The 55830-nt window shown below is 61.7% G+C and carries 59 protein-coding genes and 1 pseudogene (1 of these 60 only partly in view); 44 read left to right on the top strand and 16 right to left on the bottom strand.

Translation table 11 applies throughout. The features are described 5' to 3' along the window. The 4 genes from I6E39_RS05705 to I6E39_RS05690 all read left to right on the top strand — a co-directional run. Window positions 1–332 carry the end of an L-threonylcarbamoyladenylate synthase gene (locus tag I6E39_RS05705; protein ID WP_235380651.1) on the top strand. It extends 694 nt beyond the left edge of the window, so the window shows 332 of its 1026 coding nt (coding positions 695–1026); its start codon lies off the left edge, out of view; it ends in the stop codon at window positions 330–332. Window positions 333–399: 67 nt separating this feature from the next. Then, complete coding sequence (locus I6E39_RS05700; RefSeq protein ID WP_235380650.1) at window positions 400–876, top strand: hypothetical protein; 477 nt, start codon at window positions 400–402, stop codon at window positions 874–876. After that, window positions 873–1478 carry a dephospho-CoA kinase gene (coaE, locus tag I6E39_RS05695; RefSeq protein ID WP_235380649.1) on the top strand — a complete coding sequence of 202 codons (606 nt, stop codon included), beginning with the start codon at window positions 873–875 and terminating at the stop codon, window positions 1476–1478. The genes I6E39_RS05700 and coaE overlap by 4 nt, the downstream gene beginning before the upstream one ends. A 23-nt stretch (window positions 1479–1501) precedes the next feature. Beyond that, window positions 1502–2911: an aminopeptidase gene (locus tag I6E39_RS05690; protein ID WP_235380648.1), complete on the top strand. Its 1410-nt coding sequence runs from the start codon at window positions 1502–1504 to the stop codon at window positions 2909–2911. 64 nt (window positions 2912–2975) lie between these two features. Here the strand turns inward: I6E39_RS05690 and I6E39_RS05685 are convergent, their stop codons facing one another. From I6E39_RS05685 to I6E39_RS05670, 4 genes are read right to left on the bottom strand one after another with little or no spacing between them, the layout of a single operon-like run. Next, on the bottom strand, window positions 2976–3710 hold the full coding sequence (locus I6E39_RS05685; protein WP_235380647.1) for a hypothetical protein: 735 nt from the start codon (window positions 3708–3710) through the stop codon (window positions 2976–2978). A gap of 5 nt (window positions 3711–3715) precedes the next feature. After that, window positions 3716–4381 carry a hypothetical protein gene (locus tag I6E39_RS05680; protein ID WP_235380646.1) on the bottom strand — a complete coding sequence of 222 codons (666 nt, stop codon included), beginning with the start codon at window positions 4379–4381 and terminating at the stop codon, window positions 3716–3718. A 12-nt stretch (window positions 4382–4393) separates the two neighbouring features. Continuing rightward, complete coding sequence (locus I6E39_RS05675; RefSeq protein ID WP_235380645.1) at window positions 4394–5281, bottom strand: ABC transporter ATP-binding protein; 888 nt, start codon at window positions 5279–5281, stop codon at window positions 4394–4396. Next, window positions 5278–5658, bottom strand: coding sequence for a GntR family transcriptional regulator (locus I6E39_RS05670; RefSeq protein WP_235380644.1), 381 nt, complete (start codon window positions 5656–5658; stop codon window positions 5278–5280). Before I6E39_RS05670 ends, I6E39_RS05675 begins: the two co-directional genes overlap by 4 nt. Before the next feature lie 482 nt (window positions 5659–6140). Between I6E39_RS05670 and I6E39_RS05665 the strand changes: the two genes are divergently transcribed. The 7 genes from I6E39_RS05665 (at window position 6141) to I6E39_RS05635 (ending at window position 13914) form a co-directional block, all read left to right on the top strand. Continuing rightward, window positions 6141–7592, top strand: coding sequence for a hypothetical protein (locus I6E39_RS05665; protein WP_235380643.1), 1452 nt, complete (start codon window positions 6141–6143; stop codon window positions 7590–7592). 29 nt (window positions 7593–7621) lie between these two features. Then, the gene (locus I6E39_RS05660) at window positions 7622–8311 is read left to right on the top strand and encodes a response regulator transcription factor (RefSeq protein WP_235380642.1); all 690 of its coding nucleotides are present in this window, start codon (window positions 7622–7624) and stop codon (window positions 8309–8311) included. A 62-nt stretch (window positions 8312–8373) separates the two neighbouring features. After that, on the top strand, window positions 8374–9801 hold the full coding sequence (locus tag I6E39_RS05655; RefSeq protein ID WP_235380641.1) for a sensor histidine kinase: 1428 nt from the start codon (window positions 8374–8376) through the stop codon (window positions 9799–9801). Between the two features lie 83 nt (window positions 9802–9884). Then, complete coding sequence (locus I6E39_RS05650) at window positions 9885–10874, top strand: DUF1385 domain-containing protein (RefSeq protein ID WP_235380640.1); 990 nt, start codon at window positions 9885–9887, stop codon at window positions 10872–10874. 225 nt (window positions 10875–11099) lie between these two features. Further along, window positions 11100–11963, top strand: coding sequence for a peptide chain release factor N(5)-glutamine methyltransferase (gene prmC, locus I6E39_RS05645; RefSeq protein WP_235380639.1), 864 nt, complete (start codon window positions 11100–11102; stop codon window positions 11961–11963). 209 nt (window positions 11964–12172) lie between these two features. After that, window positions 12173–13285 (top strand): recombinase RecA, encoded by a 1113-nt coding sequence (gene recA, locus I6E39_RS05640; RefSeq protein WP_235380638.1) that lies wholly within the window; start codon window positions 12173–12175, stop codon window positions 13283–13285. Between the two features lie 5 nt (window positions 13286–13290). Next, on the top strand, window positions 13291–13914 hold the full coding sequence (locus tag I6E39_RS05635; RefSeq protein WP_235380637.1) for a regulatory protein RecX: 624 nt from the start codon (window positions 13291–13293) through the stop codon (window positions 13912–13914). On the opposite strand, the gene I6E39_RS05630 is transcribed toward I6E39_RS05635, so the two are convergent. Beyond that, entirely contained in the window at window positions 13908–14171 is a 264-nt protein-coding gene (locus I6E39_RS05630) for a hypothetical protein (protein ID WP_235380636.1), read from the bottom strand. The two genes, I6E39_RS05635 and I6E39_RS05630, sit on opposite strands and share 7 nt — an antisense overlap. Before the next feature lie 86 nt (window positions 14172–14257). Between I6E39_RS05630 and I6E39_RS05625 the strand changes: the two genes are divergently transcribed. The 5 genes and pseudogenes from I6E39_RS05625 to I6E39_RS05605 all read left to right on the top strand — a co-directional run bounded on the left by I6E39_RS05625 (window position 14258) and on the right by I6E39_RS05605 (window position 18133). Continuing rightward, window positions 14258–14491, top strand: coding sequence for a helix-turn-helix domain-containing protein (locus I6E39_RS05625; RefSeq protein WP_235380635.1), 234 nt, complete (start codon window positions 14258–14260; stop codon window positions 14489–14491). A 273-nt stretch (window positions 14492–14764) separates the two neighbouring features. Next, window positions 14765–15126, top strand: a pseudogene (locus I6E39_RS05620) (endonuclease domain-containing protein). Window positions 15127–15131: 5 nt separating this feature from the next. Then, complete coding sequence (gene rimO, locus I6E39_RS05615; RefSeq protein ID WP_268842202.1) at window positions 15132–16460, top strand: 30S ribosomal protein S12 methylthiotransferase RimO; 1329 nt, start codon at window positions 15132–15134, stop codon at window positions 16458–16460. Window positions 16461–16680: 220 nt separating this feature from the next. Next, window positions 16681–17205: a CDP-diacylglycerol--glycerol-3-phosphate 3-phosphatidyltransferase gene (pgsA, locus tag I6E39_RS05610; protein WP_235380633.1), complete on the top strand. Its 525-nt coding sequence runs from the start codon at window positions 16681–16683 to the stop codon at window positions 17203–17205. 49 nt (window positions 17206–17254) lie between these two features. After that, complete coding sequence (locus I6E39_RS05605; RefSeq protein ID WP_235380632.1) at window positions 17255–18133, top strand: YitT family protein; 879 nt, start codon at window positions 17255–17257, stop codon at window positions 18131–18133. Window positions 18134–18212: 79 nt separating this feature from the next. On the opposite strand, the gene I6E39_RS05600 is transcribed toward I6E39_RS05605, so the two are convergent. Together I6E39_RS05600 and I6E39_RS05595 are read right to left on the bottom strand one after the other, a co-directional pair. Further along, window positions 18213–18686 (bottom strand): pyridoxamine 5'-phosphate oxidase family protein, encoded by a 474-nt coding sequence (locus I6E39_RS05600; protein ID WP_235380631.1) that lies wholly within the window; start codon window positions 18684–18686, stop codon window positions 18213–18215. Then, on the bottom strand, window positions 18683–19231 hold the full coding sequence (locus I6E39_RS05595) for a DUF4364 family protein (protein WP_235380630.1): 549 nt from the start codon (window positions 19229–19231) through the stop codon (window positions 18683–18685). The genes I6E39_RS05600 and I6E39_RS05595 overlap by 4 nt, the downstream gene beginning before the upstream one ends. Window positions 19232–19432: 201 nt before the next feature. Between I6E39_RS05595 and I6E39_RS05590 the strand changes: the two genes are divergently transcribed. Next, window positions 19433–20278 carry a hypothetical protein gene (locus I6E39_RS05590; RefSeq protein WP_235380629.1) on the top strand — a complete coding sequence of 282 codons (846 nt, stop codon included), beginning with the start codon at window positions 19433–19435 and terminating at the stop codon, window positions 20276–20278. A gap of 108 nt (window positions 20279–20386) precedes the next feature. On the opposite strand, the gene cls is transcribed toward I6E39_RS05590, so the two are convergent. Both cls and I6E39_RS05580 read right to left on the bottom strand, forming a co-directional pair. Further along, window positions 20387–21913 (bottom strand): cardiolipin synthase, encoded by a 1527-nt coding sequence (cls, locus tag I6E39_RS05585; protein WP_235380628.1) that lies wholly within the window; start codon window positions 21911–21913, stop codon window positions 20387–20389. Between the two features lie 32 nt (window positions 21914–21945). Next, entirely contained in the window at window positions 21946–22404 is a 459-nt protein-coding gene (locus I6E39_RS05580) for a metallophosphoesterase family protein (RefSeq protein WP_235380627.1), read from the bottom strand. A gap of 44 nt (window positions 22405–22448) precedes the next feature. Here I6E39_RS05580 and I6E39_RS05575 point away from each other — a divergent pair, with 44 nt between their 5' ends. The 3 genes from I6E39_RS05575 to I6E39_RS05565 are packed head-to-tail and all read left to right on the top strand — an operon-like array spanning window position 22449 to window position 23643. Beyond that, window positions 22449–22748, top strand: coding sequence for a hypothetical protein (locus I6E39_RS05575; RefSeq protein ID WP_235380626.1), 300 nt, complete (start codon window positions 22449–22451; stop codon window positions 22746–22748). Window positions 22749–22781: 33 nt separating this feature from the next. Beyond that, entirely contained in the window at window positions 22782–23216 is a 435-nt protein-coding gene (locus tag I6E39_RS05570) for a hypothetical protein (RefSeq protein WP_235380625.1), read from the top strand. Beyond that, window positions 23209–23643: a hypothetical protein gene (locus tag I6E39_RS05565; RefSeq protein ID WP_235380624.1), complete on the top strand. Its 435-nt coding sequence runs from the start codon at window positions 23209–23211 to the stop codon at window positions 23641–23643. Before I6E39_RS05570 ends, I6E39_RS05565 begins: the two co-directional genes overlap by 8 nt. Before the next feature lie 37 nt (window positions 23644–23680). Here I6E39_RS05565 and I6E39_RS05560 read toward each other — a convergent pair whose 3' ends face one another. From I6E39_RS05560 to trpS, 4 genes are all read right to left on the bottom strand, one after another. Next, entirely contained in the window at window positions 23681–24445 is a 765-nt protein-coding gene (locus I6E39_RS05560) for a hypothetical protein (RefSeq protein ID WP_235380623.1), read from the bottom strand. 32 nt (window positions 24446–24477) lie between these two features. Beyond that, window positions 24478–25626, bottom strand: coding sequence for a non-hydrolyzing UDP-N-acetylglucosamine 2-epimerase (gene wecB, locus I6E39_RS05555; protein ID WP_235380622.1), 1149 nt, complete (start codon window positions 25624–25626; stop codon window positions 24478–24480). Beyond that, on the bottom strand, window positions 25623–26750 hold the full coding sequence (locus I6E39_RS05550) for an MraY family glycosyltransferase (protein WP_235380621.1): 1128 nt from the start codon (window positions 26748–26750) through the stop codon (window positions 25623–25625). The genes wecB and I6E39_RS05550 overlap by 4 nt, the downstream gene beginning before the upstream one ends. A 68-nt stretch (window positions 26751–26818) precedes the next feature. After that, window positions 26819–27817: a tryptophan--tRNA ligase gene (gene trpS, locus I6E39_RS05545; RefSeq protein ID WP_235380620.1), complete on the bottom strand. Its 999-nt coding sequence runs from the start codon at window positions 27815–27817 to the stop codon at window positions 26819–26821. A 159-nt stretch (window positions 27818–27976) separates the two neighbouring features. On the opposite strand from trpS, the gene I6E39_RS05540 reads away from it, so the two are divergent. After that, on the top strand, window positions 27977–28237 hold the full coding sequence (locus I6E39_RS05540; protein ID WP_420908178.1) for a GIY-YIG nuclease family protein: 261 nt from the start codon (window positions 27977–27979) through the stop codon (window positions 28235–28237). 298 nt (window positions 28238–28535) lie between these two features. Here the strand turns inward: I6E39_RS05540 and I6E39_RS05535 are convergent, their stop codons facing one another. Further along, window positions 28536–30284, bottom strand: a complete 1749-nt coding sequence (locus tag I6E39_RS05535; protein ID WP_235380619.1) for a CvpA family protein — start codon at window positions 30282–30284, stop codon at window positions 28536–28538. A 269-nt stretch (window positions 30285–30553) separates the two neighbouring features. Here I6E39_RS05535 and gltX point away from each other — a divergent pair, with 269 nt between their 5' ends. From gltX to gltA, 6 genes are all read left to right on the top strand, one after another. After that, window positions 30554–32044: a glutamate--tRNA ligase gene (gene gltX, locus I6E39_RS05530; protein ID WP_235380618.1), complete on the top strand. Its 1491-nt coding sequence runs from the start codon at window positions 30554–30556 to the stop codon at window positions 32042–32044. Between the two features lie 278 nt (window positions 32045–32322). Beyond that, window positions 32323–33180, top strand: coding sequence for a glucose-1-phosphate thymidylyltransferase RfbA (gene rfbA, locus I6E39_RS05525; RefSeq protein ID WP_235380617.1), 858 nt, complete (start codon window positions 32323–32325; stop codon window positions 33178–33180). 79 nt (window positions 33181–33259) lie between these two features. Beyond that, window positions 33260–34261, top strand: coding sequence for an asparaginase (locus I6E39_RS05520; RefSeq protein WP_235380616.1), 1002 nt, complete (start codon window positions 33260–33262; stop codon window positions 34259–34261). A gap of 134 nt (window positions 34262–34395) precedes the next feature. Beyond that, a complete protein-coding gene (locus tag I6E39_RS05515; RefSeq protein ID WP_235380615.1) occupies window positions 34396–36342 on the top strand; it encodes a bifunctional metallophosphatase/5'-nucleotidase in 1947 nt (648 codons plus the stop codon). Window positions 36343–36438: 96 nt separating this feature from the next. Beyond that, on the top strand, window positions 36439–37287 hold the full coding sequence (locus tag I6E39_RS05510) for a sulfide/dihydroorotate dehydrogenase-like FAD/NAD-binding protein (RefSeq protein ID WP_235380614.1): 849 nt from the start codon (window positions 36439–36441) through the stop codon (window positions 37285–37287). Then, complete coding sequence (gene gltA, locus I6E39_RS05505) at window positions 37280–38665, top strand: NADPH-dependent glutamate synthase (protein ID WP_235380613.1); 1386 nt, start codon at window positions 37280–37282, stop codon at window positions 38663–38665. Before I6E39_RS05510 ends, gltA begins: the two co-directional genes overlap by 8 nt. Window positions 38666–38763: 98 nt before the next feature. On the opposite strand, the gene I6E39_RS05500 is transcribed toward gltA, so the two are convergent. Then, on the bottom strand, window positions 38764–38976 hold the full coding sequence (locus tag I6E39_RS05500) for a hypothetical protein (RefSeq protein ID WP_235380612.1): 213 nt from the start codon (window positions 38974–38976) through the stop codon (window positions 38764–38766). A 100-nt stretch (window positions 38977–39076) separates the two neighbouring features. Next, window positions 39077–40255, bottom strand: a complete 1179-nt coding sequence (locus I6E39_RS05495; protein ID WP_235380611.1) for a nucleoside recognition domain-containing protein — start codon at window positions 40253–40255, stop codon at window positions 39077–39079. A 165-nt stretch (window positions 40256–40420) separates the two neighbouring features. Between I6E39_RS05495 and I6E39_RS05490 the strand changes: the two genes are divergently transcribed. From I6E39_RS05490 to I6E39_RS05405, 17 genes are all read left to right on the top strand, one after another. Next, entirely contained in the window at window positions 40421–41467 is a 1047-nt protein-coding gene (locus tag I6E39_RS05490; RefSeq protein WP_235380610.1) for a DUF2804 domain-containing protein, read from the top strand. Further along, entirely contained in the window at window positions 41464–42075 is a 612-nt protein-coding gene (locus I6E39_RS05485; RefSeq protein WP_235380609.1) for a M48 family metallopeptidase, read from the top strand. Before I6E39_RS05490 ends, I6E39_RS05485 begins: the two co-directional genes overlap by 4 nt. A gap of 116 nt (window positions 42076–42191) precedes the next feature. Continuing rightward, the gene (locus tag I6E39_RS05480; protein ID WP_235380608.1) at window positions 42192–42785 is read left to right on the top strand and encodes a DUF2975 domain-containing protein; all 594 of its coding nucleotides are present in this window, start codon (window positions 42192–42194) and stop codon (window positions 42783–42785) included. Between the two features lie 12 nt (window positions 42786–42797). Continuing rightward, window positions 42798–43016, top strand: a complete 219-nt coding sequence (locus tag I6E39_RS05475) for a helix-turn-helix domain-containing protein (protein WP_235380607.1) — start codon at window positions 42798–42800, stop codon at window positions 43014–43016. Further along, window positions 43016–43477, top strand: a complete 462-nt coding sequence (locus I6E39_RS05470) for a hypothetical protein (RefSeq protein WP_235380606.1) — start codon at window positions 43016–43018, stop codon at window positions 43475–43477. Before I6E39_RS05475 ends, I6E39_RS05470 begins: the two co-directional genes overlap by 1 nt. A gap of 22 nt (window positions 43478–43499) precedes the next feature. Beyond that, on the top strand, window positions 43500–43877 hold the full coding sequence (locus I6E39_RS05465; protein ID WP_235380605.1) for a hypothetical protein: 378 nt from the start codon (window positions 43500–43502) through the stop codon (window positions 43875–43877). 120 nt (window positions 43878–43997) lie between these two features. After that, entirely contained in the window at window positions 43998–44282 is a 285-nt protein-coding gene (locus I6E39_RS05460; protein WP_235380604.1) for a YabP/YqfC family sporulation protein, read from the top strand. A 12-nt stretch (window positions 44283–44294) separates the two neighbouring features. Further along, on the top strand, window positions 44295–45539 hold the full coding sequence (locus tag I6E39_RS05455) for a sporulation protein YqfD (RefSeq protein ID WP_235380603.1): 1245 nt from the start codon (window positions 44295–44297) through the stop codon (window positions 45537–45539). A gap of 246 nt (window positions 45540–45785) precedes the next feature. Beyond that, window positions 45786–46808 carry a PhoH family protein gene (locus I6E39_RS05450; RefSeq protein ID WP_235380602.1) on the top strand — a complete coding sequence of 341 codons (1023 nt, stop codon included), beginning with the start codon at window positions 45786–45788 and terminating at the stop codon, window positions 46806–46808. Between the two features lie 101 nt (window positions 46809–46909). After that, window positions 46910–47524 (top strand): hypothetical protein, encoded by a 615-nt coding sequence (locus I6E39_RS05445; RefSeq protein ID WP_235380601.1) that lies wholly within the window; start codon window positions 46910–46912, stop codon window positions 47522–47524. Continuing rightward, a complete protein-coding gene (locus I6E39_RS05440) occupies window positions 47521–48264 on the top strand; it encodes an acyl-[acyl-carrier-protein] thioesterase (RefSeq protein ID WP_235380600.1) in 744 nt (247 codons plus the stop codon). The genes I6E39_RS05445 and I6E39_RS05440 overlap by 4 nt, the downstream gene beginning before the upstream one ends. Window positions 48265–48359: 95 nt before the next feature. Then, window positions 48360–49835, top strand: a complete 1476-nt coding sequence (gene guaB, locus I6E39_RS05435) for an IMP dehydrogenase (RefSeq protein WP_235380599.1) — start codon at window positions 48360–48362, stop codon at window positions 49833–49835. Window positions 49836–49901: 66 nt separating this feature from the next. Then, window positions 49902–50159 (top strand): hypothetical protein, encoded by a 258-nt coding sequence (locus I6E39_RS05430; RefSeq protein WP_235380598.1) that lies wholly within the window; start codon window positions 49902–49904, stop codon window positions 50157–50159. 167 nt (window positions 50160–50326) lie between these two features. Continuing rightward, window positions 50327–53680 carry a PD-(D/E)XK nuclease family protein gene (locus tag I6E39_RS11070; RefSeq protein WP_268842201.1) on the top strand — a complete coding sequence of 1118 codons (3354 nt, stop codon included), beginning with the start codon at window positions 50327–50329 and terminating at the stop codon, window positions 53678–53680. Window positions 53681–53745: 65 nt separating this feature from the next. Next, window positions 53746–54429: an alpha/beta fold hydrolase gene (locus tag I6E39_RS05415; protein ID WP_235380597.1), complete on the top strand. Its 684-nt coding sequence runs from the start codon at window positions 53746–53748 to the stop codon at window positions 54427–54429. A gap of 43 nt (window positions 54430–54472) precedes the next feature. Further along, window positions 54473–55306 carry a pyridoxamine kinase gene (locus I6E39_RS05410; protein ID WP_235380596.1) on the top strand — a complete coding sequence of 278 codons (834 nt, stop codon included), beginning with the start codon at window positions 54473–54475 and terminating at the stop codon, window positions 55304–55306. A 30-nt stretch (window positions 55307–55336) separates the two neighbouring features. After that, entirely contained in the window at window positions 55337–55750 is a 414-nt protein-coding gene (locus I6E39_RS05405; RefSeq protein WP_235380595.1) for an EamA family transporter, read from the top strand. Window positions 55751–55830 lie beyond the last annotated feature (80 nt).

The following is a 55830-nucleotide window of genomic DNA, read 5'->3' as shown; positions in this document are numbered from 1 at the left end:
ACGCGCCTAAGGCCCCGGTGACGGTGGTGGCCGGCGAGCCGGCCCGGAGCGCCGCCTATATCGCTGCCCACGCGGGGGAGCGCGACGGGGTCATCTGCTTTGACGAGTACATGTCCCTGTTCACGGGCCGGGCCGCGGCGAGGCCCGTCATGGACCTGGGCCCCGCCGGGGACAAGGAGGAGCAGGCCCGTCACATCTTTGACGCCCTGCGCTCCTTCGACCACACTGACGTCCCCGCCATCTGGGCCCAGTGCCCGGACAGTAAAGGAATTGGACTTGCCATTACCAACCGCCTGAACAAGGCGGCGGGGTTCCATATTATCGAAGTATAAATTCGACGCCATGAAACGTTTCCATTTTGCGTTATGAGAAAAACAATGGTTTGAGAGAGGGATGAAAATGAAAAAAACCGGATATTTTCCCTGGATCGGGCTGATTCCCATTGTCTTTGGATCCCTTTATGTCCATTCCGTTTCCATTCCCATCATTGGCTCCCTCCTGTTTATGCTGATCCCCTGGGCAATGGCCGTGTCGTGGCTCTGGATCGGCTATTGCTGCGGCCGGGACGGACGAACGTGGTTTACCTCCGTGCTGGTGGGACATTGGGGCGTACTTATCATCGTGCTTTGTGCCATCTGGCAGTTTGGATGCCTGCCCGATGAAGGCAGAAATACCATCCTTGCGGTCTTTGCCCAATATTTGATTGGTCTGGTGCCCGGCGTGATTTCCTTGGTGGTTCGTTTTACCATGGTGGACAATACCATTTCCAGTCTGCCGATCATCCTTTGGGGGACGCCGGTCACAGCGGCCGCGCTTGTGATCTTGTTTTCTCTTGGATTCTGGTTTGGACGGCGAAAGGGTGTGGAGCAGGGATGATCATCATCGGCATTACCGGCCCCACCGGGGCGGGCAAGACCACGGCCCTGCGGGTGCTGGAGCGGCTGGGGGGCGCCATCATTGACGCCGACGCCGTGTACCACCAGCTGCTGGCAAGTAATCAAGCTTTACGGCAGGAACTGGAGGACCGCTTTGGCCCTCTGACCGACGGAATGGGCCATTTTGACCGGAAGAAGCTGGGGACCATCGTTTTTGCGGACCCTCAGGCCATGAATGACTTGAACGCCATCACCCACCGCTATATCCAGGCGGAGATCCGGGGGCGGCTGGAGCAGGCGGAACGGTCGGGATGTCCTGCCGCCGCCATCGACGCCATCCGCCTGTTCGAGAGCGGGATGGCGGACCTGTGCGACGCCACTCTGGCCATCACCGCCCCGCCCGAGGTCCGTATCCGCCGCATCATGGCCCGGGAGGGCATCCCGGAGGACTACGCCCGCGCCCGGGTGGCCGCCCAGAAGCGGGACGAATATTATGTGGGAAAGTGCGGCTATACTCTGGTCAATGACTGCGCCTCCCCGGAGGAATTTGCCGCCCGGGCCGAAGCGCTGTTTGAGAAACTATTGCATACCGACATAGGATAGTCTGTTATAAGGAGGTTTTTTCAATGGAGGATAAAAAACTGACCCGGGGCGAGCAGCTGCGGAAGGCCCTGGTCTACGACAAGAAGAACGGCTACGACCGTCTGCTGCCCGGGGAACTGGAGGCCATGGAGGACTACTGCACCGGCTACAAGCAGTTTTTGGACGCGGGCAAGACCGAGCGGGAGTGCGTGGACCGCACCATCGCCCTGGCCGAAGCCGCCGGCTTCCGCCCCTACGCCCGGGGGATGGAACTGAAGGCCGGGGACAAGGTGTACTGTTCCAACCGCGGAAAGGCCATTATGCTGGCGGTCATGGGCCGGAAGGGGCTGGACCAGGGCGTCAACATCGGGGCGGCCCATATCGACTCTCCCCGGCTGGACCTGAAGCAGAATCCCCTGTATGAGACCGAGGAGATGGCCTTTTTCAAGACCCACTACTACGGCGGCATCCGCAAGTACCAGTGGGTGACCATCCCCCTGGAGCTCCACGGTGTGGTAGCCCTGAAGAGCGGCCAAAATATCCGGGTGTCTGTGGGCAACGGGGAGGGGGACCCCTTGTTCACCATTGACGACCTGCTGCCCCACCTGGGTGCGGAGCAGTCCAAAAAGCCCCTGGGCGAGGCCATCCCTGCCGAGAATCTGAACATCCTGGTGGGCAGCCGCCCCCTGGCCGACGACGAGGGCAGCGACCGGGTGAAGATCGCCGTTCTGGAGCTGCTGAACCGGAAATACGGCATTGTGGAGGAGGACTTCATCTCCGCTGAGCTGTGTGCCGTCCCCGCCTTCCGGGCCTGCGACATCGGCTTTGACCGCTCCCTCATCGGCGCCTACGGCCACGACGACCGGGTGTGCGCCTACGCCGCTCTGGCCGCCCTCCTCCAGCTGGGCACCCCCGAGCGCACCGCTGTGTGCATGCTGGCCGACAAGGAGGAAATCGGCTCCGAGGGCGTGTCCGGCATGAAGTCCGCCGCCTTCGACACCTTCATGGCCGACCTGTGCGCGGGCCAGGGCGTGCTGCCCCGGGTCTGCTATGAGAAGTCCTTCTGCCTGTCTGCCGACGTGACGGCGGCCTACGACCCCAACTTTGCCGAGGTCTATGAGAAGCGCAACAGCGCCTTGATCAACTACGGTATGGGCCTGTGCAAGTACACCGGAGCCCGGGGCAAGTCCGGGGCCTCCGACGCCTCCGCCGAACTGGTGGCCTATGTCCGCCGGGTGCTAGACAACGCCAACGTGGCGTGGCAGATGGCCGAGCTGGGCAAAGTGGACGCCGGCGGCGGCGGCACCGTGGCCGTCTATATGGCCGAGCGGAATATCGACACCCTGGACGCCGGTGTTCCCGTTCTGTCCATGCACTCTCCCTTCGAGACAGTGGCCAAGCTGGACTGCTATATGACCTTCAAGGGTATGAAGGCGATCTTCGAGGCGGTATAAGCAACAATTTACAGCAGAAAGCGGAAACACCTCCGCCGGCACAGCCGGCGGAGGTGTTTCTTTTTTAGCTTTTCACCACCGCGTGGAGCAGGGACCAGACCGACCAGGCCAGAGCCCCCAGGGTCATGAGCCCCAGCAGGGGGAACAGCCAGTCTACAATGGTGTACTGTTTCCAGGGAAGCAGCTGGGGGGAGAAGCAGACCAGCATCCAGACTGCCCAGAACACCCACAGGGATTTGCCGCCGAACCGCTGGATCATGGCCCCGATGATGATCCCCAACGCCATGCAGCCCAGGGCAATGAGAAGGAACCACCACCAGTCCAGTGTGAAGTCTTCGATGAACAGCTGATGGGCCCGGAGCGCGGCCTCCCCGGCGGACCAGCCGGTTACCGGAATGGGGGGAATCTCGTCCATCACGATATACTCCCGGCCGGACAGCCAGAGCCAGAAGTGAGGGGCAAAGAGCCGCTCCAACCAGGCAAGCAGGACGGCCAGCCCCATGGCAAACAGGGCCTCGAACCCGGCGACCCCAAGGGACAGCCCCAGGGCCCGACACCGGGTCTGGCCAAAGCGGAGGGCTTGGTCAAAGGTGACCGCAACATGGGACGCTGATACGAACAGAATCAGGATGCCAGCCGTAATGGGCAGCAGGATACCGGAGAGCAGAAGGCTGCTCCCCTCCCCGGACAAGCGCACCGCCACGGCGGTGATGATGTGGAGGAGCAGGAATACCCCGCCGATCACGCCCCCGCACAGCAGCAGGTCGTCGGCGTTGAGCCGGATCAGTTTTTTCAGCATCGTATTCACCTCACAACAAAACGGTGGACCGTCCGCCAGATCAGAAGCTCGCATACCGCGATCACCGCCACCGCCCCATAAGTAAGAATGGTGGCGGTCAGGGCCCCGGGGGTGCCGGGCTGGGAATCCGAGCAGATCAGCAGCACCATAGTGGCGGCGATCCCACCTAAAATAGTGAAGATTATGAGCAAGACGCCCCAACCTTTGGAACGGACATAGAGAAGCCCGCACAGGCAGCCCAGCGTCATGATGGCCAGACAGGCCAGGGGATACTGCCAATTGGTCAGACCGCCCAGGGACATGAGAATGCTCCAGCGGTCCACGCTGGTCCAGGCGAACAGGTCGGGGATGGCGGACATGACCGCCTGGAGGGCCCAGCACACCCCGGCGTACAGCAGCAGGACCCCCTGAATGGCGAAAAAGAAGTCCCGCCGGCGCGCCCCGAAGGACAGGGCCAGATTCAGATTGCTGGTACACAGGGCGTAGGAAAAGAGAAACAGCATGATGAGGGTCAGCAGGGGGAAGGTGCCAAAGTAGGTGCGGAACAGGTTGTTCGCCCCCTGGGGCACTCCGGTGAGATAAGCTCCGGCGATGACGATGGCCGCGAAGCCCAGGATGGCGCCCAGGTTGATCCAGGCAAACTGGAGCAGGTATTTGAAGGACTTGACCATACCGCCGCCCCCTTACTGGGCGTCTCCGTGGCCGCAGAGAGCCACAAAGACGTTTTGCAGGTTCATGGGGGACACGTCCACGTCGGCGGACAGAGCGGCCTCCAGCTTGACACCGCCGCCCCGGACGGCGGCGGTCTTGTGCCGGCCCATCTGGTGGGTGGACAGCACCTCCAGCCCCCGGCACACCTCGTCCACCACGTCCTCCCGGCCGGAGACATAGCGGAACTGGTCGATGAGCTCCTCGGTGGGACAGTTTTCGATGATCTTTCCCTCGTCCAGAATGATGACCTGCTCAAAGACGGAGGCGGCCTCCTCGATGATGTGGGTGGATACAATAAAGGTGCGATTCGTCTGGGCATAGTCCTCCAGCAGCAGCTGGTAGAACCGCTCCCGCATGACCACGTCCAGCCCCGCCGCCGGTTCGTCCAGAATGGTGATGGGAGCCCGGCTGGCCAGGGCGATGAGGATGGTCACCATGGACATCTGGCCCTTGGACAGCTGGCAGATCTTTTTCTTGGGCTCCAGCTTGAACTCGGCCAGCAGCCGGCCGGCATACGCCTGATCCCAGTTGGGATAGTAGATGGCCGCCGACTTCAGATAGTGCTTGACTTTCAGATTGTTCTGGCCGGAGAACAGAGTGGGCTGCAGCTCCCGGGAGAAGCAGATGTTGTCCAGGGCCCTCTGATTCTCCCACACAGGCTGATCGTCATAGGTGACCTCACCTTGATCCAGAGTGTTCTGGGCGGTGAGAATGCCCAGCAGGGTGGTCTTGCCCGCCCCGTTGCGGCCGATGAGGCCGTAGATTTTCCCCGGCTCAATGGTCAAGTCCAGGTTGTGGAGCACCTCTTTTTTTCCGTAGGACTTATAAACTCCCCGGGCCGATAAAACAGCTGTGTTCATTTCTCTTCTCCTTCCTTGACGGCCTGCCGGACCATGGCCAGCAGTTCCTCTTCTGAGAGAGCCAGGGAGGCCCCCTCCTTTACCATCGGTCTGACAAAGCCGTCGTAAAAGGCGGCCTTCCGTTTTCTTCTCACGGTCTCCTCCGCGCCCGAGGCCACGAACATGCCGATGCCCCGTTTTTTATAGAGGACGCCGTCGGCCACCAGCAGATTGATGCCCTTGGCTGCCGTGGCCGGATTGATGTTGTAGCCCCGGGCCAGCTCGTTGGTGGAGGGGACCTGTTCCTCCTCCCGATAGACGCCCCGGAGGATGTCGTCCTCCAGCATCTGAGCGATTTGCAGATAGATCAATGATTGGTCATTCAGTGTGCCGCGCACGCGCTCACCTCCTAAAGTTTGCTAGTTCATTACTCATGTAATTAACCATACAACAAAAGGACAATTCTGTCAATACCAGAAAATAAATTTTAGTTTATGGATGTATGAGGGGGCGTCGGGGACGCCGCCCCCTACACACGGTACATATGGCTTCGTAGGGGGCGGCCTCTGGACGCCCCGCCCGTAGGGCGGCCCCTTGGGGCCGCCGCCAAAATGGCAGCCGTCGGACGGCGGGGGACGATTCTCCCCGTCGGGGGGAAATGGCCGAAGGCCAAAAGGGGGAGGGATAAGCCTCCGCCCTACCAAGCCCTCACCCTACATGAAACGATAAACTAAAATTTATCTGTAGAATATCGTTGAAAAGGCGTACAAACTTTTCTTTGAAAAAACCATATGCTTTTTTCGGGAATTGTGGTATGATGATAAATAGGACTTTTATAAGTTGCCCCGGGCCCCGGGGAGACGGGAAAGGAGTGGACGGTATGGGCAAAAAGTGGAGACGGCTTATGCTGCCGGCGGCGCTGCTGTTGCTGCTGTCCGGCTGTCTGTTCCGTCCGCCGGACGAGCTGTACAGACGGCCGGAGAAGTCGGCCGGCTACGACCAGTTGGCGACGGCCATTCGGGGGGTGCGCTCCAGTCTGGAGGCGGAATTCGGGGTCTCCACCGAGGACGCGGTCATCGTCTCCGGAGACAATACAGCGGCTATCCAGCTTCAGGATCTGGACGGCGACGGCGTGCGGGAGAGCGCTTTGACCTTTATCCGTGTCCCCGGCGTGGAGAAGTCGCTGAAGATCTACATATTCCAGCAGGTCGGAGAGAACTACCAGGTTACCGGACTGGTGGAGGGGGCTGGCGCGGCCATTTATTCCATCGACTACGCCGACCTGAACGGAATGGGCAGCAAAGAACTGGTGGTCAATTGGCAGGTCAGCGCCGGTGTCTACCAGCTGGGCGCCTATACCCTGGACGAACTGGAGCTCCCGGCCTCGTCCACAACGGCCATGGCAAATCAATTCCAGGACCGTTCCAAGCTGCTGGCTACCGAGCTGCTGCTGACCAGCTGCAGCGGAGCCAGCGAGGGGACCAACAGCTATTCCAGCGGCTGCCGTCTGCTGGATATTGACCAGGATACCCGGATCGAGATCGCCGTGGTCCGCATTGAGTCCGCCGGCGCGGGCAGTACGGTAGAGCTCTACGGCTGGCAGGACGGCGCTTTCACCAGTCTGAGCAGCGCCAGCCTGTCGGCGGGGGTTGTGACCCTGAACCGGATGCGCTCCAACTACCTCAGCGGAGACTATTTCCCCCCCGCCCTTTATGTGACCTGCACCATGGCCGACGGCAGCAAGACCATCGACGTGCTGGCCTACCGGGACGACCGCCTTGTCAATCTCTCTCTGGACGAGACGGGTGTCAGCGAAAACCACTTGACAGGCTATGCGGATGTAAGTCTCAGCGACGTCAATTCTGATTCTGTGCTGGAGCTGCCGTCGCTGCGGCCCCTGCCGCCCTCCGGGGAGACGGGCGCCGTCAACTTCTGGCTCATTGACTGGAGCCAGTACAATGAGAAAGGTCAGTGCGTCAAAGTCATGACCACCTATCACAACGCGGCGGACAGCTGGTATCTGGAGATCCCGGACAGCTGGAATGAGCAAATTACCATTTCGAGAAACGATTCCCTCAGCGGCCAGAGACAGGTCATCTTTTCCTACTGGCAGGGGAAGGACGAGCAGCCGGTGCCCTTCCTGAGTATCTACCGGCTCACGGGGAGCAACCGGAGTATCCGGGCCGAGGAGGATGGCCGCTTCATCCTGCGGGAGGAAGGCGAGGTCATCTATGCCGCTAAATTCTATGACTGTGCCTGGGACTGCGGCTTGGGCCAGTCGGAGCTGCTGGAGCGGTTCAAGACCATCCAACCCAGCTGGTATAACGATTAACGAGGACGGTCAGAACGGAGGAGAAGACCATGAGAAAGATATTGGTGCTGGAGGATGAGGAAAACATCCGCAGCTTTGTGGTCATCAATCTGAAGCGGGCGGGCTATACCACCATCGAGGCCGGGACTGGCGAAGAGGCGCTGACGGCCCTGAAGGCAAACCCGGACATCAAGGTGGCGCTGCTGGACATCATGCTGCCGGATATTGACGGCTTTGAAGTCTGCCGCCGCATTCGGGCCATGGACAATAAGATCGGGATTATCATGCTCACCGCCCGTACCCAGGAGATGGACAAGGTCACCGGCCTGATGACCGGCGCCGACGACTATGTGACCAAGCCCTTCTCGCCGGCGGAGCTGACCGCCCGGGTGGACGCCCTGTACCGGCGGACCGGAGGCGATATCGAGTCGGCGGCCGCCGATGAGATCAGCGCGCCGCCCTTCCTGCTGAATACCCGCAACCGCACCCTGGAGAAGAACGGACAGCGGGTCAAGCTGACCCAGGTGGAGTATTCCATCGTGAAGCTGTTCATGGAGAACCCGGGAAAGGCCCTGTCCCGTGAGGAGATCATGGATACGGTGTGGGGAAAGGACTACTTCGGCGAGTTGAAGATCGTGGACGTGAATATCCGCCGCCTCCGCATCAAGATCGAAGACAATGCACAGAAGCCGGCCTACATCAATACGGTGTGGGGCTATGGCTATAAGTGGGGCAGCTGAGCGCTGACAGAGCGCCAATGAGCTGAAAATACGGCATCTTGAATCACAAAGGGGGTGGAGAGATGGCCAAAAATACAGAACTGAAGGACAAGGGAAAAATCCGGGGCATCCGGAAGCGCTGGCTGCTGAACAGCGTCAGCGTGGTGCTGTTGATCCTCGCCCTGACACTGGGGACCTTCGCCGCGGCCCTCTGGAATTACTATTACTCCGGGACAGTCAATGATCTCATGGGAAAGGCCAGCTCGGCGGCCTCCAGCTTCCGCAACTATACCCGGACCCAGTACTGGGCGGCGGCCCAGCAGACCGTCAACAACTATGAGGAGAAGAGCCAGCTGGAGCTGCAGTTTTTGGACGCCTCTGGGGCGGTGGTGTACTCGGGCAACGACCTGACCGCCGGCACGACCCCCGGGACCCCGGATATTCAGAACGCCCTGGCAGACCAGATGACCTCCTATTGGGTGGGCCGTGACAGCACCACGGGAGAGCGGATCGCCGCCGTCTCCAGCCCGGTGGTCTACCAGGGGCTGACCGTGGGTCTGATCCGGTACGTCACCTCCCTGTCCGGCATCGACCGTCAATTCATCGTCTCCATGGCGATCATCACGGTTATTGGGCTGGCCATCTTTGCGATGGTATACTTTTCCAACCTCTACTTTGTCCGTTCCATTGTGGAGCCCTTGGCCAGCATCACCGAGACGGCCCGCCTCATTGCCGACGGCAGCTACGGCGTACAGATCGAAAAAAAGTTTGACGACGAGGTCGGGGAGCTGACCGACACCATCAACGATATGTCTCTGAAGATCAAGCAGTCGGAGAAGACCCAGTCGGAGTTCATCTCCTCCGTCTCCCATGAGCTGCGTACTCCCCTCACCGCCATCACCGGCTGGGCGGAGACCATTCAGAGCGGGGAGCTCCGGGACCCCCGGGACGTGAAAAAGGGGATGGACATCATCGTGTCCGAGGCCCGTCGCCTGACCAATATGGTGGAGGAGCTGCTGGAGTTCTCCCGCATTGAGGACGGCCGCTTCACCCTGTCGGTGGAGCCCCTGGACCTGAAGGCGGAGCTGGAGGACGCGGTGTATACCTATAAGGAGTTTTTCCGCAAGGAGGGCATCGACCTCACCTACCAGGACTGCGAGGAGGAGATGCTGCCCATCTCCGGCGACCCGGAGCGCCTGCGCCAGGTGTTCTGCAACCTGCTGGACAACGCGGCCAAGCACGGCGGCTCCGGCAAGCGGATCGACGTGTCCATCCACCAGGAGATCCTGGAGGCGGTCATCCAGATTCGGGACTACGGCCCCGGCGTCCCGGTGGAGGAGCTCCCTTTCATCAAAAACAAGTTCTACAAGGGCAGTTCCAAGGCCCGGGGGTCCGGTATTGGCTTGGCGGTGTGCGAGGAGATCATCACCCGCCATGAGGGGACCTTGGACATCGGCAACGCCGAGGGCGGCGGATGTGTGGTCACCATCCGGCTGCCAATTGAAACATAAGTTCTATTTTCCCCTTGCTATTTCCCGGGCAATTTGATACAATGTCTCTGGAAAGGCGCGATACAAAAGGAGTACCTGATTCAATGGAAGAAAAAGAAAAACAAACCCAGAACACCTGCGCCCGGGCGACCTGCTCCAAGGGCTTTAAGACCATGTGCGGCGGCCAGGCCCTCATCGAAGGAATCATGATGCGGGGCCCCAAGAAGCAGGCGGTGGTGGTCCGCAGACCGGACGGAGAGCTGGAGATCCAGGAGAAGGAACTGAAGCTCATCAAGGAGCGGCATCCCGTGCTGGGGTGGCCGCTGATCCGGGGCGTGGTCAATTTCTGTGACTCCATGTATAACGGAGTTACCGCTCTGATGTACTCCGCGGAGTTTTTCCCGGAGGAGGGAGAACCCTCCAAATTCGAGGCCTGGCTGGAAAATAAGCTGGGCAGCGAGAAGGCCACCGGCTTTTTTACCACCCTGGCGGTGATTCTGGGCATCGGTATGTCGGTGGGCCTGTTTTTCCTGCTGCCCACCCTGCTGGGTACGGCGGTCACCTGGGTCACCGACTCCATGGTGGCCCGGAATCTGGCGGAGAGTATCCTGAAGATCGTGATCTTTATCGGCTATCTGGCCCTGTGTTCCCGGATGAAGGAGATGCGCCGGGTCTTTTCCTACCACGGCGCGGAGCACAAGACAATCTTCTGTTACGAGTCCGGCCTGCCCCTCACCGTGGAAAACGTGCGAAAGCAGCCCAGACACCATCCCCGCTGCGGCACCAGTTTCCTGTTTGTGGTGATCTTTGTCTCCATCCTGGTGTCCACGGTGGTCTTTGCCATCTGGCCGATCCATAATGTACTGCTGCGGATGCTGGCCCATCTGGTCATGCTGCCCGCCATCGTGGGGGTCAGCTATGAGTTCAACCGCTGGGTGGGCCGCCACGACGGCCCCATCACCAGAGTCCTGGTGGCCCCCGGCCTGTGGCTGCAAAATTTCACCACCTTCGAGCCCGATGACTCCATGATCGAGGTGGGGATCAAGGCCCTGGAGCTGGTGCTGCCCGAGGAAAAGGGCGCGGACGCGTGGTAACGTTGCCGCACGCTGCATATCCCGTGCTTTATGGCAAGCTTAAACATCATGCCGCCCATCCTTTGTGAATGGGACCCACTGCGTTGGGTTCCATTTTGATAGCCGCCTGGGGGCGGGACGAAGGACGGGGAGAAAATAAAATTGCAGAACCAAATGCCGGTGGGGTATGAATGTGCCCCCGCCTGCCTTCCTTCTGCATGTTGTACTACCGAATGGGGTGATTTTATGGCGACCACCTACAATAACCTATTCCTGGACACCCGCGCCCGGCTGAAAAAGGCCGGGATCGAGGCGGCTCAGCTGGAGGCCCGGGAGCTGGTGTGCTATGCCGCTGACAAGAGCCGGGAGCAGCTGTACCGGGACATGTCCCTGTACGTCTCCGCCGAGCTGGAGAAGCGGGTGGACGATCTGGTCCGCCGCCGTCTGGCCGGGGAGCCGGTGGCCTATATCATCGGGGAGTGGGAGTTTTACGGCCTGCCTCTGGACATCAGCCAGGAGGTCCTGATCCCCCGGACGGACACCGAACTGCTGGCCGAGCGGGGCATCGCCCGGGCCAAGGAGGCCGGCGAAGGCGCCCGAGTGCTGGACCTGTGCGCCGGCAGCGGCTGCGTGGGTCTGGCGGTGGCCGCCAATGTACCCAACTGCCGCGTGGTGCTGGGGGAGCTGTCCGAGGGGGCGCTGCGCACCTGCAAGCAGAACGTCCGCCGCAACCAGCTCAACGCCCGGGTCACCTGTCTGTCGGTGGATGCTCTGGAGGCGCCCAGTTCCGCCCTGTGGGATTTTGACGTCATCGTGTGCAACCCGCCCTATATCCCCACCGGAGATATTGACGGCCTGGAGCCCTCTGTCAAGGATTACGAGCCCCGCATGGCCCTGGACGGGGGAGAGGACGGCCTGGACTTTTACCGGGTCATTGCCGCCAAGTGGAAATCCGCCCTGCGGCTGGGGGGCGCTCTGGTCTTTGAGGTGGGCATCGGACAGGCCCCTCAGGTGGAGGACATTCTGGCCCAGAACGGCTATGAGAATATCCAGACCGCCCAGGATACCCAGGGTATCTGGCGGGTGGTGGAAGGAACCGTCAACAGTTAGGAATTGCGGCTGACATAACATGTTGGGCGGTGCCACGGCCTGTCGTGTCCGTCTCAATGTTGATTGACTTGACAGGGGGGTGCCCCCGCTGCCTGAGGCGGCATATGTCTCACGATTAAAAGTCCGTTTTATGGGACAACGAATATGATAAACTAAGGACGAAAACCAAAGACGCGCCGGATAGGCGGCGCTGGAAAGGACGAATGGTTATGGCAACAAAAAAGCCCTCCGTGGAGGCGGCGTCCCCCGCGTCTGATAAGAAGAAAGCCATCGAGACCTGCATGGCCCAGATCGAGCGGGCCTACGGAAAGGGCTCTATCATGCGTTTGGGGGAGAACACGGGCATCGTGGTGGAGTCCATCCCAACCGGTTCTCTGTCGCTGGACATCGCCTTGGGTATCGGCGGCGTCCCCAAGGGCCGCATCATCGAGATCTACGGCCCCGAGTCTTCCGGTAAGACCACGCTGGCCCTCCACATTCTGGCGGAGGCCCAGAAGCGGGGAGGCGAGGTGGCTTTCATCGACGCCGAGCACGCCCTGGACCCCAGCTACGCCCGGGCTTTGGGCGTGGATATCGACTCCATGCTCATCTCCCAGCCCGATACCGGTGAACAGGGACTGGAGATCTGTGAGGCTCTGGTCCGTTCCGGCGCCATCGACGTGGTGGTAGTGGACTCGGTGGCCGCTCTGACTCCCCGGGCGGAGATCGAGGGCGACATGGGCGACTCCCATGTGGGCCTGCTGGCCCGGCTGATGAGCCAGGCCCTGCGGAAGCTGGCCGGCTCCATTGCCAAGACCAACTGTATCGTCATCTTCATCAACCAGCTCCGGGAAAAGGTGGGCGTCATGTACGGCAACCCCGAGGTGACCACCGGCGGCCGGGCGCTGAAGTTCTATTCCTCTGTCCGCATTGATGTGCGCCGCATCGAGGCCATCAAGGTGGGCGGCGAGGTGGTGGGCAACCGCACCCGGGCCAAGATCGTGAAGAACAAGGTGGCGCCCCCCTTCCGGGAGGCGGAGTTCGAGATCCTCTACGGCGAGGGCATCTCCAAGTGGGGCGAGCTGGTGGATCTGGCCGTGAAGCTGGATATCATCCAGAAGTCGGGCTCCTGGTTCGCCATGGGCGATATGCGGATCGGCCAGGGCCGGGACGCCGCCCGCCAATATCTGAAGGACAATCCGGAGGTGGCTGAAGAGGTGGAGGCCCAGGTACGTGCCAACGCCTTCAAGCTTATGAGCAAGCAGTCCCAGGTGGCCGCCCGGGCCGCCGGTCGGGCGGTGGACGTGTCCGCCGACGACTTTGAGGACGGCGCCGACGAATAAGCCCCATGGTTATCCAGGAACTCAAACCGTCCAAACGGATCGAGGGCCGATGGCTGGCCGTGCTGGAGGACGGCTCCATCCTGCGCCTGGGGGAGAGCGAGGTCATCGACTTTGCCCTGTATGCCGGGAAGGAACTGACCGACCGGGAGGCGGAGGCTCTGTTGGACTCCGTCCGACGCAGCGGCCTGAAGGAAAAAGCACTGGACCTGCTGACAAGAAAGCCCCAGTCCCGAAAGGAACTGGAGCGGAAATTGAAGGAGTGGGGCGCGGGGGAGGCGGAGTCCGCCGTCCTATGCGACCGGATGGAGGAGCTGGGCTACCTCAACGACGCCTCTTACGCCGCCCAGGTGGTCCGCTACTACTCTGCCAAGGGGTTCGGGGAGAAAAAGCTCCGGGACGAGCTGTACCGCCGGGGAGTTCCCAGGGAAATGTGGGACGACGCCCTGGAGCAGGCTCAGGACCCCGCCGAGGCCATCGACGCCTTTGTGACCAAAAAGCTGGCGGGAAAGGACCTGGACCGAAAGCAGATGCAAAAGGTGTCCGCCGCCCTGGCCCGCCGGGGCTATTCCTGGTCGGACATCAACGACGCCCTGCGGCGCTACGGGGCCGAGACCGGGGAGGACTATTGAGGGTCCAGCAAAATGGAGGCGGTCAGCTGGCCGCCCATGCGTACGCCGTCCTGGAAAGCCTCCAGCTGGCGGCCGTTCAGAATGACCCGCAGATTGCCCCGCAGCGTTTTGACAAAATCCTCCCCCAGCGTATCGGCAACACGGTCCAGCTGCTTGTTTAGCTCCCGTTCCCTCTGGTCGGCCGGCTGGTCCAGGGGACAGGGGCGGCAGGCGCCGAAGCCTTCGCCGTAGTAAATGGCGGAAATGTAATCAAACATAATCTGCCTCCCAATGTGATATGCACTCAAAATTTACCTGTAAGTAGATTATAATCTACTTACAGGTAAAAGTCAAGGGGATTGGTATGGATAAGCAGAATGTTTTGGGTGAGCGAATTTACCAACTGCGGAAGGCCAACGGGCTTAGTCAGAAAGAATTAGGTGAGGCGATTGGCTTGTCCCATAAGGCTATCAGTACGCTTGAAAGTGGTACCCGTGGGACGACAGTGGATAAATTGGTTGAATTGGCTTATTATTTTCATGTCTCCACTGATTATCTCCTGGGCATCACCGACGATCCCGTTTGGCGGGGCAAGTAAATCGCTCCCGTCCCGCCGCAGCGGAACAAAGGCTCCCTTCGCAAAGGGCCGATTCCCCCTTTCAGGGGGAAATGGCCGAAGGCCAAAGGGGGTAGGGACGCTGTCGCCGCCGAAGGCGGTGACTGAGGGTTTTCTCTTTCCCCCTGCCGGGTATTAAAATTAGAAAAGAAAATCCCCCGGCCCTTCGGGCCACCCCCTTTTGTGAAAGGGGGCTTAAGTAGTGCGGCACGGAGCCCATCCGAACGGGCAGTAACAGGAGTAGGAGGGGATCGTATGGCAATCGTACCCTATAAAAATTCCCTGCAAAGGCCGGCCCGCGAACTCAGAAAAAACATGACTCCCTGGGAGCGCAAGCTGTGGTACGAATTCCTCCGGGAACAAAAGCCCCGCTTTTTGCGTCAGAAACCCATTGGAGACTATATGTGAACTTTTACTGTCCCGCGCTTCGTCTGGCCGTGGAACTGGACGGCGGCCAGCATTTTGAACCCCAAGGGCAGGCGTATGACGCCCGAAGAACCGGAGATCTGGAGCGGTTGGGTGTAAAGGTCCTGCGCGTTTCCAACCTGGAGGTGGATCAAAATTTTCGGGGCGTCTGTGAGCATATTTTAAATTACATGAAACCATTAAGGGAGTGATCTCTTTGAACCAATACAAAGTTGCCTTTGTCTCCCTCGGCTGTGCCAAAAACCTGGTGAACACCGAGCAGATGATGGCACTGTGCCGTAAGGCGGGATACCTTGTCACCGGAGACCCCGAGGGGGCCGACGTGGCGGTACTGAACACCTGCGGCTTCATCGAGTCGGCCAAGAGCGAGGCCATCGACAATATTCTGGAACTGGCCCAGCTGAAGGACCAGGGCAAGCTGAAAAAGCTGCTGGTCACCGGCTGCCTGACCCAGCGCTATCCCGACGATATCCGCACCGAACTGCCCGAGGTGGACGGGATGCTGGGTACCGGCAGCTACACTGACGTGGTGTCCGCCGTGGAGGAACTGATGGCGGGGGAGAAGGCCGAGCACTTCGGCAACATCCATAAGACCTATGAGGACGGAGAGCGGCTGGTCACCACCCCGCCCTACACCGCCTATCTGAAGATCGCCGAGGGCTGCAGCAACGGCTGCGCTTTCTGCATCATCCCCAAGCTGCGGGGCCGTTACCGCAGCCGGTCCATGGAGGCCCTGCTGGCCGAGGCCGGAAAGCTGGCCGACTCCGGGGTGAAGGAACTCATTGTCATCGCCCAGGATATCACCCGGTACGGTCTGGACCTCCAGGACGGCAGCACGTTGGCGGGGCTGCTGAACGAGCTGTGCAAGCTGCCCTTCCACTGGGTCCGCCTGCACTACCTCTATCCCGAGGCCATCACCGACGAGCTGATCCAGACCATCGCCCGTCAGCCCAAGATCGTCCACTATCTGGACATCCCCATTCAGCACTGCAACGACGGTATCCTGAAAGCCATGCGCCGCCGCAATACCCGGGCGGAGCTGGAGGTCCTCTTTGCCCGCCTGCGGGCCGCGCTGCCCGACGTGGTGATCCGCACCTCTCTGATCTGCGGCCTGCCTGGGGAGGGAGAAGCGGAATTCGAGGAGCTGTGCGCGTTCCTGCGGGAGCAGAAGCTCCAGCGGGTGGGCGTGTTCCAGTTCTCCCCTGAGGAGGGCACCCTGGCCGCCGCCATGGAGGACCAGGTGGACCCGGAGACCGCCCAGCGCAGGGTAGAGCTGGTGGTGGACCTCCAGTCCCGGATCATGGACGCCTACAACGAGGAGCGGCTGGGCACCGTCATGGAGGTGCTGTGCGAAGGCTTTGACAGCGCTGAGGGCTGCTATGTGGGCCGGACCTACGCCGACTCGGTGGACATCGACGGCCGGGTGCTGTTCACCGCCGCCGGGCTGGTGCCGGCCGGGGAGTTCGTCAACGTGCGGATCACCGGCGTCTCCGACGGCGACCTGACCGGAGAGATCGAGGAGTAAGGATTTGCCGCACCGGTGCGGGTTGACGTATCCTCTAAATTTGAAAAGGAAAATTTGGAAAATCTGCACTGGAAGCGGCGAGTACTTTTCGATATAATGGAGAAGAACTGCCTGCGTTCTCCGTGAAAAGCGGAGGACAGCGGCGCCGCCCGACCCGCCCGCCGGGGAGATACTATGGAATGCTCCCGGCACAGAACCAATCAAAAGGAGATTTCGACCAATGAATACCGCCAATAAGCTGACCATGCTGCGGGTGCTGATGATCCCCGCGTTTCTGCTGGTGCTCTATCTGGGTGTGCCCGGAGCCAATTACTGGGCCCTGGCCATTTTTGTGATTGCCAGCCTCACCGATACCCTGGACGGATACATCGCCCGGCACTATAACCAGACCACCGATTTTGGAAAGTTCATGGACCCTCTGGCCGATAAGTGCCTGGTCACTGCCGCCATGCTTTGGTTCGTGGAGATCGGCCAGATGCCCGGCTGGGCCCTGCTGGTGGTCATTATCCGGGAGTTCGGCGTCTCCGGCCTGCGGATGGTGGCCGCGGACAAGGGCCGGGTCATCGCGGCCGGCTGGTCCGGGAAAGTCAAGACTGCCTCCACTATGGTCTGTATCGTGCTGATGCTGCTGCCCATCAGCCCCTGGATCAACAGCATCTGCGTGGCGGTCATCGTGCTGACCACCATTTACTCCGGCGTGGAATATTTTATGAAGAACCTGGATGTGCTGTCTCAGGTGAAATAAGTGCCCCGGCTTTGACCGCGGGGGCACCTGCGGACCAACGGAGGTTTTTATGGAAGCCAATTTTAAGCAGTCCCATTGGAGGGAGACGGCCATCCGTCTGCTGGCCGTTGTGGCCGCGTCTCTGATTTTTGCCATCAACCTGAAAAGCTTTGTGCAGACGGGCGACCTGTTTCCCGGCGGATTCAGCGGGGTCACCCGACTGATTCAGCGCAGCGCCCTGAAATACGCGGGGGTGGAGCTGCCCTACGGTCCCATCAACCTGCTGCTCAACGCGGTGCCTGCGTTCATTGGATGGAAGATGATCGGCAAGCGGTTCACCCTGTATTCCTGCCTGGCTATTGTGCTGACCAGCGTCTTCACCGACCTGATGCCCTCCTTGCCCATCACCGAGGATATTTTGCTGATCTGCGTCTTTGGCGGCATCATCAACGGCTTTGCCGCCAGCCTGTGTCTGCTGACCCGGGTGAGCGCGGGCGGCACGGATTTTATCGCCATCGCCCTGGCGGAGCGGAAGAACGTGGACGCCTGGAACTACATCCTCTGCGGGAATGTAGTGATCCTGGCCATAGCCGGACTCCTGTTCGGCTGGGACCGCGCCCTGTACTCCATTATTTTTCAGTTTACCACCACCCAGGTGATACGCCTCATGGACCCGGATGGAAGACGGGCCACGCTGTTCATTGTCACTGGCCGGGAGAGCGCCGGGGGCGTCTGCGCCCAGATCCAGGATACCAGACATACCGCCACTCTCATCGAGGGAGTGGGCCTGTATAACGGGGAGCCCTGCGTGATGATCTACTCGGTGGTGGCTTACAGCCAGATCCGCAGCCTGACCCGTAAGGTGCGGCAGGCGGACCCCCACGCCTTCGTCAACGTGATCCGGACGGATAAGCTGGCAGGCAATTTCTACCGCAGCCCCCGGGACTAAGCCCATATTTAAGCTTGATATTCAGAAGAAAAGCCGCCCTGCTGACAAGCAGGGCGGCTTTTTTTCGTCAAATTGAAGCTCACTTTTTCACCTTGGCTTTTCCGGTGATCTGGTCCATATCGATCCGCCAGACGCCGGTGACGGCCAGACTTTTGTCAATGGCTTCCGTAAACCCCTCGCCCATGTGGTCGGGGGTCAGCTTCCGGCACAGGGCCTCCAAAGCAGCGGTCTTTTCCCGGTCATCGGTGACCTCCGAGGCGGTGCCCGTGACGATCACCGACTGAAAGTAGGTGGTGTACATGGCGGGAGCCACAAAGGTGGGCTGGTCGTCCCCCACAAAGGTGACGCACATCCGGGGATTGTTCCGCAGAAGGTCCAGCTTCCGGCCCTCCTTGGCGCAGTGGAAGTAGAGCCGGTCCTCTACCCGGACAAAGGACAGGGGCAGGCAATAGGGGGTGTCCTCTCCGGTGGAGATGGCGGCCACCCCGTGGGAACAGCGGTCGATGAGGGCCAGGGAGAACTCCCGGCTCTGTTCACGGTCAGTCCTTCTCATGGAGCTTCCTCCTGCTTGCCGGGCTCTGAGGGGCTGAGCAGCCCCACAATGGCGTGGTACAGTCCGGCGGGGTCGGCCTGGAACTTTTGGGACATGGTGATGGCCTGAGCGGGGCCGGGGACCAGCAGATCCAGCGCCAGCAGAGGGCTCCCCACGTCGTTGAGCTGAAGGTGGAGGGTGCTGGTGCCATCCTCGTTTTCCAGGATCTTGGTCTGGACCTGGGCCTCCCGGCGCAGGGCCTCGTTGACCTTCACCAGGTTTTCGTCACAGTGCATCCGCACCGAGTAGGGCAGGCTGTTCTCACAGATCTCGCTGTTGCGCCGGCCCTTCTCCGTGATGGAGTACCGTTCGTCCTCCTTGGACAGCTGACCGGTCTCCACCATGTGCTCCACCGCCTGGGTGAGGGAGAAGTAGTCCACTCCGGCGTCGCACAGCGCCAGGTCCAGCAGCTGGAGGAAGGTGATGGGGCCGGCGGCCCGGGCCATAATATACAGGACCAGAAGCTTCAGGTCCAGTTCACTTTGGATGAATCCGACTGGGGACATAGGAAACGCTCCTTTCGGAAGAGAATACATCTGACGACTATTATAATGCCTGCGGAACAAAGCCGCAAGTCCAAAAGTGTAAAATCCCCATTGGCATGTCTCCGGCACCAAATAAAGGGAGATTCATAAGATGGAGTGTAAGCACAGCAAAATGGGCGGACGGGGCACCGTCCGTATGAGGAAACGATTGGAGGGAACCATATGCCAGAAATGGTCGTACCCGGCCCCATCTCCGAGGAGCGCAGCATCCGGGAGGCCGTGTGCATACACACCAGAAAAATCTTTGACTCCTGCAAAGACAAGGACTGCATCGAAGACCTGAGGGTCTATCCCACACGAGGTTCTCAGGAGGCCATCGACCGGGCTATGTCCATCAAGGCCGGGTGTGCCGAGCTTCTGTATGCCTACATTGATGTGGAGCCTGTCAGCTTCAACCGGGGATTCTACGCCGTGGATGTGCGGTACTTTTACCGGATCACCGCCGACGCCTTTGTGGGGGCGGCCCGTCCGGTGGAGGTCACCGGCCTGGCTGTCTTTGACAAGCGGGCCATCCTCTTCGGCAGTGAGGGGAATGCAAAGGTGTTTGCCTCCAGCGGCGTCAACTGCGGCCTGGACCCCCAGGATCTGCCGCGGACCACCGCTCCCATTGCGGTAGTGGAGGCAGTGGACCCGTTGATTCTCAGCATGAAGCTGGTAGACGTCTGCGACTGCCGCCCCTGTGACAGCAGCTGCGCCGACATCCCTGCCGCCGTGGCCGCCTGTTTTCAGGAGGATCTGATGAGCAGCGGTGACGTTCACCGCCTGTATGTTACCCTGGGCCAGTTCTCCATGATCCGGCTGGAGCGGGACACCCAGCTGCTGGTGCCGGTGTATGACTACTGCATGCCCAGCAAGGAATGCCCCTGCGACACAGGCAGCTGTCAGGAGGACCCCTGCGATCTTTTCCGCAAGGTCCAGTTCCCCGTCAATGAATTTTTCCCGCCCAATACCATCACGCCCCGGGGGGACAGCTATCAGGAGGTACGGGCCAGCGGGTGCTGCTGCTGAACCGCTGGGGCTCCAGAGCCGGTCCCTTGCCCGAACTGAAAATGAAACAGGCGGCAGGCACCCAGGTGTCTGCCGTCTGTTTTTGCATGGGCAGGAGTGGTTTCGCCGTCACATCAGGGGGGCGAAGATCCGGAGAATGCTGCGGTAAAGCTGAAGCAGGATGTTCAGATGCTTGAAGCGGCGGGGGGAAATTGGCTCGCAGACCGTCAGCGTCTGCTCAAAATCCCTGCGGATGTCCTGGATGCAGGGGGCCTCGCACAGCCATACGCCGTCCTCAAAGTGGAGGAACAGGCTGCGGTAGTCCAGATTGACGGTGCCCACCGTGGCAAAGCGGTCGTCCACCACAAAGTTCTTGGCGTGGATAAAACCGGGGGTGTACTCAAAAATCTGGACACCCGCGTCCAGAAGGGGAGGGTAGTGGGCCCTGGTGACCTCGAACACATACCGCTTATCCGGAATATGGGGGGTGATGATGCGGACGTCCACTCCGGATTTGGCGGCGTTGCATAAGGCGGTGTTGGTGGCCACGTCAATGATCAGGTATGGCGTGGTGATGTAGATGTAGTTTTTGGCCTTGGCGATCATGTTCAGATAGACCGCCTGTCCCACCGCCTCGTGGTCCAGGGGGGTGTCGGTGTAGGGCTGGACATAGCCGGTCCATGGGCGCACGGGCGCGGCCGGGGGACGGAACCGTTCAAAATCCTCGTCCACGCCGCAGCAGTTGTCCCACATACTCAGGAACATAATGGTCATGGACCAGACGGCGTCTCCCTCCAGGAGGATGGCGCTGTCCTTCCAGTGGCCGAAGCGCTCCTTCTCGTTGATGTACTCGTCGGCCAGGTTGATGCCCCCGGTAAAGCCCACCTTGCCGTCTATGATCATCAGCTTTCGGTGGTCCCGGTTGTTCAGACGGAGGGAGACCACAGGGACAAAGCGGTTGAAGACCCGGCACTGGATGCCTTTTGCCTGCATCTGCTGGTCATAATCCCGGGGCAGGGTGAACATACAGCCCATATCGTCATAGATGAGGCGCACCTCTACGCCCTGGATGGCTTTCCGCTCCAAGATGGCCAGAACGCTGTCCCAGAAGACGCCGGGCTGGATAATGAAGTATTCCAGAAAGATGTAATGCTCCGCCTTTTCCAGCTCCTCCAGCATCCGGGGAAAGGCCAGATCCCCCAGAGAGAAGTACTCTGTCTCGGTATTGGTGTAGGCGGGGCAGGCGGCGTACTGCTCCAGATAATGGGCCTGACCCGCCGCGTCGCCGCCCAGGGGGAGCAGATCATCGGCTTTGAAGTCCTCACGGAGGGCCAGGGCAGTCTTATCCAGAATGCTCTGCATCTGCCGGCGGATCTTCTTTGGGATGGTCCCGCCGCCCACCAGCAGATAGAAGATGCCGCCGAAGACCGGGAAGGGAAGGATCACAAGCAACCAGGCGATCTTGTAGGCGGGCTCCATCCGGCTGCCTACGATGGCCAGAGCGGCAAGAACGCTGAGCAGGATACAGCACCAATAGAAATGTTCAATGTATTCCGAGAAGATGGCCACCATGGCGACCAGAGTGGCGATCTGAGCCAGCAGAGCCAGCGCCACAAGGACCGAGCGGTGGAATAAAATGTAAAGAACTTTCTTCATGGAGCAGCGCCTCCTTGCGGGACAGTGCCCTGTCAGGGCTGGAGATGGATGGAGCAGTGGATCTGCCCCTGTTCGATCCGGATCAGTCCATAGCTTGTGCGGCTGGCCCCGGGATTCATCATCCAAAGGCCGTCCTCCAACTGCTGGCACAGGGCCCTGTGGGTGTGGCCGAACAGGAGTATGTCTGCCCCAACCGCCCTGGCGTCGGCCACGGCGGCTTCGTAGCCTTTCTTGACGCCCCAGAGATGGCCGTGGGAGAGAAGGATACGCTTCCCGGCCAGCGTGATCTGCTTTTTCAGGGGGGCCATGGTCCAGCCGTCGCAGTTGCCGGGAACCATGCAGATGGGCAGCTTGGGATAGACGTAAGTCAGCTCCTCCGCGTCGCTTTGCAGGTCGCCCAGATGGATGACCTGATCGGGGCGGTGGGCGTCAATGGCGTCCAGCATTCCGCCTCTGGAGCGGTGGGAGTCGGAAAAAACCAGAATCTTCAAATCTGTCACCTCGGTGGTCGGAGTGCATATACTGGAGTGAAATCATGTTGGGAGTGATGGCAGTGCAGTCCAAGCAGAATCAGGAGAAGCTTTTGAAGGGAATGGCGGCGTCGGAGCTGGTGAAAAACCGGGACGCAATTTCCAGATTGGCCCAGTCCGGCGACGCCCAGCGGCTGATGGCCCTGCTGCAGCAGCGGGGAGGGGTCCAGGAGGCGGCCAAGGCCGCCGCCGACGGTGACCCGAGCCAGCTGATGACTATGATGAACCAGCTGATGAGCACCCGGGAGGGTGCAGAGCTGGTGGAGCGCATCGGGGACCAGGCGAAAAAAGCAGGACTGGAGTAAGCCGGTCCCGGGACGGAGAGGGGGAAGGGCGCCGTGGCTGAGTTTGAGGAAAAGCTGAATGCCATCCTGGGCAATCAGGAGGCCATGAGCCAGATCATGTCGCTGGCCCGCTCCCTGTCCGGAGGGGAGAAAGCGCCCCAGGAGGGCCCGGCGGAGAGGGCGGCTCCGGACCAGCCCTCTGGGACCGGCGCGGGAGAACCAGGCCAGTACATGGCAGCCGGCCAGCCCGACCTGTCCGCCCTTCTGGGCCAGATCGACCCCGGAATGCTCCAAATGGGGATGCGGCTGGTCCGGGAGTACCAGGGAAACGACGACCGGAACACCGCCCTGCTGGCCGCCCTGCGCCCCTTCCTGAAGGAGGACCGGAGAGCGAAGCTGGACCGGGCGCTGGAGATCGCCAGGGTGACCCGGCTGATCCGAGTGGCTCTGGGAGCCATGGGAGGAAAGGGGGAAGGCGGCGGTGTATAATCGTTATATCCCGAAGGACGCCGCTTATACCCGGGTGACGGAAGACATGCCCAAGGAGGAGCCTGTCCGCCGGGAACCGGAGGGGACCGCCCAACCGGAACAGCACCCTCAGCCGCCCCGGCAGCCCACGGCCCAGCACAGCCGCACCCCACAGAACGGGGCCGGAAACCAGGGGAGCTTCCGGCTGCCGTCCTTCCTGGGCGGGAAGGACGGCCTGTCCGCCCTCTTCTCGGGAAAGGAGCGCGGGGGCCTGTCCGGGCTGCTGAAGACCCTGCATCTGGAGGAGATCGACACCGGGGACATCCTCCTGCTGCTGATCGTCCTCTACCTCCTGGTGGAGGGGGACGACCTGGAACTGGTCATTGCCCTGGGGCTGGTGCTCATCATGGGCCTTGGCGATGAAAAGCAGGAGTCGAAGGGCACATAAACACACAGGAGGCGGCTGAAAGGCCGCCCCCTGGTCGTCATGAAATGGAGTGCAGGACCGTGCCCTCCGGCAGCGCGAAGGAGGCGGTGGAGGGGCACGGCACGGTAACGGGGGAGTAGGCGGTCATCCGGTAGACCAGCTGTCCGTCCTGCTCAGTCTCCGCCGAGACCAGCAGACCGGTGTCTACGCTGACCCAATACCGCTCCAGCAGGCCCTCATCCTCCAGCGAGACCTCCACATAGAGGCAGGGCTGCTCCCCCCGCAGCTCATAGCCCGCCCCGGTGATGGACTCCGGGTCCAAATGCAGCACGGTCTCATAGGTGGGCAGGCGCTGTGCCAGATCGGAGGACAGGCCGTCCGCCGGAGCAGTCTCATATTGCCGGGAGCCGCCGTACCAGTAATACAGGGTCGATTCTCCCACCAGGTCGTGGCGCACCACCCCGGAGGGCAGCACCTGCTGGCTGTGGGTCCAACCTCCGTCCGCCCACACCTGGACCGAAGCGGTGGAGGAGCCGTCCGTCCAGAAGGTCTCCACCGTCAGCTCCCGGTAATAGCTGTCCGAGCGGGCCAGAGTGGCGATGACGTTTTGGACCGTCTGGGGGGTCACCGCCACCGTCTGGTAGTGATCTGAGTTCTGCTGGGTGGAGCCGGAGGGATCATCGCCCTGCTCCGGTTCCAAACTGGGCAGTTCCACCGAGGGAGTGTTGAGCATGAAGAGACTGCGGCCAAAGCTGGTGAACATGGCGGCGGCGATGACGGCGATGACGGCGATGGCGATGAGCAGGCGGTTTTTCGGTTCCATGTCGTCACCTCATTCCGTACGCACGAGTAAGCTCAGGGGAGAAAGGGCTCGGGGGCCTGGGACCGCAGGCCGAAGTGCCACTCAATGGCGTCGGCGATTCGGCGGCAGGCGTGCCCGTCGCCGTAGGGGTTGGCGGCGTGGGCCATCTTGTCATAGGCGGCTTGGCTGCTCAGCAGCTCCGAAGCCAGACGGAAGATATCCTCCTCCTCCACGCCGGCCAGCTTGACAGTGCCGGCGGCCACGGCCTCGGGCCGCTCAGTCTCACGCCGCAAAACCAGCACCGGCTTGCCCAGGGCGGGGGCCTCCTCCTGAAGTCCGCCCGAGTCGGTCATGACCAGGTGGCACCGGGCCATCAGGTTGTGCATCTCGTCCACCGCCAGGGGAGCGATGAGGTGGATGCGGGGGTGGCCGTCCAGATACTTGTGGGCCGCCTCCTGGACCACGGGGGAGAGGTGGACGGGGTAGACCAACTCCGCCTCCGGGAAGGCGTCGGCCACCCGGCGCAGGGCGGTCATGATGTTGGCCATGGGCTGGCCGTAGTTCTCGCGCCGGTGGCAGGTGACCAGAATGATCTTTTTGCTGACATAATCCAGGCTATTCAACACATCTTCCGCGAAGGTAAAATCCTTTACGACCGTTGTCTGGAGGGCGTCAATGACAGTGTTGCCCGTCAGGAACACGCCTTTGGTGATGTTCTCCCGGGCCAGGTTGTCCCGGTTGGCGGGAGTGGGGCAGAAGTGGAGGTCGGCAATGGCGCCCACCATCTTCCGGTTCATCTCCTCGGGGAAGGGGGACCACTTGTCGTAGGTCCGCAGGCCGGCCTCTACATGGCCCACCGGGATCTGGTGGTAGAAGGCAGCCAGAGCGCCGGCGAAGGTGGTGGAGGTGTCGCCGTGGACCAGGACCAGATCGGGTTTGGCCTGCTCCAATACCCCTTCCATGCCCAAAAGGCACTTGGAGGTAATGGTGGACAGGGTCTGCCGGGGCTCCATGATATTCAGATCATAGTTGGGCTTCAGCTTGAAAATATCCAGCACCGAATCCAGCATCTGCCGGTGCTGGGCGGTGACGCAGCACAGCGCGTCGATGCCGGGACGGCTGGCCAGCTCCAGAGCCAGAGGGGCCATTTTGATGGCCTCGGGCCGGGTGCCGAAAATGGTCATAACTCGAATGTTGCTCATTTGTCGGAATGGTCCTCCTCGCCAAAAAAGTTGTCATTACCGGCGATCTGGGTCTTGTGGGGCTGAGAATGGGTGTCCTTGCCGCCGCCGTGGCCCAGATAGAGCTTGGCGGCCACGCCGCCGGCCAGACACAGGGCCATCAGGAACAGCATGGCCTTTTCTGTGCCGCTGGTGGTCAGCACCACAGCGGACAGGCCCAGAATGGCGCTGATGATATACAGGGTGGCCACCGCCTGCTTCTGGGAGAAGCCCATGTCGATGAGCCGGTGGTGGATGTGGCCCCGGTCGGGGGCCATGGGGGACTGGCCCTTGGACACCCGGCGCAGGATGGCAAAGCAGGTGTCGAAGATGGGCAGGCCCAGCATGAGGAAGGGCACCGCGAAGGAGATGATCATGTGGAACTTGAACAGTCCCTGGATAGACACCGTCGCCAGCACGAAGCCCAGGAAAGTGGAGCCCGTGTCCCCCATGAAGATCTTGGCCGGATTCAGGTTGTAGGGCAGAAAACCGATGCAGGCCCCGGCCAGGGCGGCCATCAGGATGGCCACGTCGGGCTCAGACACGATGAGGGCGATGACCAGCAGAGTCATGGAGCTGATGGTGGACACGCCGCAGGCCAGTCCGTCCAGCCCGTCTATGAGATTGACGGCGTTGGTGATGGCTACGATCCACAGCACCGAGATGGGAATGGACAGCCAGCCCAGCTCCCAGTAGGGTTCGCTGCTGAAAATATTGATGTTGGACAGAATATAGATCCGGTTGCCCGCCATGACGGCGAAGAGGGCTGCCACGATCTGGACCAGGAACTTGGGCTTGGCGGGCAGGGCGTAGATGTCGTCGAAAATACCCAGAATGACAATGATAACACCGCCCATCAGCATACCCCGCAGCTGCTTGGTCAGGGGCAGGAAGATGAGTACGCTGAGAATGAAGCCGAAGAAGATGGCCAGACCGCCCATACGGGGGATGGGGTGGTCGTGCATCCGGCGGTTGTCCTTGGGCACGTCCACGGCGCCCACCTTGAAGGCCAGGGACTTGACCACGGGAGTGGAGATCAGGGCCACAACGGCCGCGGCCAGCAGAGCCGCCGCGGCGGTGCCCACGACAGGAAGTTGAATGGTCATATCGAACCTCTTTTGTAATTCTATGGGGAGCGGTAAGACTCCAGTTGGGATGTGGGAAAGAGGGACGGTCAGCGGGCCACGAAGCCCACCTTCTTGTAGACCTTGCGCAGGGTCTTGTTGGCCACATAGGAAGCCTTCTCGGCGCCCGCCTTGTAGACGGATTCCAGATAGGCCTTGTCGGCCAGGATGCGGGTGGCCTCCTCCCGGATGGGGCGAAGGGTCTCCACCACCGCGTCACCCACGGCGGGCTTGAACTTGCCGTAGCCGCAGCCGGCGAACTCGGCTTCGATCTCCTCAAAGGTCTTGCCGGTGACGGCGGAGTAGATGCTCATCAGATTGGCCACGCCGGGCTTGTTGGCCGGATCGTAGCGGACGCAGTTCTCGGTGTCGCTGTCGGTGATGGCACGCTTGAACTTCCGCTGGATATCCTCAGGCTTCTCCATGAGGAAGACGCAGCCGTCGGGGATGGACTTGGACATCTTGGAGTCGGGAGTGGTCAGACCCATGATCCGGGCGCCGGCCTTGGGAATGTAAGGCTCGGGGATCTTGAACACGTCGCCGTAAAGGCCGTTGAACCGCTGAGCCACGTTCCGGGTCAGCTCCACATGCTGCTTCTGGTCCTCGCCCACGGGGACGAAATCGGGCTGATACAGCAGGATGTCGGCGGCCATCAGGCAGGGGTAGGTGAACAGGCCGCCGTTGATGTTCTCCTTGTGCTTGGCAGACTTGTCTTTGAATTGGGTCATTCGGGACAGCTCGCCGAACATGGTGTAGCAGTTGAGCACCCAGCCCAGCTCCGCGTGCTGGTGGACGTGGGACTGGATAAACAGGGTGTTCTTCTCCGGGTCCAGACCGCAGGCAATGTACTGGGCCAGCTGCTCCAGGGTGCGGCGGCGCAGGTCGGCGGGGTTCTGGCGGACGGTGATGGTGTGCAGATCCGCCATAAAGTAGTAATTATCGAACTCGTCCGTGCGTTCTACCCAGTTCTTGATGGCGCCCAGGTAGTTGCCCAGGTGCAGGTCGCCGCTGGGCTGGATGCCGGAGAGCATGACTTTTTTCTCGTCCATAACGTTGTTGTTCTCCTTTATATTCAGACGCTGCCGGAGACGGCGCGCCCATATCATATCAAATTATTCTACCACGCAACGTCCGGAAACGCAATAAAATGTTCCTGGGATTTCCGCTTAAAATGTGCTACAATAATGCAGCAGTGAGGAGATGATGCCGTGGCCTGGTACGTTTATATGCTCCGCTGTGGGGACGGGACCCTGTACACCGGCATGACTGACGATGTGGAGCGCCGTTTGGCCGCCCACCGGAGCGGGAAAGGGGCCAAATACACCCGGGGCCGGGGACCTCTGGAGCTGGTTTATACCGAGGAACAGCCCGATAAAAGCAGCGCCCTGCGCCGGGAGTTCCAAATCAAAAAGCTGCCCCGGGAGCGGAAAAGCGCATTGTGCGAAAGCTGGCGGGACGGAGCAATGTAGGTGCGCATCACGACGCGCACCTACGCCAGTGCCGTTGCGTTCTAAAACCGTTGGGCCCGTTGTCCTCACCGGGCCGTCGGGGACGCCGGCCCCTACGAGATGGGTCGCGTCATGATGTCAATGCAGATCTGCCGTAGGGGCGGCTTGTGGCCCCGTACCCTAGGGATACGAACGGCCCTGTAGGGGCGGCCCCATGTGGCCGCCCGCATCAAAAAACAGGACTATCCGCACAATGCGGATAGTCCTGTTCTTATGAAATCGAGTTCTGTGCGGTTCAGCCTAAGGCCGGAACCTCAGCCTACGTGTCAGCGGAGTCCTGCAATTCCGAGATGTGGACCGGCTCGGTCACGACAGGGGACAAGGCCCGCTTGACGATGGTCAGAGTATAGCCATCCAGAATGGCGCTCTCCGAGCCCTCGGCGGGGACGGCGTGGTCGATGGTGACCTGGTCGCCCACGTTCAGCGTGACCACCTCCCGGTTCTGGGCGGCGGAGAGGGAGTAGAAGACCGACTCGCCCTCCAGGCGCAGGAAGTAGTAGGTATTGCCATCCAGCACGGCGGTGCGGATATCGGCAACTCTGCCGCTGGCCTGGGTCTGGGGCAGCTCCTCGGGGGTGGTGATGCCCTTGTCCGAGAGCATCTTGATATAGGCCTGCTCGCAGGAGGAGACAGTGCTGCCCGTGGCCACGAGCTGGTACTGGGCCACGTTGACCATGGCGTAGCTCTTGACCAGGTTGGTGGCGTCCAGCAGGGGGATAAAGTAGGTGGGCTCCCCGGCGATGTTCAGCAGCAGGGGGAAGGTGGAGATATAGCCCAGATCCTGGACCACGCCCTCGGCGGAGGCCCGGGCGGCGGCTTCGGTGGCGCCGGGGGCTGTGTAGAAGTGGGTCTCCTTGGTCCGCATGTTGCACAGCAGGAAGCCCAGGTTGGACTGGTCAGCGTTGGCGGAGGTGACGCCGGTGTAGACGTACACATCGTCGTTCATGGCGATGTAGTTGTAGCCGTCGGTAGTCTTGGTCACGTCCCGCTGGCCGAAGATGGAATTGAGGAAGCCGTGGACCAGGGTGCCGTGGTAGTCATACTGCTGCATGATGAGCTCGGGGACGTACAGGGTGTCCACCCAGGTGGGGACCTGCTCATAGTACTGGCTCTCGCCGGTGACGGCGTCCACCAGCACCGCGCCCTGGATGTCGGTACCGCCGAACAGGCCGATGGTCCGGACCACCCGGGGGGCGATCCACCAGGGATGACCGGCCTCGTCGATCTCGAACTCAGGCGTGGCGAACATCATGGTGGGGTACTGGAAGCGCAGGTGGCGCAGGATGTTTCGGTTCAGGGGCTCGGAGAAGGAGTACTTTATCCCCTCCTGGAGGCGGACCACCGTGGCCTCCTGGGTTACCATGTCCACCACCACATAGGCGGGCAGACCGCCGCCCCGGTTGGTGAACCACTTGACGAGGTCGGCGTAGGCGATGGGGGCCACCCGGACGGGCCGGCCCTGGTAGTTGATCTGGGTGGAGTCGTTGGAGTACTCAAACTGGCTGACCATGTCGCTGAGGGTGCCCATCTGGCGGTCCCCCAGGAACTCGGCGGACTTCCGGTCCAGGGTGGGGATCTCGTTGAAGGAGATCTGAGCCACGTCGGTGGAAAAGTCGCCGGTCTGAACAGTGAGCAGATCCCGGTAAGCGGCGGCCCGGAAGATGGGCAGAGAGATGATCTGGCCCACGACGGCCACCAGCACCACCGCCGCAAAGAGGATGCCCACGGGCAGGCAGCGGCTCTTGACGAAGCGCAGCCACTCCCTCAGCTTCTCCTTTGGGGTGCGGATCACGTTGTCATGGGGCGCCCCGGACAGCAGGAACACGCAGATCAGATAGACCACGCACAGCAGACCCAAAAAGCTGTAAAAGTCGCCGGTGTGGAAGTTCAGCGCGGGCAGAGAGACATAGAAATAGACGAATCCCACCAGGGCGGTGATGACCAGACTGAGCAGGGTGCGTCCAAACCGCCCTCTGGGCTTGCGGACGGAAGATGTTGTGTCGCTCAAAGCAATTCTCCTTTTCAGCATTGGTTGTGGATGTAACACCATATAGAATAGCCCATTTCCGGGGAAAAAGCAACGGCGGCCACATTAAAATTGGATAAAAGAGGAGGGGCATAGTATGTGAGGGGAGAAGCATAGTATGCACCACCCAAGGGACGCCGTCCGGGGAGCGTACGAAACGCCCCTTGTCAAAGCGGGAAAAATCCAATATAATATGAGTCGCTGACAAACGAGAATACCGGCGGCCCCGCCGCCGTGACGGAGGAATGGACATGGCACTGGATATGAAGTATTTTGAGGAGATGGAGGCCAAGATCCCCAAGGGGAAGGTCCGCACCCGCTTCGCTCCCTCTCCCACCGGCTATATGCATGTGGGCAACCTGCGCACCGCGCTGTACACCTGGCTCATCGCCCGGAACGCGGGGGGAACTTTCATCCTGCGTATCGAGGACACGGACCAGGGACGGCTGGTGGAGGGCGCCACCGATGTGATCTACCGCACCTTGGCCGAGTGTAAACTGGACCACGACGAGGGCCCCGACGTGGGAGGCCCCGTGGCTCCCTATATCCAGTCCCAGCGCCGGGACACTTATGGCAAGTACGCCCGCCTTCTGGTGGAGAAGGGCCACGCCTACTACTGCTTCTGCGAGAAGAGCGAGTCGGAGGAGGACTCCGGCGACTTCAACCGCTCCGCCGACCCCTGCCGGGACCTGCCCCTGGCCGAGGCCCAGGCCAGAGTGGATGCCGGCGAGCCCTATGTCATCCGCCAGAAGATCCCCGCCGAGGGCTCCACCACCTTCCACGACGCCATTTTCGGGGACATCACCGTGGACAACGACACTCTGGATGACCAGGTGCTCATCAAGCGGGACGGGATGCCCACCTATAACTTCGCCAACGTTATCGATGACCACCTGATGGGCATTACCCATGTGGTCCGGGGAAGCGAGTACCTGTCCTCCGCCCCCAAGTACGATCTGCTGTACCGGGCCTTCGGCTGGGAGGTCCCCACCTATGTCCACTGCTCTCCCGTTATGCGGGACGCCCAGAACAAGATGTCCAAGCGCCACGGCGACCCCTCCTACGAGGATCTGAAGGCCCAGGGCTTCCTGACCGAGGCGATCTTGAACTATGTGGCCCTGCTGGGCTGGTCCCCCCGGGGAGAGCTGGCCGAGCAGGAGGTGTTCTCGCTGGAGGAGCTGGCCAAGGCCTTCGATCTGGCCGGGCTGTCCAAGTCCCCCGCCATCTTCGACATCGAGAAGCTGACCCACTTCAACGCCCTGTATCTGCGGGCTATGGCCCCTGAGGAGTTTGCAAAGGTTGCCGAGCCTTATATCAGAAGCGTTGTAAAGGATGAAAGCCTGTCTGTATCCGCCATCGCCGCCCTGCTCCAGGCCCGGTGCGAGAAGCTCACCGACATCCCCGAGAAGGTGGACTTCTTCCAGACCCTGCCGGAGTACGGTCTGGACCTGTTCACCAACAAGAAGTCCAAGACCAATCCCGAGGTGTGCAAGACCATGCTGGAGGCGGCCATCCCCATGCTGGAGGGGCTGTCCGACTGGAGCCAGGAGGCCATCCACGACGGCCTGATCGCTCTGGCGGCTCAGCTTGAGGTCAAGAACGCCACCCTGATGTGGCCGGTTCGCATCGCCGCCGCTGGCAAGGCGGTGACCCCGGGGGGCGCCGTGGAGATCTGCCAGATCCTGGGCCGGGAAGAGACGGTCCGCCGCCTCAAGCTGGGTCTGGAAAAACTGAAGGCCTGATTGGAAAAAATTTCAGTTTCAAAAGAATAGATAGAGCCTGCGGCGTCTGGCGCCGCAGGCTTTCTCCTTATATTTCCAGGCCTCCGGGCCATGTATCCGGACAAAAGAGAAGCGCAAAGTTGTTTGCAAATGAAAGAAGGACCTTGTAAACTTTGGCAGAGCATGGTACAATCACAGCGAAGCGATGATGTGTGGACCGGACACGGCCCCCGGTACATTTTGGGCCGGTACATGGATGGAAGCCAGAGTTTGTGCCGATAAAATGACAGGAGGAGCGTATGAAAGGAATCGTTTTAGCAGCGGGAAAGGGCACCCGTTTGTACCCCATGACAAAACCGGTGTGCAAGCCGCTGCTTCCGGTCTATGACAAGCCTCTGATTTATTACCCCATCGCCATTCTGATGCAGGCAGGCATCTCCGACATCCTCGTCATCGTGCCCCCTGGAGAGACGGACACCTTTGCCGCCCTGCTGGGCAGGGGGGAGCAGTTCGGGCTGAATATCTCCTATGCCGAGCAGCCCGTGGCCCGCGGCATCGCCGACGCCCTGCTCATCGGCCAGGAATTTGTGGGCGATGACCGGGTGTGCCTGGTTTTGGGAGATAATATCTTCTATGCCCCCACCTTGGGCGCCACCCTGAAGCGGGCGGCGGCCAACGACCGGGGGGCCACCGTCTTTGGCTATTGGGTCGAGGACCCCAGACCCTTCGGCGTGGTGGAATTTGACAAGGACGGCCGGGCCATCTCCATTGAAGAGAAACCCCGCTATCCCAAATCCAACTACATCATTCCCGGCCTGTATTTCTATGACCATCAGGTCATGGAGATCGCCCGGAACCTGAAGCCCTCCGCCCGGGGGGAGTTGGAGATCACCGATGTGAATCTGGAATACCTCCGCCGGGGCCAGCTCCAGGTCATCCCCTTGGAGAGAAACTTTACCTGGCTGGACGCCGGCACCGCCGACAGCCTGCTGGAGGCGGGCCAGACCATCAAGCACATCCAGGATACCACCGGCCGCTATGTGGGCTGTCTGGAGGAACTGGGCCTGTACGAGGGCTGGATCTCCGAGGAGAAGGTCCACGCCATCGGAACGGAGCTGGGCATGACCTTGTACGGCAAATATCTGCAATGTCTGTAAAGGAAGAAGACTGAACTGAAAAGGGGCTGGAGACAGCCCCTTTTTTGAGCAAAATCCAGCCAAAAGGGAGGACAGTCCCATGAGACGCATCCTGATGCTGGCCACAGGGGGCACCATTGCCTCCAAAGAGAGCGGCCACGGGCTGAGCCCCGCCATCACCTCGGAAGAACTGTTGGGATATGTCCCGGCGGTGGGAGAGCTGTGCAGGGTGGAGGCCATCCAGCTGATGAACCTGGACAGCACCAATATCGGGCCCTCCCACTGGCTGGAGATGGCCGCCGCCATCCGGGCGCGTTACGGAGAGTACGACGGCTTCGTTTTGACCCACGGCACCGATACCATGGCCTATACGGCCGCTGCTTTGTCCTATCTGATCCAGGATTCCCCAAAGCCCATCGTCATTACCGGCTCTCAGAAGTCCATCTGCCTCCACGACACCGACGCCCGGATGAACCTGTATAACAGCTTTCTCTATGCCTGTGACCGGGATTCCCATGACGTGAGTCTGGTCTTTGACGGCAAGGTGATCTTGGGCACCCGGGCCCGGAAGGAGCGGACCAAGAGCTTCAATGCCTTTTCCAGTGTGGACTACCCCGAGGCCGCGGTGATCCGGGACGGAAAGCTGATCCGCTATCTGGCGCCCACCGCCTACGCTTACGGGGCGGAGCCGGTTTTTTACAGCAGCATGGAGGACCGGGTGCTGCTGCTGACCCTGATCCCGGGCATGGGTGCGGAGGCCCTGCGTCAGCTGAAAAACAGTTATCAGGCGGTGATCCTCCAGTCCTTCGGCGTGGGTGGACTGCCCGGCGGCAGCGGAGGCGCCTTTGCCCAAGCTATGGAAGAGTGGCTGGAGGCGGGAAAGACCATCGTGATGATGACCCAGGTGCCCTATGAGGGCAGCGACATGGCGGTGTACCAGGTAGGCCAGCAGGTGAAAGAGAAGTTTCAGCTGATGGAGGCCTACAATATGACTCTGGAGGCCGCCGCTACCAAATTGATGTGGGTGCTGGGACAGACCAACCGGCCTGAGCAGGTCCGGGAGCTGTTTTACCGCCCGGTCCAGCACGACGTGATCTGTTAAAAGGGAGCCTGAGGGTCTCTTTCATACAACAGCGCTTTAGCGAAAAGCGATTATCCGACAATTTTTCGGCACGATAGGATTATTTTGTGACGCGGTTTTATGGCAAAATGACAGTGAGAAAGGATGGGTGTCCCTTGAAGCGCCTGCGCCGTATTTCCAGTTTCCTGATGGCTGTGGCCTTGCTGGTCCTGATGATTCCCGCCGCCGGGGCGGAAGGGGCGGCCCAGACCTATGAGACCACCGTCCTGTTCACCCACGACCTCCATTCCCACTTCTTGCCCCAGCAGACGGAAGACGGGGGAGAGTCGGGGGGCTATGCCCGGTTAAAGACAGCCCTTGACCGGGAACGGGCCGGGCATCCAGACGCCCTGGTGCTGGACGGGGGCGATTTTTCCATCGGTTCTCTGATCCAGACCCTGTACACCACCCAGGCCGCCGAGCTGCGTACCATGGGCGCCATGGGCTATGACGCGGCCACCGTGGGCAACCACGAGTTTGACCACAGGGGTGTGGGCTTTGCCCAGATGCTGCGGGCCGCTGTCCTCAGCGGCGACAAGGTGCCAGACCTCCTGATGGCCAATTACCGTCCCTCCGCCGATGACCCGGACCAGCTGGATATTCAGCGGGCCATGGCCGCCTACGGCGTGAAGGATTATATGCTGCTGGAGCGGGGCGGCGTCACCTACGGTATCTTCGGCCTGATGGGGGAGGACTCCCACGACTGTGCCCCTACCTCCGGCTTTGCCCTGGGGGACCGGGCGGAAGGGGCCCAGCGGTGCGTGGACGCCCTAAAAGAGCAGGGGGCCCAGTTCATCATCTGCCTGTCCCACAGCGGGACCAACGAGAAAAAGAAGCTGTCTGAGGACGAACAGCTGGCTGAACAGGTGGAGGGCATCGACCTGATCGTTTCCGGCCACACCCACACCACGTTGACGCAGCCCCTGGTGGTGGGGGATACCTATATTGTCTCCTCCGGGCCCTACTGTGAAAACCTGGGGTCCATTACCCTGACCTGGGGGGAGGACGGGACCAAGACCCTCGCCGACTACCGGCTCATCCCCATCGACGAGACCTTGCCCGAGGACCCGGAGATCGCCGCTCTGGTGGAGGGGTGGAAGAGCCAGGTGGGCTCGGGCTATCTGGCCCGGTACGGCCTGACCTATGACCAGGTGCTGACCACCAGCGGATTTGATTTGAAGACGCCGGAGTCCGGCGTTCAGGAGGGCAACGCCCTGGGTGAGCTGGTGGCGGACGCCTTCCACTGGGCGGCCAGAACGTTGGCCGCCAACACAACCGACGTGCCCACCGTGGCGGTCACCGCCGACGGCGTGCTCCGCGCCGATCTCCCGGCGGGGGATATCACCACCTCCATGGCCTTTGATGTGCTGTCCATGGGGGTGGGCAGCGACGGCACCTCCGGTTTTCCCCTGGTGGAAGTCTACCTCACCGGCAAGGAGTTGAAGGCCGCCGCCGAGGTGGACGCCTCGGTGACCCCCATCATGCCCGCCGCCCAGCTCTACATGTCCGGAATGCCGTATTCCTTCAATGTCAACCGGATGTTCTTCAACCGTGTGATGGACGCTGCGCTGGAGGGGCCTTCCTACGAAAACGGATGGACAGAGAAAACCTCTACCCAAATCAATGATAGCCAGCTCTACCGGGTGGTCACCGGGATGTACTCCGCCCAGATGCTGGGCACAGTGAAGAGCAAGTCCTTGGGCCTGCTGTCCCTGGAGCCCAAAATGGCCGACGGGAGCCCTGTTACCGATTTTGACCAATGTATCCTTCGGGATAAGAACGGCAACGAGATCAAGGAGTGGTACGCTCTGGCGGCTTATCTCCAGTCCTTCGGCTCAGAGGGGTTGTCCGCTCATTACGCCCGGACGGACGGCAGAAAGACCGTCAGCCACAGCTGGAGCCCCATCCAGCTGTTGAAGCATCCCAACTGGATTACCCTGGTAACTGTGCTGGTGCTGGCTCTGGCGGTGCTGGCAGTGGTGCTGGTGGTCCGGGCTCTGGTCCGGCGGCAGCGGCGCCGCCGCTATGGCGGAGGATACCGCCGCCGGCGGTTCGGCCGGTAAGATCATGATCTGCGCGGCATGTCTGCGTTCTATTTAAAATGGATCAAAGGGGTGCCGGGATAGATCCGGCAATACATGTTACGAGGAGGATCAGCAGTGAAGAAGTATCAGATCGCAAAGAAAAAGACGCTGACACCGGAGATCGGTCAGATCTCGGTGTACGCGCCTCTGGTGGCCGCCAAGGCCAAGGCAGGACAGTTCATCATTCTGCGCGTGGATGAAGAGGGAGAACGGATTCCTCTGACCATCTCCAGCGCGGCGGATGGACTGGTCACCGTGATCTATCAGAAGATTGGCGGTACCACCCTGGCGCTGGACCAGCTCAACGAGGGCGATTGCCTCCACGATTTCGTGGGCCCTCTGGGCGTCCCCACTGAGGTGGAGAATCTGGGCCGTGTGGCTGTTCTGGGCGGCGGCCTGGGCTGCGCCATTGCTCTGCCCGTGGCCCGCGCCCTTCACGAGGCGGGCAACCAGGTGGACCTGATCGGCGGCTTTAAGACCCGCGACATCGTCATCCTGGAGGAAGAGATGTCCCACGCCTGCACCGACCTGCATATCTGCACCGACGACGGTACTTACGGCTACCACGGCTTTGTCACCGGCAAGCTGGAGGAGCTGATCGCCAGCGGGGTCAAGTTTGACCACGTCTTTGCCATCGGCCCCTTGATGATGATGAAGTTTGCCTGTAAGCTCACCGAGAAGTATAACATCCCCACCACGGTCAGCATGAACCCCATCATGATCGACGGCACCGGCATGTGCGGCTGCTGCCGGCTCACCGTGGGCGGCGAGGTGAAGTTTGCCTGCGTGGACGGCCCTGACTTTGACGGCCACAAGGTGGACTTTGACGAAGTGATCGCCCGGAACGCGACCTATAAAGAATTTGAAGCCAAGGCGAAAGAGAAGCATCTCTGCCGTCTGGGAGGAGGTGCCATGAATGGCTAACATGCAGATGACCAAGACTCCCATGCCGGAGCAGGAGCCCAATGTCCGTAACGCCAATTTTAAAGAAGTGGCCCTGGGTTACACCCTGGAGCAGGCCATGAACGAGGCCCAGCGCTGCATCCACTGCAAGAACCCCGCCTGTGTCAGCGGCTGCCCCGTGGGTATCCCCATCCCTGACTTCCTGGCCAAGGTGGCCGAGGGCGACATCGCCGCCGCCTATGAGATCCTGTCCAACGCCAACGCCCTGCCCGCCATCTCCGGCCGCGTCTGCCCTCAGGAGAACCAGTGCGAGGGCAAGTGCGTCCGGGGCGTCAAGGGCGAGCCCGTGTCCATCGGCCGTGTGGAGCGCTTCGTGGCCGACTGGGCCGCGGAGCACGGCATCGCCAACGTTGCCACCGCTCCCAAGAACGGCCACAAGGTAGCCGTCATCGGCTCCGGCCCCGCCGGTCTGACCTGCGCCGGCGAGCTGGCCCGCAAGGGCTATGAGGTCTCCGTCTTCGAGGCCTTCCACACCCCCGGCGGCGTGCTGAGCTACGGCATCCCCGAGTTCCGTCTCCCCAAGGCCATCGTCAAGCGCGAGGTGGCCAACCTGGAGAAGATGGGCGTGGATATCGAGCTGAATATGGTTATCGGCAAGGTGCTGACCATCACCGAGCTGTTCGAGATGGGCTATGAGGCCGTGTTCATCGGCTCCGGGGCCGGTCTGCCCATGTTCATGAAGATCCCCGGCGAGTCCCTGGTGGGTGTGTACTCCGCCAACGAGTACCTGACCCGCATCAACCTGATGAAGGCCTACAAGGAGGACGCCGCAACCCCCATCCTGCACAACAAGAAGGTAGCCGTCGTCGGCGGCGGCAACGTGGCCATGGACGCCGCCCGCTGCGCCAAGCGCCTGGGCGCCGAGGTCCATATCGTCTACCGCCGTTCCGAGGCCGAGCTCCCCGCCCGTGCCGAGGAGGTCCACCACGCCAAGGAGGAGGGCATCATCTTCGACCTGCTCACCAACCCCATCTCCATCGAGGGCGATGAGAAGAACCATGTCCAGTCCATCACCTGTGTGAAGATGGAGCTGGGCGAGCCCGACGCCTCCGGCCGCCGCCGCCCCGTGGTCATCGAGGGCAGCGAGTTCAAGACCGAGGTGGACGCCGTCATCATGGCCCTGGGCACTCAGGCCAACAAGATGAGCTATTCCGGGACCCCCGGCCTGGAGGAGACCCGCAAGGGCTGCGTGGCCGCCGACGAGACTGGCGCCACCTCTGTCCCCGGCATCTTTGCCGGCGGTGACGCCGCCACCGGCGCCGCCACCGTCATCCTGGCCATGGGCGCCGGCAAGAGCGCCGCCAAGTCCATCGACGAGTACATTCAGAGCAAGAAGTAAGCAGTGCAATGATTCAGAGCCGCATGGAATATCCATGCGGCTCTGTTTTTCTATATGCAACAAAGACCCCGGAGCGGCTGCTCCGGGGCGCGTGATTTTTACAGCTTAAAGTCGTCGCCGCTCAGTCCGCCGCCGCTGAACTTGGCGGGGCGGGGGGGAACCCGCTTCAGCGGGTCATATTTGAAGGAGCGGCAGTGGGACCCGGCGGCCATGACGCCCTTCTTGGGGCACACCACCTGGTCCTCCCCCATGGCACGGCCATGGACGCAGTAAGTACAGCGGGGCTCGATCTTCTTCTGGAACAGATTCATGGGGCACTCTCCCTTTTCCGTTACTGCCCCTATTATAATGCGGATTGAACAAAGCCGCAAGCCTTCCGGCCAAGACCGGCCGGATTTTCTGAACTGCTCCTTACATGGCGCTCATTCGTCTGTGTCCGCTTCGCTTCACCACCCAGGCGGTCAGCAGAAGAAAGAGAAGCCAGACCGCCCAGGCCGCAGCGGCGGAAATGGTCAGGGCCTGGTGGAAGTCCATGCAGGCGATGGCCTCGGTCTGCTCTGCCAGATAGGCGGAGGCCGGCGTGTCCATGGGCAGCAGGCGGGCCAGAGCGCCCATGAGGAGGGCAGAGAACAGGCCGTGCAGGGTCTTTCCCGCCAGGTAGGTCCGCAGAGACAGGCCGCTGTCTCCCAGAAAGGCCATGACTTGGCAGTGGACGGAGACTCCCGCCCAGCCCAGCATAAAGGCGGCCATGGACATCCGCCTGGTGAGGGAGCCGTCGGTGAGAGAGGACACGCCGGAGGAGACCTCCAGCAGTCCGGTGAGCAGCCGTTCCGCCCAGGTCTGGGAGAGGCCCAAGGGGGCCAGCAGGGCAGAAAGCAGACGGGCAAGGGCGGCCATCACTCCGGAGAGGGACAGCATCCGGATGACCACCGTGAAAAAGAGGATGAAGGCGCAGATGTTCAACGTGGACTGAAGGGCGTTGAGGACCGAGCCGGTGAAAGCGGCGGTGACGCTGGCCGTCTGGAACTGGACATGGCCCGTTCCGGCCTGCCGCGGGCCCTCGCCGGAGCGGTAGAACCGGAAAATCAGCCCTACCAGCAGTGAGGCGGTCAGATGGCCCAGATAGAGGACCAGCCCCGCCCGTCCGCTGCCGAACACCCCGGCCCCCACCACGCCCAGGATGAAGGCGGGGCCGCAGTTATTGCAGAAGGCCAGCAGCCGCTCCGCCTCCGTCCGGGAGCACTGGCCGTTCTGGTACAGGTGAATGGCGGTCCGGGCCCCCACGGGGTAGCCCCCGATGATGCCCAGAGCCAGGGCGGAGGCGCAGGCCCCGTTGACCTGGAACAGGGGGACCATCACCGGCTCCAGCAGTCTGCCCAGATACCGGGACATGCCCAGCTCCACCACCAGGGAGGACAGGACGAAGAAGGGAAACAGGGAGGGAATGATCACGTTTCCGCACAGGCTCAGACCATCCCGCATGGCGGCCATGGCCTGCCGGGGCCAGGCCACCAGCGCCCCCGCGGCCAGAAGTAGCCCAACCCCCAGGAACAGGTCCCGGTATTTCCGCTTACCGATCAGACGGCCCATGAGATCACCTCCCAACAGGGTAAGCTGCGGCGCCGTCCTCCAGCAAGGAGGGCGGACCGTAACTTATATATGTGTGATGGGTTCCGGGTTTGCCTGTCCGGGAAAAAGAATTGCTCCCGTGGAGGAAACGGGGTATAATGGGGGCAGGAAATGAGGTGACATGCCATGTGGCAGCATGAGATCACAAAGACCATCCCCCTGCTCAGCGAAAAGGGGGAGCTGACCCAGGCGGGCTGGGCCAGACAGCCCTACCCGGTCTATGAGCGCAAGGCCATCAAGGCCTCTCCGCTGCGGATCAAGGAGTGGGACTACTATCTGATTGCCAATGACCGCTTTGCCCTGGCGCTGACCGTGGCGGACAACGGATATATGGGCCTGGACTCCGTTTCTTGGATGGACTTTCAGGAGGGATGGCAGGTGACCAAAAGCCCCATGCGGGTGCTGCCCCTGGGCCACACCGGTCTGCCCGCCTCCGCCGACCGGGGGACCACGGCCAGCTCCGGGAAGGGCTATGGCCTGACCTTCCTCCACACCGACGGCAAGGAACTGGGCCCGACCCGGCAGCTGGTATTCCAAATGGAGCACTTCCGGGAGGACCGGACCATCCAGGGCAGCGTGACTCTCTTTGACCAGCCGGAGGAGTCCGTGGTCATCTGCACCCCCTTTGACAAACCGGGGCACTTCTATTACAACCGGAAGATCAACTGCCTGCGGGCGGCTGGGACGGTGACGCTGGGGGAGGAGACCTACCGCTTCGACCCCGCCGATTCCTTCGCCGTGCTGGATTGGGGCCGGGGCGTGTGGACCTACAAAAATACCTGGTACTGGAGCTCCGCCTCCGGTCTGGTGGATGGGGAGCTCTTCGGCTTCAACCTGGGCTATGGCTTTGGAGACGGCTCCGCCGCCACGGAGAACGCGCTGATCTATGGCGGAAAGGTCCATAAGCTGTCCCATGTGAAGTTCCATATCCCCGGAAAGCCGGGGCGGGAGGACTGGCTGTCCCCCTGGACCTTCACCAGTGACGACGGCCGGCTGGAGATGGAGTTTCGGCCCATTCTGGACCGGGCGGCCTGTACCGACGTGAAGGTACTCAAGTCGGACCAGCACCAGGTCTTTGGCCGCTTCACCGGGCGGGCGGTGCTGGACCACGGGGAGACCCTCCAGTTCCGGGACCTGACGGGCTTTGCGGAAAAGGTGGTCAACAAGTGGTGAGTCATCATCCGGCCCGGCGGGGGAGTCCCGGCCCCGGGCAGACCCGGATGGTGGACACCCCCGGGGGCATCATCATCTACACACTGGTCCGAAAGCGGGTCAAGAACCTGAATCTTCGGATGGGGGCGGGGGGCGCTCTGAGCCTGTCCATCCCCTACGGCTGCCCAGATAGCCGGGCGGACCAGATGGTGCGGGAGAAGTGGGCGTGGATCACGGCGGCCCGGGCCCGTCAGGCCGAAGCGCCCGAGCTGCCGCCGCTCCCCTCCAGGGAGAAGTGCCGGGAGATGCTGGAGGAGGCCCTGGCCCGGGTCTACCCTCTGACCGCCCCGCTGGGCGTGGTCATGCCGGAGCTGAAGCTGCGGGCCATGCGAAGCCAGTGGGGCAACTGCCATTGGCGGCAGGGCTACATTACGCTGAACACCGCTCTGGCCCGGTGCCCGGAGCGCCTGCGGGACTATGTGGCCCTCCATGAGCTGGTCCACTTCCTTCACCACGACCACGGTCCCGGATTTTACCAAAAAATGGACGCCCTCATGCCCGACTGGCGGCAGCGGCGGAAGGAGCTGAAGAGCTGTGTTGCCGCCCTGGAACGACAGGAGATCACTTAGGAGAACCCGGCCTGGCCGGGTTTTTCTATTTCTTAATTTTATCGAAAAACAATAAAAATATATTGACAGTCAATTTTCGCGATGATAAGATGAGGCCACAAAAGGGGGAATCTTCCATGGAAAAGAATACGGTCCGGCATTTGGCAAAGGTCCTCCGAGTTCTGGTCCTTGCTGTGCTGGTGTTGAATCTGATCTGTTTGCCGCTGGTGCCCGGGATTGTGGCCTATGTGTCCGACGGCGGCCCAGGTCTGCTGGTCCGGGCCGTGAAGGAGGAAGTAGAAATGTGGCTGGGACAGGGCAACGAAGCGCATTTTCCCATAGCTGTCGTTTTCCTTACCTCTTGGACCGCCGTTTGGGGGGAAGCGTACACCTCGCTGCTGACCCTGTTCTACTGGCTGTGCGGTATTTGCACCGCACTGATCCTGTGGCAGGCCAAGAAGGTGCTGAATACCGTTCTGGCGGGTGACCCCTTCCGGATGGTCAATGCCCATGCCTTAAAGCGGGCCGCCATCTGCTGTTGGCTGATCTCGGGCGCGGCTCTGGTGCGCCTGATTCTATGGTTGTGGATGGAAAGAAACGCGGCGCCGCTGTTTACCTATAACACGCTGTTTGTCCCGGCCTTTTTCATGGCGGGTCTGCTGTTCCAGGTCATGTCCGCCCTGTTCCGTCAGGCGGCGGAACTGAAAGAAGACCAGGATCTGACCATCTGAGGGGGCGGGGAAATGAGGATCGTCGTCAATCTGGACGTAATGATGGCAAAGCGGAAAATGTCTCTGGGGGAGCTGGCCCAGAAGGTGGACATCACCATGGCCAACCTGTCCATCCTGAAAAACAACAAGGCCCGGGCCATCCGGTTCTCCACCCTGGAGGCCATCTGCGCCGCACTGGACTGCCAGCCGGGGGACATTCTGGAGTTCGTCCCGGATGAGGAGGCGCGGTGATGGCACGAAAGGGAAAACGGCGTCTGTGGGTCCTGCTGGCGGCGGCCGCTATTTTGCTGGCGGGCTGGCATATGGGCCGGGAGAGCCCGCAGGACAGGGTGACAGCCCGGTTTGAGGCGGACCGCCCCGCCCTGGAGAAGCTGGCACTTCTGGCACTGGAACAAGGAAACACAGAAGAACTTACACCGCCCAATGACTGGAAAGGAATTATGCTTTACGGAAAATATGCCGATACTCCAGTGGTGGAGTTCTCCTTCGACGGCTCCGGCTTAGGCTCCTCCACCGCCTATTGGGGGGTGAACTATGTCCCCGACGACCGTCCGCTGGGGTTTCAGGGGGATGCCTGGGACTACTGGAAGGCACAGGGCGAGGGCCGGCTCTATTACGAGCCGGAGGGGGACAACACCTGCTATGTTCAGCGGCTGGCTCCCTGCTGGTATTACTACGAGGCCCGGTTCTGACCGAGGCGATGGAGGAAGCGAGATGAAACGAGCTCTGATTACTTTGACGGCGGCCATCTGCCTGTCCCTGTCCGCTTGTTGCGAAAGCGGGGAGCCCTGTGACCTGATCGTGGTCAACGACAGCGGAACTGTGATCTACTCCGTTGCCTTGGACTGGGAGGACCAGACCATGGGGGTGCGGGACGCTGGGGGCCGGGCCCTGCTGGAGCGGGGCGAGACCTTCGGGATTCCCCTGGAGGGGGAGACAGGGCGGTTTACCGTCACTCTGGCTGACGAGAATGACCGGCCCCTGGGCCGGGCGACGGCAAGCTACCGGGGACGGCCCATTTGGCTGACCCTGGAGGAGGACAGAACGGTGTCGGTAAGGGAGGAAGCATTGGATGGAGATGGCGCTGCGTGACCTGGTCCTGCCCGCCGCCCTGTGAGATTTGATCTTTGAGAAATGTATCTAAGAAAGGAAAGAACATAATAACAAGTTTCACCTCTCCCTGTCATACAAATAGGGGAGAGGTGATTTTTCATGGGAGATAAGAGACCCCGCCGGCCCGGGCTGCTGGAAAAAACGGCGGAGCTGCTGGATCTGCCCGCCGACGCCCTGACCGGACTGCCCCGGCTGGAGCTGGTGGGGGACGGGGAGCTGCGCATGGAGAACCACAAGGGCATTCTGGCCTATGGGACGGAGGAGATCCATGTCAGCGGCGGAGCCTTCGTGGTCAAGATCACCGGCCATGACCTGGAGCTGCGGGCCATGACTGGGCTGGAGCTTCTGGTCACCGGCAGGATCACCCAGATCCAGCTGGGCTGAGGGGGCGGGAGCATGAAGTGGCTGATGAATTTTCTCCGGGGAATGGTCACGCTGACCGTCACCGGTCCGTTCCCGGAGCGGCTGGTCAATCTCTGCGCCCAGGAGCAGGTGGATTTCTGGGCGGTGACCTGGTTGGACGGGAACACCCTGCGCTTTGTCACCCGCCGCCGGACGCTGTCCCTGCTGCGCCGTCTGGCGGAGCGGGTGGACTGTCAGGTCACGGTGGAGAAAAGCCGGGGACTGCCGGATTTTCTCCTCCGGTTCCGGAGCCGGTACGCCTTTCTGGCGGGACTGGCCCTGTCCCTGTGCGCCGTGGCGGTGCTGTCCCGGTTCGTGCTTACCATTGAGGTGACGGGCAACGACCGGGTGCCCACTGCCGTCATTCTCACCCAGCTGCGGCAGTTGGGCGTCCGGCCGGGGGTGTACGGACCCTCCATCGACCGGCAGCAGGTGGCCCAGGAGGCCATGCTGGAGCTGGAGGACCTGTCCTGGATGGGCATCAACCTCCACGGCACCCGGCTGGAGGTCATTGTGCGGGAGCGGGTGCCCAGACCGAAGCGGCTGGACGAGAAAGAGTATTACGATGTAGTAGCTGAGGCCGACGGCATCATTACCCATGTGGAGGCGGAGCTGGGGGACGCTGTGGTACAGGAGGGGGACACGGTGCTGGCGGGGGAGGTGCTGATCTCCGGGACGGTGACCATGGAGCCGCCGGAGTACAGCGATCTGCCCGCCCGGTACTACCAAACCCACGCCCGGGGCCGGGTGTGGGCCAGGACCTGGCGGGAGCTGACAGCGGTCATCCCCACCCAGACTGTGGTGAAGGAGTACACCGGAGGGGAGCGGAGCCGCTGGTCCCTCTGTGTGCTGGGACGGCGGATCACCCTATGGGACGGCGGCGGGGACTGGGAGGCCTGGGACCAGGTGACCCGGAGCCGCCGGGCGGTCCTGCCGGGAGGGGCGGCGCTGCCACTCTCCCTGGAGCGGGAGGTCCGCCGGGCGTACATCCCCCGGACGGTAGAGGTAAATCTGGAGGCGGCTCAGACCATGCTGGAGAACCAGCTGGCGGCCCGGCTGGAGCAGCTGGTGGGGGAGGACGGCACGGTGGAGTCCTCCGCCTGCTCCGCCCGGGTGGAAGGGGGGCTGCTCCGGGTCACGCTGATGGCCGAGTGCCGGGAGGAGATCGGAAAGGAGGTCCCGGGAACCGTGGTCCTGCCCGAGGAGCCGCCGCAGCAGGAAGAAACAGATACCCCGTAGAGCGGGGGCTTCTTACCACCTCCGGGCGGCCCCATGGGGCCGCCCCTGCGGTAAGACCGGAAGTGCGGGCGCAGGAACGCGTCACGATGCGTCCCACGGAAGGGTGCCTGACCGGCACACGGCCTGCCGCGAGGAACTGCCTGGGGCGGCTTTTCCGCGCGAATTTCTTCCTGATTGGGATATTGAAAAGAGGAGAAAAAAAGCATATACTAGAAAAAATACCACACGGAAGCGAGGACAAGATCGTTGGCATCAGAGAAGATTGAACTGGATGTTCTGACCATGCAGGACCTGTTTGGCGTCAGCGACACCAATCTGAGGATCCTGGAACAGGAACTGGGAGTGAAGCTGGTCACCCGGGATGGAGACGTGGAGGTCTCCGGACAGGAGGAGGGTAATATCCGCCTTGCGGTCCAGACCCTGGAGATGCTGAACCAGATGCGGGGTATCGGGGAAAAAATCGACGAGTTCGCCGTGGTGCGGGCTTTGGAGTCGGTGCGCCAGGGCCGGGCGGAGGAGACCGTCACCGCCATGAAGGACGTGGTGGCCTATACCTACAGCGGCGCCCCGGTGAAGTGCCGTACCCTGGGCCAGAAAAAGTATATCAAGGCCATTGAGGAGAACACCGTCACCATCTCCATCGGCCCTGCCGGCACGGGCAAGACCTATCTGGCGGTGGCGGAGGCGGTCCGGGCGCTGAAGGACAAGAAGGTCAACAAAATTGTTATGTGCCGCCCGGCGGTGGAGGCGGGGGAGAAGCTGGGCTTCCTCCCCGGCGACCTGCAAAACAAGGTGGACCCCTACCTGCGGCCCCTGTACGACGCTCTGGACGAGATGCTGGGCCCGGAGACGGTGCAGAGTTACATGGAAAAGCGGATCATCGAGATCGCGCCCCTGGCCTATATGCGGGGCCGGACGCTGAAGTCCATGTTCCTGCTGTGCGACGAGTGCCAGAACATGTCCATTTCCCAGCACCTGATGATCCTCACCCGTCTGGGCGAGGGCTCCAAAATGGTGCTCACCGGCGACGTGACCCAGATCGACCTGCCTTCCCCCGAGGACTCGGGACTGGAGCGGTGCGCCCAGATCCTGGAGGGCATCGACGACATCAAGGTCATCCGCCTGTCCGGGGCCGACGTGGTCCGCCACCGGCTGGTGGGCAAGATCATTGACGCCTTTGAGAAGAACAAGGCGGGGATCGAGAAGAAGCCCGACCAGAACAAGCCCCCCTTCCACAAGGGCGGGAATAAGAACTTCCGGAAGAAATAAGAACAGAGCCCCCTGTGCGTCCCATCCTGATGCAGGGGCGGCCCTGTGCGGCCGTCCGCGGACGGCGCGGATGGCGATTGATACAAAGGAGAACCCATGGTATGGAACATGAGAAAAAGCGTTTTTTATCCTATATCTGCCCCCACTGCCGCCAGTCGGTGATCGTGGAGCGGGACCTGTTTGCCCTGGCCGCCACCACCAACCACATCAAATGTCCCTGCGGCAAGTCGGAGCTGACGGTGGACTTTATGCCCAACCGGGTCCAGCTGACGGTGCCCTGCTTGTTCTGCGGCCGGGAGCATGAGGTGTCCTGCCCCTCTCACGCCTTCATCCGGGAGAAGGCACTGGCCTTCTCCTGCGCCGCCTCCGGCCTGGACTGCTGCTATGTGGGGGAGGAGGGGCCGGTCTATGCCGCCACCGCCCGGCTGGAGCAGGCGGTGGACAAGCTGGAGGAGGACGCCGAGGAGAAGGGCGCCTTCCTGGATGAGATCGTCATGCACGAGGTCCTGTCCGAGATCAAGGACATTGCCCAGCGAGGCGGCATCTCCTGTGCCTGCGGCAGCAAAAACTGGACCTTCCAGGTCAATTACAGCTCGGTGGATCTGATCTGCGCGGACTGCGGGGCCCAGATGCGGATTCCGGCCGCCACCGCCGACGACATCGACGATATCTGCTGCAAGACCAATCTGCTGATCCGGGGGAAAGGGAGAGAATGAGCCTGTATTACGAACATAAGGTCCGCCTGGCCGGCATGGACGTGGACGGCCGGGGGATCTGCAAGGCCTCGGCTCTGCTCAACCACCTTCAGATCGCCGCTACCCTGGCGGCGGAGGCGGGCGGTTTTGGCCGGGAGACCCTCATCCAGGGCTACGGAGCCTTCTGGATGCTGGCCCGGTCCTGGTATCGGCTGGACCGCCCCCTGAGGTGGGAGGAGGATATCACCATTCGTACCTGGCACCGGGGAGGCAAGGCCGCCATGATGTACCGGGATTACGATATCCTGGTGAACGGCGAGCCGGTGGGCGAGTCTGTGTCCGGCTGGGTGCTGGCCAATGTGGAGACCCACAGGCTGATGCGGCTGTCCGCCATCCGGGAGCTGGCGGGCACCGGGGGCGGTGAGCTGTGCAAGGACCGGACCCTGAGCAAGCTGCACTGCCCCGAAAACCTGCGTGAGGCTGAGCACCGCCTCATGCGGTACAGCGATACCGATATCAACGGCCATGTGAACAACACCCGGTACGCCGATTTCGCCTGTGACGCCGTCCACCTGGAGCGGCTGGAGGAGGACCGGTTCTTGTCCTCCATGCAGATCGGCTACCTGGCCGAGTGCCGCCCCGGCGACCTCATCACCATGGAGGCGGCGGAGGAGGCGGAAAACGCCTATGTCCGCGGTATGGACGAGAGCGGCAAATCTCGCTTTGAAGCCGCCCTGTTTTTTGGCAAAGTGCTTCCTTGACAACCCCGGAGCAGGGGGGTAAAATATTCCTAATATCTAACTGGAGCCAAAGAGACGCCCCGGTCAGCCGGGGAATAGAAAAGGAGTTGTAAGCTATGGTCAATCAGGACGCCGCCCAGAAATTTGTCAAGCAGGGGCTTACCTTTGATGACGTGCTGCTCATCCCCGCCGCCAGCGATGTGCTGCCTGCCGACATTGATCTGCGTACCCGTCTGACCCGCAAGGTCCATCTGAACATCCCCCTGATCAGCGCCGCCATGGATACCGTCACCGAGTACCGCATGGCCATCGCCATCGCCCGGGAGGGCGGCATCGGCATCATCCATAAGAATATGTCTATCAGCCAGCAGGCCGAGCAGGTGGATATGGTGAAGCGCAGTGAGAACGGCGTTATCACCAACCCCTTCTGGCTGGGCCCCGGCCACACCCTGGCGGAGGCCGACGAGCTGATGGCCAAGTTTCGGATCTCCGGCGTGCCCATCTGTGATAACGGAAAGCTGATCGGCATCATCACCAACCGTGATATGAAGTTCGAGACCGATATGAACCAGCTGATTGACAACGTGATGACCAAGGAGAACCTGGTCACCGCGCCCGAGGGCACCACCCTGGCCGAGGCCAAGGAGATCCTCCGCCAGCACAAGATCGAGAAGCTGCCCATCGTGGACAAGGATTTCCATCTGAAAGGCCTCATCACCATCAAGGATATCGAGAAGGCCACCGTATACCCCAACTCCGCCCGTGACGACAAGGGCCGCCTGCTGGTGGGCGCCGCCATCGGCGTCACCGCCGACGTGTTGGACCGGGTCGCCGCCCTGGTGGAGGCCGGCGCCGACGTGCTGGCTCTGGATTCCGCCCACGGCCACTCCCAGAATATTCTCAACTGCGTCAAGCGCATCAAGTCCCTGTATCCCGACGTCCAGCTGATTGCCGGCAACGTGGCCACCGCCGAGGGCACCCGCGCCCTCATCGAGGCGGGCGCCGACTGCGTCAAGATCGGCATCGGCCCCGGCTCCATCTGTACCACCCGCGTGGTGGCCGGCATCGGCGTGCCCCAGATCACCGCTGTCTATGACGCCGCCTGCGTGGCCGCTCAGTACGATATCCCCATCATCGCCGACGGCGGCGTGAAGTTCTCCGGCGACATCGCCAAGGCTCTGGCCGCCGGCGCCAGCGTGGTCATGCTGGGCTCCCTGCTGGCCGGCTGTGAGGAGTCCCCCGGCGACACCGAGGTGTTCCAGGGCCGCCAGTTCAAGGTCTACCGCGGCATGGGCTCCCTGGCCGCCATGAATCAGGGCTCCAAGGATCGCTACTTCCAGCAGAACAACAAGAAGCTGGTCCCCGAAGGCGTGGAGGGCCGCGTGCCCTACAAGGGAGCCGTGGGCGAGACCGTGTACCAGCTCATGGGCGGCCTGAAGGCCGGTATGGGCTACACCGGCTGCCACAATATCGAGGAGCTGCATAGCAACGCCCAGTTCATGCAGATTACCGCCGCCGGTCTCCGGGAGTCTCACCCCCACGATATCTATATCACCAAGGAAGCTCCCAACTACACCGTCAACCCCACCTGAGTGCTGTGACCGTTCAGGGCCGCGCCGGACCGGCGCGGCCCTGTTTTTGCGAAAGAGAGACAAAAAATGGAGCGCTATACCCAAAAGAACGACCGCTCGATCACGGTGGATCCGGAGCGGATGGAGGAGGCCCTGGCCCGGTTGGCCGCCTTCGAGGACATGGCGGAGGATTTGCAGCGGGAACAGGTGACCATCGCACAGACCCTAGAGGACCTGCGGAGCCGGGGCAAGGACCGGACCGTTCAGTTCAAGGAGCTGCTGGCCAGAAAGCTGGTCAACAACAATATGAAGCTTCTGCTGGAGCGCTACGGGATCAAGCTGTGAGAGTGTCAAAAACGGGACGCCGCCGGCGTCCCGTTTTTGTTCCGAGCCGGGGGATAGATCCTCCGAGTCATTGGCAGGAAAAAAGAAGAATTAGCTGCCCCTCTTTTTTTTGAAAAAAAAGTGTGCTAAAATAACCTCTGATTATATTGTCGAAAGGAGGGAGACCGATGCTGAAGCTGATCCTGGGCCGTGCCGGGGCCGGCAAGACAACGGCGGTGCTGGACCGCCTGTGCCGGGCGGGCCAGGAGCGGCCCCAGGTTCTCATTGTTCCGGAGCAGCAGTCCCACGAGGCGGAACGGGCCCTGTGTAAGATGGGCGGGGACGGGGTCTCCCTTTACGCTGAAGTGCTGTCCTTCAGCCGCTTGGCCAACCGGGTGTTCCAGCAGGCCGGAGGCCTGGGGACGGAGGAGTTGGACGGAGGCGGCCGCTTGCTGCTGATGTACAGCGCCGTCAAGTCCGTGTCCGGTCAGCTGACGGTGTACAGCCGGCCCTCCCGTCGGCCCATCTTCCTCCAATCCCTGCTGGCAACGGTGGACGAGCTGAAAAGCTGCTGTGTCCCGTCCGAGGTCCTCATCACCGCCGGCCGGGAGACGGGTGGTCCCGAGGGAGACAAGCTGCGGGACTTGGGGCTGATCTGCGGGGCCTATGACGCCCTGACCGCCCACGTAGCGCTAGACCCCCGGGACCGGCTGACCCGGGCGGCGGAGAAATTGGACAGTTGCCTCTGGGCCAAGGGAAAGGACCTGTGGCTGGACGGCTTTACCGACTTTACCCCCCAGCAGGGGGAGGTCCTCCGCAGACTGCTGGCCCAGGCGGAGACGGTGAACGTGACCCTTACCTGCGACCGTCTGGAGGAAGACGAGGGGGGGACCGGCATCTTCTCGCCTGCCCGAAAGACGGCGGCCTGGCTGATCCGGCTGGCCAAAAAAGCGGGGGCGTCCTGTGAGGTGGAACACCTTGTCAGCGATTGTTCCAGAAAAGCGGAGGCACTGAAATTTCTGGAAGAGAATCTCTTTGCCCGCGGGGAGACCGATCCGGTGGACTCTGGCGGCTCGGTAGAACTGTTCCAGGCCGGCGGCCCACGGTCCGAGGTGGAGTGGGCGGCGGCGCGTATCCTCCAAATGACCCGGGAGGAGGGGCTGCGCTTCCGGGATATCGGTGTGGTGGCCCGGAATTACGGGGAGTACCGGGACCTGGTGGAGTCGGTGTTCCCCCGGTATGGGGTCCCGGTGTTTTCCTCGGTGATGACGGATATCCTGGAAAAACCGGTGCTGGCCCTGGTCACCGCCGCGCTGGATACGGTGGCGGGGGGCTACGCCTACGAGGACGTGTTCCGTTACCTCAAGACCGGCCTCACCGACCTGCCTGAGGAGGACCGGGACCTGCTGGAAAACTATGTGCTGAAGTGGGACATCCGGGGCAGCCGGTGGACCCAGGCCAAGGCCTGGAACTGGCATCCCAGGGGCTATGGCTTTCCTCTGGAGGAGGAAGATAAAGCCCTGCTGGACCGGCTGGACCGGGCGCGGCGGAGCGTGTCGGAGCCGCTGGAGCTTTTGCGGAAAAATCCCTTGAAAACAGGAAAGGGACAGGCGGTTGCCCTTTACACATTTATGGAGGCCATCGGGCTGCCCGACCGGCTGGAAGAGCGTGTGGAGGAGCTGGGACGACGGGGACAGCCCGCCCTGGCCGATGAATACCGCCAACTGTGGGAGATTTTGTGCGGAGGGCTGGAGCAGTGCGCGGCCCTGTTGGGGGACACACCCATGGAGCTGGAGGAATTTGCCCTTCTGTTTCGGCTGGTGCTGTCCCAGTACGACGTGGGCACCATCCCCGTCTCGCTGGACCGGGTGACGGCGGGGGAGACCACCCGCCAGACCGGACACCGGGTCAAGGCTCTGATCCTGCTGGGGGCGGACGACGCCTCTATTCCCAAGGTGGGGAGCTCCCCGGGCCTGCTGTCCGACGACGACCGGTCTCTCCTGGCGGTCTACGGCCTGGAGCTGAACAGCTCCGCCCGGGACCTGCTGTACCGGGAGATGACCACCGTATACCTGACCTGCTCCCGGCCCAGCCAGCGGCTGTTGGTGTCCTGGTCCGCCCAGGGCCCCGGGGGCGAGGAGCGCCGCCCCAGCTTCTTGGCGGAACGGCTCAAACTGCTGTTCACCGGTCTCCGGGTGCGGCGGGAGGGAGACCTGGGCGGCTCCTTCCGTCTGGAGGCCCCTCTGCCCGCCCTGGAGCAGGCGGGGCGGGACCCAGCCGCCCGCCGGGTCCTGGAGGGCTTGCCGGAATACGCCCGCCAGGTGGAGCGTCTGCTCCGGGCCTCCCGCTGGGAGCGGGGCAGCCTGTCCCGGCCGGCGGTGGACCGGCTGTACGGGAAGCGGGTGCCCATGTCCGCCTCCCGGATGGACAAGTATAAATCCTGCCATTTTTCCTACTTTATGCGCTACGGCCTGAAGGCGGAGCCCCGCAAGCCTGCCGGCTTTACAGCACCGGAATACGGGACCTTTGTCCACTATGTGCTGGAGCACGTCCTCCAGGATGAGATGTTCCGCCAGACGGCCCTGCCCGGCATGGAGGAGCTGGCCGGGGAGGACCGGAAAAAGCGGCTGCGCCGGCTGACCCAGGAGGCGGTGGACCGCTATGTGTCGGAGGAGCTGGGCGGCCTGGAGGGCCAGTCCGACCGCTTCCGGTACCTGTTCCGCCGTCTGCTGCGGTCCGTCCAGGCGGTGGTGGACAATGTGGCCGAGGAGCTGATGGATTCCCGGTTCAGGCCCATCTCCTTCGAGCTGGGCTTCGGACGCAATGAGGATCTGCCCCCCGTAGAACTGACGGTGGACGATGTGACCATCAGCGTCTCCGGTTTTGTGGACCGGGTGGACGGCTGGGTCCACGACGGCAGGCTGTATCTGCGGGTGGTGGATTATAAGACGGGCCGAAAATCCTTTGACCTCACCGAGGTGTGGAACGGCCTGGGACTCCAGATGCTTCTGTACCTGTTTACCCTGGAGGAAAAAGGAGAAAACCTTTACGGCCTGCCCGTGGAGGGGGCCGGGGTGCTCTACCTCCCCGCCCGGGACGCGGTGGTCCGGGGCAGCCGGGCCATGAGCGACGAGGCCTGGCGCAAGGCGCTGGACAAGGAGCTGCGGCGCAGCGGGCTGGTCCTCAATGACCGGACGGTGCTGGACGCGATGGAGCCGGCGGGAGAAGGCGGCTACCGCTTTCTGCCCCTGCGGGTGTCCAAGTCCACCGGCGCCATCTCCGGGGAGGCACTGGCTACGGCGGAGCAGCTGGGAAAGCTGGGCCGCCACATCCAGACCGTGCTGGAGGAGATCTGCCGGGAGCTTGCCCGGGGGGATATCTCCGCCGACCCCTTCTGGCGTGGGCCGGAGAAGAACGCCTGCCGTTACTGCGACTATGCCGCCGCCTGCCACTTTGAGGAGGGCCGGGGCGGGGACTGCCGGCGCTGGCTGCCCTCGGTGGGCGCGCAGGAGTTCTGGGAGAATGTGGAGCAAGAGGAATGAACGCCGTGCGCTGCACGCGATCAAGATACTGCCCCGGTGGGGCATAGGAACTGTGAGGGACCGATATGGACATTACACTGAATTATGTTGAGGCGGGGGAGGGCTTTCCCCTGGTGCTGCTCCACGGAAACGGGGAGGACCACACCTATTTTGAGCATCAGATGAGCCCCTTTTCCGCCCATTACCGGGTCATTGCCCCGGACACCCGGGGCCACGGCAAGTCTCCCCGGGGAGAGGAACCCTTTACTCTGGAGCAGTTTGCCGAGGACCTGAAGGAGTTCCTGGACGGACTGGGGATCTGCCGGTGCCATCTGCTGGGCTTTTCCGACGGGGGCAATATCGCCCTGATCTTCGCGCTGAAATACCCCCAATATGTGGAGAAACTGATCCTGAACGGAGCCAATCTGGAACCTGACGGGTTGAAGCGGAGCGTCCGTCTGGCGGACAAGGCGAAATGGACCTGGCTCAAGGCCGTGGGCAAGGCGGACCCCAAGAAGCAGGCGGACTTTGAGATGGTGGACCTGATGGTCACCCAGCCCCATATTGATCCCCTGTCTCTGCGGAGCCTGCGGATGCCTACTCTGGTGGTGGCGGGAGAGAAGGACATGATCCTGGAGTCCCACACCCGTGCCATCGCCGCGCCCATCCCAAGCGCACGGCTGGCTATTCTGCCGGGAGACCACTTCCTGGCCCGGAAGGACCCGGAGAAATTCAACAGCCTGGTACTGGAATTCCTGGAGAAGGGCTGAACGTCAAAGGACAGTACATCACATCGTAAAAGAGGGAAGATCCATGGAAGACAACAAAAACATCCTCATCATCAACGACATGCCGGGGTACGGTAAGGTGGCTCTGGCGGCCATGCTGCCGATTTTGTCCAACCTGGGCCACAGCGTCTACAACCTGCCCACCGCCCTGGTGTCCAACACCCTGGACTACGGGAAGTTTACCATCCTGGACACCACCGACTATATGGTGCAGGCCATCGACGTGTGGAAGCAGCTGGGCTTCCAGTTCGACTGTATCACCACCGGCTTTTTGGCCTCGGCGGCCCAGGTGGGCATTATCCGGGACTTCATCGCCAGCCAGAAGAAGGATGGCCTGCTGGTCATGACCGATCCCATCATGGGCGATGACGGCAAGCTGTACAACGGGGTGACCCAGGAGACGGTGGAGAATATGCGCCGTCTCATCGGGGTGGCCGACGTCATCGTGCCCAACCTGACCGAGGCCCAATTCCTCACCGGCCTGTACCAGGGGCGGGAGTCCCTGTCGCGGGAGGAAGCGCGCCGGGTGGTGGACGGCCTGCTGGCCTTTGGCCCCCGGTCGGTGGTCATCACCAGCGGCGTGTCGCGGGAGTCGGGAGAACATGTGGTGTGGGGCTACGAGGGAAAGACCGGGGAGTATTTTACCATCCCCTTCCGCTTCATCCGGGTCCACTTCCCGGGGACCGGAGACATGTTCTCCGCCGTCCTGGTGGGCGAGCTGCTGAAGGGCCAGCCCCTGCGTCCGGCAGTCAAGCGGGCCATGGACGTGCTGGAGCGCCTCATCTTCCTGGAGCAGGATGAGATCGAGAAGAATAAGGGCATCCGCATTGAAAAGTTTCTTAGTGTGCTGAAGGAGTAAAATAGAGAGATAGAGAAAGAAGGAAATTGTATGTGGGCTGTTTTCGCGCTGCTGTCCGCGGTATTTGCCGCTCTGACCGGGATCCTTGCCAAGCTGGGTATGGAGGGGATCAACTCCAATCTGGGCACCGCCATCCGTACGGTGGTGGTGCTGGTCATGGCCTGGGCCATCGTTTTCGCCACCGGGAAACACACCGGTATCAGCGATATTACCACCCGGGGATGGGTCTTTCTGGTCCTGTCCGGCCTGGCTACCGGACTGTCCTGGATCTGCTACTTCCACGCCCTGCAAATCGGGGAGGCCAGCAAGGTCATCCCTATCGACAAGTTCAGCGTGGTCATCTCCATGGTGCTGGCCTTTCTGGTGCTGGGGGAGAAGGTCACGGTGACCAAGGTGATCGGCGGCGCCCTGATTGCCGCAGGTACCTTCGTGCTGATTTTGTAAAAGAGGGAAAATTTTAGTTTATGGATGTATTATGGGGCGTCGGGGACGCCGCCCCCTACGCACGGTTTACAATATGGCTT

It is taken from the genome of Pseudoflavonifractor phocaeensis (genome assembly GCF_021531375.1).
In the GTDB taxonomy this organism is placed as follows: domain Bacteria; phylum Bacillota; class Clostridia; order Oscillospirales; family Oscillospiraceae; genus Lawsonibacter; species Lawsonibacter phocaeensis_B.
The sequence above is the reverse complement of the archived record's forward strand: the minus strand, read 5'-3'. Positions and strand labels throughout refer to the sequence as shown.

Bases quoted from the DNA above. Each gene is read 5' to 3' on its own strand.
- guaB (WP_235380599.1), top strand. From the start codon at position 48,360: ATGGTCAATCAGGACGCCGCCCAGAAATTTGTCAAGCAGGGGCTTACC.
- I6E39_RS05490 (WP_235380610.1), top strand. From the start codon at position 40,421: ATGTGGCAGCATGAGATCACAAAGACCATCCCCCTGCTCAGCGAAAAG.
- wecB (WP_235380622.1), bottom strand. From the start codon at position 25,626: ATGAGCAACATTCGAGTTATGACCATTTTCGGCACCCGGCCCGAGGCC.
- I6E39_RS05560 (WP_235380623.1), bottom strand. From the start codon at position 24,445: ATGGAACCGAAAAACCGCCTGCTCATCGCCATCGCCGTCATCGCCGTC.
- rfbA (WP_235380617.1), top strand. From the start codon at position 32,323: ATGAAAGGAATCGTTTTAGCAGCGGGAAAGGGCACCCGTTTGTACCCC.
- I6E39_RS05475 (WP_235380607.1), top strand. From the start codon at position 42,798: ATGAGGATCGTCGTCAATCTGGACGTAATGATGGCAAAGCGGAAAATG.
- I6E39_RS05440 (WP_235380600.1), top strand. From the start codon at position 47,521: ATGAGCCTGTATTACGAACATAAGGTCCGCCTGGCCGGCATGGACGTG.
- I6E39_RS05635 (WP_235380637.1), top strand. From the start codon at position 13,291: ATGGTTATCCAGGAACTCAAACCGTCCAAACGGATCGAGGGCCGATGG.
- I6E39_RS05655 (WP_235380641.1), top strand. From the start codon at position 8,374: ATGGCCAAAAATACAGAACTGAAGGACAAGGGAAAAATCCGGGGCATC.
- gltX (WP_235380618.1), top strand. From the start codon at position 30,554: ATGGCACTGGATATGAAGTATTTTGAGGAGATGGAGGCCAAGATCCCC.
- I6E39_RS05520 (WP_235380616.1), top strand. From the start codon at position 33,260: ATGAGACGCATCCTGATGCTGGCCACAGGGGGCACCATTGCCTCCAAA.
- I6E39_RS05675 (WP_235380645.1), bottom strand. From the start codon at position 5,281: ATGAACACAGCTGTTTTATCGGCCCGGGGAGTTTATAAGTCCTACGGA.
- I6E39_RS05415 (WP_235380597.1), top strand. From the start codon at position 53,746: ATGGACATTACACTGAATTATGTTGAGGCGGGGGAGGGCTTTCCCCTG.
- prmC (WP_235380639.1), top strand. From the start codon at position 11,100: ATGGCGACCACCTACAATAACCTATTCCTGGACACCCGCGCCCGGCTG.
- I6E39_RS05660 (WP_235380642.1), top strand. From the start codon at position 7,622: ATGAGAAAGATATTGGTGCTGGAGGATGAGGAAAACATCCGCAGCTTT.
- I6E39_RS05600 (WP_235380631.1), bottom strand. From the start codon at position 18,686: ATGAGAAGGACTGACCGTGAACAGAGCCGGGAGTTCTCCCTGGCCCTC.
- I6E39_RS05690 (WP_235380648.1), top strand. From the start codon at position 1,502: ATGGAGGATAAAAAACTGACCCGGGGCGAGCAGCTGCGGAAGGCCCTG.
- I6E39_RS05460 (WP_235380604.1), top strand. From the start codon at position 43,998: ATGGGAGATAAGAGACCCCGCCGGCCCGGGCTGCTGGAAAAAACGGCG.
- I6E39_RS05590 (WP_235380629.1), top strand. From the start codon at position 19,433: ATGCCAGAAATGGTCGTACCCGGCCCCATCTCCGAGGAGCGCAGCATC.
- I6E39_RS05550 (WP_235380621.1), bottom strand. From the start codon at position 26,750: ATGACCATTCAACTTCCTGTCGTGGGCACCGCCGCGGCGGCTCTGCTG.
- recA (WP_235380638.1), top strand. From the start codon at position 12,173: ATGGCAACAAAAAAGCCCTCCGTGGAGGCGGCGTCCCCCGCGTCTGAT.
- I6E39_RS05685 (WP_235380647.1), bottom strand. From the start codon at position 3,710: ATGCTGAAAAAACTGATCCGGCTCAACGCCGACGACCTGCTGCTGTGC.
- cls (WP_235380628.1), bottom strand. From the start codon at position 21,913: ATGAAGAAAGTTCTTTACATTTTATTCCACCGCTCGGTCCTTGTGGCG.
- gltA (WP_235380613.1), top strand. From the start codon at position 37,280: ATGGCTAACATGCAGATGACCAAGACTCCCATGCCGGAGCAGGAGCCC.
- I6E39_RS05405 (WP_235380595.1), top strand. From the start codon at position 55,337: ATGTGGGCTGTTTTCGCGCTGCTGTCCGCGGTATTTGCCGCTCTGACC.
- I6E39_RS05625 (WP_235380635.1), top strand. From the start codon at position 14,258: ATGGATAAGCAGAATGTTTTGGGTGAGCGAATTTACCAACTGCGGAAG.
- I6E39_RS05410 (WP_235380596.1), top strand. From the start codon at position 54,473: ATGGAAGACAACAAAAACATCCTCATCATCAACGACATGCCGGGGTAC.
- I6E39_RS05470 (WP_235380606.1), top strand. From the start codon at position 43,016: ATGGCACGAAAGGGAAAACGGCGTCTGTGGGTCCTGCTGGCGGCGGCC.
- I6E39_RS05595 (WP_235380630.1), bottom strand. From the start codon at position 19,231: ATGTCCCCAGTCGGATTCATCCAAAGTGAACTGGACCTGAAGCTTCTG.
- I6E39_RS05575 (WP_235380626.1), top strand. From the start codon at position 22,449: ATGTTGGGAGTGATGGCAGTGCAGTCCAAGCAGAATCAGGAGAAGCTT.
- I6E39_RS05430 (WP_235380598.1), top strand. From the start codon at position 49,902: ATGGAGCGCTATACCCAAAAGAACGACCGCTCGATCACGGTGGATCCG.
- coaE (WP_235380649.1), top strand. From the start codon at position 873: ATGATCATCATCGGCATTACCGGCCCCACCGGGGCGGGCAAGACCACG.
- I6E39_RS05665 (WP_235380643.1), top strand. From the start codon at position 6,141: ATGGGCAAAAAGTGGAGACGGCTTATGCTGCCGGCGGCGCTGCTGTTG.
- trpS (WP_235380620.1), bottom strand. From the start codon at position 27,817: ATGGACGAGAAAAAAGTCATGCTCTCCGGCATCCAGCCCAGCGGCGAC.
- I6E39_RS05605 (WP_235380632.1), top strand. From the start codon at position 17,255: ATGGAAGCCAATTTTAAGCAGTCCCATTGGAGGGAGACGGCCATCCGT.
- I6E39_RS05630 (WP_235380636.1), bottom strand. From the start codon at position 14,171: ATGTTTGATTACATTTCCGCCATTTACTACGGCGAAGGCTTCGGCGCC.
- I6E39_RS05465 (WP_235380605.1), top strand. From the start codon at position 43,500: ATGAAACGAGCTCTGATTACTTTGACGGCGGCCATCTGCCTGTCCCTG.
- I6E39_RS05455 (WP_235380603.1), top strand. From the start codon at position 44,295: ATGAAGTGGCTGATGAATTTTCTCCGGGGAATGGTCACGCTGACCGTC.
- pgsA (WP_235380633.1), top strand. From the start codon at position 16,681: ATGAATACCGCCAATAAGCTGACCATGCTGCGGGTGCTGATGATCCCC.
- I6E39_RS05680 (WP_235380646.1), bottom strand. From the start codon at position 4,381: ATGGTCAAGTCCTTCAAATACCTGCTCCAGTTTGCCTGGATCAACCTG.
- I6E39_RS05500 (WP_235380612.1), bottom strand. From the start codon at position 38,976: ATGAATCTGTTCCAGAAGAAGATCGAGCCCCGCTGTACTTACTGCGTC.
- I6E39_RS11070 (WP_268842201.1), top strand. From the start codon at position 50,327: ATGCTGAAGCTGATCCTGGGCCGTGCCGGGGCCGGCAAGACAACGGCG.
- I6E39_RS05495 (WP_235380611.1), bottom strand. From the start codon at position 40,255: ATGGGCCGTCTGATCGGTAAGCGGAAATACCGGGACCTGTTCCTGGGG.
- I6E39_RS05650 (WP_235380640.1), top strand. From the start codon at position 9,885: ATGGAAGAAAAAGAAAAACAAACCCAGAACACCTGCGCCCGGGCGACC.
- I6E39_RS05480 (WP_235380608.1), top strand. From the start codon at position 42,192: ATGGAAAAGAATACGGTCCGGCATTTGGCAAAGGTCCTCCGAGTTCTG.
- I6E39_RS05445 (WP_235380601.1), top strand. From the start codon at position 46,910: ATGGAACATGAGAAAAAGCGTTTTTTATCCTATATCTGCCCCCACTGC.
- I6E39_RS05700 (WP_235380650.1), top strand. From the start codon at position 400: ATGAAAAAAACCGGATATTTTCCCTGGATCGGGCTGATTCCCATTGTC.